At 73.2% G+C, this 56,803-nt stretch carries 53 protein-coding genes and 1 riboswitch (2 of these 54 cut by a window edge); of the genes, 7 read left to right on the forward strand and 46 right to left on the reverse strand.

The window, feature by feature from the left end:
* The 6 genes from AB0J21_RS23235 to AB0J21_RS23260 form a co-directional block, all read right to left on the reverse strand.
* A protein-coding gene (locus AB0J21_RS23235) for a bifunctional 3,4-dihydroxy-2-butanone-4-phosphate synthase/GTP cyclohydrolase II (protein WP_363148000.1) crosses the window boundary here: on the reverse strand, positions 1-892 show its 5' portion. The gene continues 410 nt to the left of window position 1, outside the view; 892 of the gene's 1,302 nt are visible here — the first part of the coding sequence; its start codon is at positions 890-892; its stop codon lies beyond the left edge, outside the window.
* A complete protein-coding gene (locus AB0J21_RS23240) occupies positions 889-1,542 on the reverse strand; it encodes a nicotinamide mononucleotide transporter family protein (RefSeq protein WP_363148001.1) in 654 nt (217 codons plus the stop codon). The genes AB0J21_RS23235 and AB0J21_RS23240 overlap by 4 nt, the downstream gene beginning before the upstream one ends.
* Positions 1,539-2,165, reverse strand: a complete 627-nt coding sequence (locus AB0J21_RS23245) for a riboflavin synthase (protein WP_363148002.1) — start codon at positions 2,163-2,165, stop codon at positions 1,539-1,541. Before AB0J21_RS23245 ends, AB0J21_RS23240 begins: the two co-directional genes overlap by 4 nt.
* A complete protein-coding gene (gene ribD / locus AB0J21_RS23250) occupies positions 2,166-3,260 on the reverse strand; it encodes a bifunctional diaminohydroxyphosphoribosylaminopyrimidine deaminase/5-amino-6-(5-phosphoribosylamino)uracil reductase RibD (RefSeq protein WP_363148003.1) in 1,095 nt (364 codons plus the stop codon). It lies immediately after the preceding gene.
* 143 nt (positions 3,261-3,403) lie between these two features.
* Positions 3,404-3,534, reverse strand: a riboswitch (FMN riboswitch).
* Between the two features lie 83 nt (positions 3,535-3,617).
* The gene (locus AB0J21_RS23255; RefSeq protein WP_363148004.1) at positions 3,618-4,949 is read right to left on the reverse strand and encodes a GAF domain-containing SpoIIE family protein phosphatase; all 1,332 of its coding nucleotides are present in this window, start codon (positions 4,947-4,949) and stop codon (positions 3,618-3,620) included.
* Positions 4,950-5,040: 91 nt separating this feature from the next.
* A complete protein-coding gene (locus tag AB0J21_RS23260) occupies positions 5,041-6,222 on the reverse strand; it encodes an ROK family transcriptional regulator (RefSeq protein WP_363148005.1) in 1,182 nt (393 codons plus the stop codon).
* Positions 6,223-6,336: 114 nt separating this feature from the next.
* Between AB0J21_RS23260 and AB0J21_RS23265 the strand changes: the two genes are divergently transcribed.
* The gene (locus AB0J21_RS23265) at positions 6,337-7,560 is read left to right on the forward strand and encodes an MFS transporter (protein WP_363148006.1); all 1,224 of its coding nucleotides are present in this window, start codon (positions 6,337-6,339) and stop codon (positions 7,558-7,560) included.
* Between the two features lie 51 nt (positions 7,561-7,611).
* On the opposite strand, the gene AB0J21_RS23270 is transcribed toward AB0J21_RS23265, so the two are convergent.
* Entirely contained in the window at positions 7,612-8,019 is a 408-nt protein-coding gene (locus AB0J21_RS23270) for a MerR family transcriptional regulator (RefSeq protein WP_363148007.1), read from the reverse strand.
* Between the two features lie 164 nt (positions 8,020-8,183).
* Between AB0J21_RS23270 and AB0J21_RS23275 the strand changes: the two genes are divergently transcribed.
* Entirely contained in the window at positions 8,184-9,122 is a 939-nt protein-coding gene (locus AB0J21_RS23275) for a chlorophyllase (RefSeq protein ID WP_363148008.1), read from the forward strand.
* A 55-nt stretch (positions 9,123-9,177) separates the two neighbouring features.
* Here the strand turns inward: AB0J21_RS23275 and AB0J21_RS23280 are convergent, their stop codons facing one another.
* Entirely contained in the window at positions 9,178-9,666 is a 489-nt protein-coding gene (locus AB0J21_RS23280) for a hotdog domain-containing protein (RefSeq protein WP_363148009.1), read from the reverse strand.
* 319 nt (positions 9,667-9,985) lie between these two features.
* Here AB0J21_RS23280 and AB0J21_RS23285 point away from each other — a divergent pair, with 319 nt between their 5' ends.
* Both AB0J21_RS23285 and AB0J21_RS23290 read left to right on the forward strand, forming a co-directional pair.
* A complete protein-coding gene (locus tag AB0J21_RS23285; RefSeq protein WP_363148010.1) occupies positions 9,986-11,386 on the forward strand; it encodes a solute carrier family 23 protein in 1,401 nt (466 codons plus the stop codon).
* A 113-nt stretch (positions 11,387-11,499) separates the two neighbouring features.
* Positions 11,500-12,288 carry a DUF5995 family protein gene (locus AB0J21_RS23290; protein WP_363148011.1) on the forward strand — a complete coding sequence of 263 codons (789 nt, stop codon included), beginning with the start codon at positions 11,500-11,502 and terminating at the stop codon, positions 12,286-12,288.
* Here the strand turns inward: AB0J21_RS23290 and AB0J21_RS23295 are convergent.
* The 5 genes from AB0J21_RS23295 to AB0J21_RS23315 all read right to left on the reverse strand — a co-directional run bounded on the left by AB0J21_RS23295 (position 12,249) and on the right by AB0J21_RS23315 (position 17,802).
* On the reverse strand, positions 12,249-13,940 hold the full coding sequence (locus AB0J21_RS23295; protein ID WP_363148012.1) for an NAD(P)/FAD-dependent oxidoreductase: 1,692 nt from the start codon (positions 13,938-13,940) through the stop codon (positions 12,249-12,251). The two genes, AB0J21_RS23290 and AB0J21_RS23295, sit on opposite strands and share 40 nt — an antisense overlap.
* A 50-nt stretch (positions 13,941-13,990) precedes the next feature.
* Positions 13,991-14,797: a carbon-nitrogen hydrolase family protein gene (locus AB0J21_RS23300; protein WP_363148013.1), complete on the reverse strand. Its 807-nt coding sequence runs from the start codon at positions 14,795-14,797 to the stop codon at positions 13,991-13,993.
* Positions 14,798-14,878: 81 nt separating this feature from the next.
* A complete protein-coding gene (locus AB0J21_RS23305; protein ID WP_363148014.1) occupies positions 14,879-15,823 on the reverse strand; it encodes a peptidoglycan recognition protein in 945 nt (314 codons plus the stop codon).
* Between the two features lie 87 nt (positions 15,824-15,910).
* The gene (locus tag AB0J21_RS23310; protein ID WP_363148183.1) at positions 15,911-16,351 is read right to left on the reverse strand and encodes an Lrp/AsnC family transcriptional regulator; all 441 of its coding nucleotides are present in this window, start codon (positions 16,349-16,351) and stop codon (positions 15,911-15,913) included.
* An 11-nt stretch (positions 16,352-16,362) separates the two neighbouring features.
* The gene (locus tag AB0J21_RS23315; protein WP_363148015.1) at positions 16,363-17,802 is read right to left on the reverse strand and encodes an amino acid permease; all 1,440 of its coding nucleotides are present in this window, start codon (positions 17,800-17,802) and stop codon (positions 16,363-16,365) included.
* 595 nt (positions 17,803-18,397) lie between these two features.
* On the opposite strand from AB0J21_RS23315, the gene AB0J21_RS23320 reads away from it, so the two are divergent.
* Positions 18,398-18,805, forward strand: a complete 408-nt coding sequence (locus AB0J21_RS23320) for an ATP-binding protein (RefSeq protein WP_363148016.1) — start codon at positions 18,398-18,400, stop codon at positions 18,803-18,805.
* Between the two features lie 46 nt (positions 18,806-18,851).
* Here AB0J21_RS23320 and AB0J21_RS23325 read toward each other — a convergent pair whose 3' ends face one another.
* The 6 genes from AB0J21_RS23325 to fmt all read right to left on the reverse strand — a co-directional run bounded on the left by AB0J21_RS23325 (position 18,852) and on the right by fmt (position 25,573).
* The gene (locus AB0J21_RS23325) at positions 18,852-20,294 is read right to left on the reverse strand and encodes a GuaB1 family IMP dehydrogenase-related protein (RefSeq protein WP_363148017.1); all 1,443 of its coding nucleotides are present in this window, start codon (positions 20,292-20,294) and stop codon (positions 18,852-18,854) included.
* 173 nt (positions 20,295-20,467) lie between these two features.
* Positions 20,468-20,836 carry a barstar family protein gene (locus tag AB0J21_RS23330; protein ID WP_363148018.1) on the reverse strand — a complete coding sequence of 123 codons (369 nt, stop codon included), beginning with the start codon at positions 20,834-20,836 and terminating at the stop codon, positions 20,468-20,470.
* Between the two features lie 103 nt (positions 20,837-20,939).
* Positions 20,940-21,983 (reverse strand): sugar-binding domain-containing protein, encoded by a 1,044-nt coding sequence (locus AB0J21_RS23335; protein WP_363148019.1) that lies wholly within the window; start codon positions 21,981-21,983, stop codon positions 20,940-20,942.
* Positions 21,984-22,164: 181 nt separating this feature from the next.
* On the reverse strand, positions 22,165-22,860 hold the full coding sequence (gene rpe, locus AB0J21_RS23340; protein WP_363148020.1) for a ribulose-phosphate 3-epimerase: 696 nt from the start codon (positions 22,858-22,860) through the stop codon (positions 22,165-22,167).
* A 148-nt stretch (positions 22,861-23,008) separates the two neighbouring features.
* On the reverse strand, positions 23,009-24,487 hold the full coding sequence (locus AB0J21_RS23345) for a transcription antitermination factor NusB (protein WP_363148021.1): 1,479 nt from the start codon (positions 24,485-24,487) through the stop codon (positions 23,009-23,011).
* 156 nt (positions 24,488-24,643) lie between these two features.
* Positions 24,644-25,573, reverse strand: coding sequence for a methionyl-tRNA formyltransferase (fmt, locus tag AB0J21_RS23350; RefSeq protein WP_363148022.1), 930 nt, complete (start codon positions 25,571-25,573; stop codon positions 24,644-24,646).
* Positions 25,574-26,176: 603 nt separating this feature from the next.
* Between fmt and AB0J21_RS23355 the strand changes: the two genes are divergently transcribed.
* Complete coding sequence (locus AB0J21_RS23355) at positions 26,177-26,740, forward strand: hypothetical protein (RefSeq protein WP_363148023.1); 564 nt, start codon at positions 26,177-26,179, stop codon at positions 26,738-26,740.
* Between the two features lie 152 nt (positions 26,741-26,892).
* On the opposite strand, the gene AB0J21_RS23360 is transcribed toward AB0J21_RS23355, so the two are convergent.
* From AB0J21_RS23360 to pyrR, 15 genes are all read right to left on the reverse strand, one after another.
* Positions 26,893-29,073, reverse strand: a complete 2,181-nt coding sequence (locus tag AB0J21_RS23360) for a primosomal protein N' (protein ID WP_363148024.1) — start codon at positions 29,071-29,073, stop codon at positions 26,893-26,895.
* Positions 29,074-29,129: 56 nt separating this feature from the next.
* Positions 29,130-29,513, reverse strand: coding sequence for a VOC family protein (locus tag AB0J21_RS23365; protein WP_363148025.1), 384 nt, complete (start codon positions 29,511-29,513; stop codon positions 29,130-29,132).
* A gap of 131 nt (positions 29,514-29,644) precedes the next feature.
* Positions 29,645-30,868, reverse strand: a complete 1,224-nt coding sequence (gene metK / locus AB0J21_RS23370; protein ID WP_363148026.1) for a methionine adenosyltransferase — start codon at positions 30,866-30,868, stop codon at positions 29,645-29,647.
* 276 nt (positions 30,869-31,144) lie between these two features.
* The gene (gene coaBC, locus AB0J21_RS23375) at positions 31,145-32,356 is read right to left on the reverse strand and encodes a bifunctional phosphopantothenoylcysteine decarboxylase/phosphopantothenate--cysteine ligase CoaBC (protein ID WP_363148027.1); all 1,212 of its coding nucleotides are present in this window, start codon (positions 32,354-32,356) and stop codon (positions 31,145-31,147) included.
* A gap of 175 nt (positions 32,357-32,531) precedes the next feature.
* Positions 32,532-32,804: a DNA-directed RNA polymerase subunit omega gene (gene rpoZ, locus AB0J21_RS23380; protein WP_030610454.1), complete on the reverse strand. Its 273-nt coding sequence runs from the start codon at positions 32,802-32,804 to the stop codon at positions 32,532-32,534.
* A 29-nt stretch (positions 32,805-32,833) separates the two neighbouring features.
* The gene (gmk, locus tag AB0J21_RS23385; protein ID WP_363148028.1) at positions 32,834-33,427 is read right to left on the reverse strand and encodes a guanylate kinase; all 594 of its coding nucleotides are present in this window, start codon (positions 33,425-33,427) and stop codon (positions 32,834-32,836) included.
* Between the two features lie 61 nt (positions 33,428-33,488).
* Positions 33,489-33,812, reverse strand: a complete 324-nt coding sequence (locus AB0J21_RS23390; RefSeq protein ID WP_119288626.1) for an integration host factor — start codon at positions 33,810-33,812, stop codon at positions 33,489-33,491.
* A gap of 346 nt (positions 33,813-34,158) precedes the next feature.
* Positions 34,159-35,025, reverse strand: a complete 867-nt coding sequence (pyrF, locus tag AB0J21_RS23395) for an orotidine-5'-phosphate decarboxylase (protein WP_363148029.1) — start codon at positions 35,023-35,025, stop codon at positions 34,159-34,161.
* Positions 35,022-36,131: a quinone-dependent dihydroorotate dehydrogenase gene (locus AB0J21_RS23400; protein WP_363148030.1), complete on the reverse strand. Its 1,110-nt coding sequence runs from the start codon at positions 36,129-36,131 to the stop codon at positions 35,022-35,024. The genes pyrF and AB0J21_RS23400 overlap by 4 nt, the downstream gene beginning before the upstream one ends.
* A 129-nt stretch (positions 36,132-36,260) precedes the next feature.
* Positions 36,261-39,575, reverse strand: coding sequence for a carbamoyl-phosphate synthase large subunit (carB, locus tag AB0J21_RS23405; RefSeq protein WP_363148031.1), 3,315 nt, complete (start codon positions 39,573-39,575; stop codon positions 36,261-36,263).
* Positions 39,568-40,713 carry a glutamine-hydrolyzing carbamoyl-phosphate synthase small subunit gene (gene carA / locus AB0J21_RS23410; RefSeq protein ID WP_363148032.1) on the reverse strand — a complete coding sequence of 382 codons (1,146 nt, stop codon included), beginning with the start codon at positions 40,711-40,713 and terminating at the stop codon, positions 39,568-39,570. The genes carB and carA overlap by 8 nt, the downstream gene beginning before the upstream one ends.
* Positions 40,710-41,297 carry a hypothetical protein gene (locus AB0J21_RS23415; RefSeq protein WP_363148033.1) on the reverse strand — a complete coding sequence of 196 codons (588 nt, stop codon included), beginning with the start codon at positions 41,295-41,297 and terminating at the stop codon, positions 40,710-40,712. The genes carA and AB0J21_RS23415 overlap by 4 nt, the downstream gene beginning before the upstream one ends.
* Positions 41,294-42,580: a dihydroorotase gene (locus AB0J21_RS23420; RefSeq protein WP_363148034.1), complete on the reverse strand. Its 1,287-nt coding sequence runs from the start codon at positions 42,578-42,580 to the stop codon at positions 41,294-41,296. The genes AB0J21_RS23415 and AB0J21_RS23420 overlap by 4 nt, the downstream gene beginning before the upstream one ends.
* Positions 42,581-42,585: 5 nt before the next feature.
* Positions 42,586-43,596, reverse strand: a complete 1,011-nt coding sequence (locus AB0J21_RS23425) for an aspartate carbamoyltransferase catalytic subunit (protein WP_363148035.1) — start codon at positions 43,594-43,596, stop codon at positions 42,586-42,588.
* A 112-nt stretch (positions 43,597-43,708) separates the two neighbouring features.
* Positions 43,709-44,323, reverse strand: coding sequence for a bifunctional pyr operon transcriptional regulator/uracil phosphoribosyltransferase PyrR (gene pyrR, locus AB0J21_RS23430; RefSeq protein WP_363148036.1), 615 nt, complete (start codon positions 44,321-44,323; stop codon positions 43,709-43,711).
* A gap of 222 nt (positions 44,324-44,545) precedes the next feature.
* On the opposite strand from pyrR, the gene bldD reads away from it, so the two are divergent.
* Positions 44,546-45,046: a transcriptional regulator BldD gene (gene bldD, locus AB0J21_RS23435; protein ID WP_181657181.1), complete on the forward strand. Its 501-nt coding sequence runs from the start codon at positions 44,546-44,548 to the stop codon at positions 45,044-45,046.
* Positions 45,047-45,193: 147 nt separating this feature from the next.
* Here bldD and AB0J21_RS23440 read toward each other — a convergent pair whose 3' ends face one another.
* The 12 genes from AB0J21_RS23440 to alaS all read right to left on the reverse strand — a co-directional run.
* Positions 45,194-46,699, reverse strand: a complete 1,506-nt coding sequence (locus AB0J21_RS23440; RefSeq protein WP_363148038.1) for an aminotransferase class V-fold PLP-dependent enzyme — start codon at positions 46,697-46,699, stop codon at positions 45,194-45,196.
* Between the two features lie 140 nt (positions 46,700-46,839).
* Entirely contained in the window at positions 46,840-47,274 is a 435-nt protein-coding gene (nusB, locus tag AB0J21_RS23445) for a transcription antitermination factor NusB (protein WP_363148039.1), read from the reverse strand.
* A gap of 2 nt (positions 47,275-47,276) precedes the next feature.
* Positions 47,277-47,843: an elongation factor P gene (efp, locus tag AB0J21_RS23450; RefSeq protein WP_363148040.1), complete on the reverse strand. Its 567-nt coding sequence runs from the start codon at positions 47,841-47,843 to the stop codon at positions 47,277-47,279.
* 89 nt (positions 47,844-47,932) lie between these two features.
* Positions 47,933-49,048 (reverse strand): aminopeptidase P family protein, encoded by a 1,116-nt coding sequence (locus AB0J21_RS23455; protein WP_363148041.1) that lies wholly within the window; start codon positions 49,046-49,048, stop codon positions 47,933-47,935.
* Between the two features lie 101 nt (positions 49,049-49,149).
* Positions 49,150-50,025, reverse strand: a complete 876-nt coding sequence (locus tag AB0J21_RS23460) for an AAA family ATPase (protein WP_363148042.1) — start codon at positions 50,023-50,025, stop codon at positions 49,150-49,152.
* A 165-nt stretch (positions 50,026-50,190) separates the two neighbouring features.
* Positions 50,191-51,318, reverse strand: coding sequence for a 3-dehydroquinate synthase (gene aroB, locus AB0J21_RS23465; protein WP_363148043.1), 1,128 nt, complete (start codon positions 51,316-51,318; stop codon positions 50,191-50,193).
* Entirely contained in the window at positions 51,315-51,797 is a 483-nt protein-coding gene (locus tag AB0J21_RS23470) for a shikimate kinase (RefSeq protein ID WP_363148184.1), read from the reverse strand. Before AB0J21_RS23470 ends, aroB begins: the two co-directional genes overlap by 4 nt.
* Before the next feature lie 29 nt (positions 51,798-51,826).
* The gene (gene aroC / locus AB0J21_RS23475; RefSeq protein ID WP_363148044.1) at positions 51,827-53,011 is read right to left on the reverse strand and encodes a chorismate synthase; all 1,185 of its coding nucleotides are present in this window, start codon (positions 53,009-53,011) and stop codon (positions 51,827-51,829) included.
* 184 nt (positions 53,012-53,195) lie between these two features.
* A complete protein-coding gene (locus tag AB0J21_RS23480) occupies positions 53,196-54,029 on the reverse strand; it encodes a shikimate dehydrogenase (RefSeq protein ID WP_363148045.1) in 834 nt (277 codons plus the stop codon).
* A 37-nt stretch (positions 54,030-54,066) separates the two neighbouring features.
* Entirely contained in the window at positions 54,067-55,944 is a 1,878-nt protein-coding gene (gene mltG / locus AB0J21_RS23485; RefSeq protein WP_363148046.1) for an endolytic transglycosylase MltG, read from the reverse strand.
* 127 nt (positions 55,945-56,071) lie between these two features.
* On the reverse strand, positions 56,072-56,536 hold the full coding sequence (gene ruvX / locus AB0J21_RS23490; protein WP_363148047.1) for a Holliday junction resolvase RuvX: 465 nt from the start codon (positions 56,534-56,536) through the stop codon (positions 56,072-56,074).
* 5 nt (positions 56,537-56,541) lie between these two features.
* A protein-coding gene (gene alaS, locus AB0J21_RS23495) for an alanine--tRNA ligase (RefSeq protein ID WP_363148048.1) crosses the window boundary here: on the reverse strand, positions 56,542-56,803 show its end. Its footprint extends 2,408 nt past the window's final position; only the last 262 of its 2,670 coding nucleotides appear in the window; its start codon lies beyond the right edge, outside the window — the gene reads right to left on this strand; its stop codon occupies positions 56,542-56,544.

The following is a 56,803-nucleotide window of genomic DNA, read 5'->3' on the forward strand; positions in this document are numbered from 1 at the left end:
CGGCCAGTTGGGGCCCGCAGTCGCAGCGCAGCGAGCCGAAGGCGTCCCCGGTCAGGCATTCGGAGTGGACCCGGACCAGGACGTTCTCCCCGTCGCCGAGGTCCCCGTGGACGAGGGCGACGTGCTCGACGCCGTCGGCGGTGGAGCGGTAGCCGTAGGCGGTGAACTCGCCGTGCTCGGTGGGCAGCCGCACCCGCGCCTCGCGCCGGACGGCGGGTTCGGCGGCGGATCCGGCCGGCTCGGCGCTGCGCCGGTAGGCGATGAGGTCCTCGATCGAGATGATCGTCAGTCCGTGCTTGCGGGCGAAGGGCACGAGTTCGGGCAGCCGCAGCATGACGCCGTCCTCGCCGGCGATCTCCACGATCGCCCCTGCCGGGCGCAGTCCGGCCAGCCGGGCGAGGTCGACGGCCGCCTCGGTGTGGCCGGGGCGGACGAGCACCCCGCCGGGGCGGGCGCGCAGCGGGAAGACGTGGCCGGGCCGCACGAAGTCGCCCGCCGCGCTGCCCGGTTCGGCGAGGAGCCGGAGGGTGGTGGCGCGGTCGGCGGCGGAGATGCCGGTGGTCACGCCGTGGGCGCCGGTCGCGTCGACGGAGACGGTGAAGGCGGTGCCCATCGACTCGGTGTTGCGGCTGACCATCTGCGGCAGTTCGAGCCGGTCCAGGACCGGTCCCTCCATGGGCGCGCAGATCAGCCCGCGGCACTCGCTCATCATGAAGGCGACGATCTCGGGGGTGGCCTTCTCGGCGGCGATGACGAGGTCGCCCTCGTTCTCGCGGTCCTCGTCGTCCACGACGACGACGGGCCGGCCGGCGGCGATGTCGGCGACGGCCTGCGCGACGGGGTCCAGGGCGAGCGACTCGTCCGGTGCGGTCCAGGGAGACGGTGCGGTCATGCCGGGGCTCCTTCCAGGGCGACGGTCGCGCGGGAGCGCAGCCACCAGTCGCGCAGGCCCCACAGGACGAGCGCGAGATAGATCACGTAGACGAGGCCGGAGAAGGCCAGGCCGCTGTGGAAGGCGAGCGGGACGCCGACGATGTCGACGAGCAGCCACGCGAACCAGAACTCCACGAGGCCGCGTGCCTGGGCGACCATCGCGGCGAGGGTGCCGACGAAGATGTACGCGTCCGGCCAGGGGTTCCACGACAGGCTCGGCACGGCGGCGAACAGGCCGCCGAGGGCGAGGGTGCCGACCGCGGTGCCGGCGGCGAGCACCCCGCGCTCCGTCCAGCTCGCGAAGCGCACGGCGACCGAGCCGTCCTGGGCCTGCCGCCGCCCCCCGCCGGTCCACTGCCGCCAGCCCCACAGGGCGACGACGATGACGAGGAGCTGTTTGCCGACCCCGCCGCTGAGGTGCGCGGAGAGGTAGGCGGCGACGAGGACGAGCCCGGACAGGAACTGGGCGGGCCAGGTCCACACCGAGCGCCGCCAGCCGAGGGCCAGGGCGATCAGGCCGATCGTGTTCCCCGCCATGTCGGACCAGATGACGTGCTGCCCGAAGACGGTGAAGGCCTCCGAGTTGAGCCAGTCGACGGTGCCGTTCATCGCGCGCCCCCGCTGTCCCCGGACGTCGGCACGACCCCGGCCGTCAGCATCCGCTCGACGTACTTGGCGATCACGTCGACCTCCAGGTTGACGGGGTCGCCCGGCTGCTTGTGGCCGAGGGTGGTGAGGCCGAGCGTCGTCGGGATGAGGCTGATGGTGAAGTGGTCCGCGGCCGCGTCGACCACGGTCAGGCTCACCCCGTCGACGGTGACGGAGCCCTTCTCGACGACGTAGCGGGACAGTTCCCCGGGCAGGGAAACGGTGACGATCTCCCAGTGCTCGGAGGGTTCGCGGCGCAGGACGGTGCCGGTGCCGTCGACGTGCCCCTGGACGATGTGACCGCCCAGGCGCCCGCCGACCGCCGTGGGGCGTTCGAGGTTGACGCGGGAGCCGGGGGCGAGCGCGCCGAGGCTGGAGCGCTTCAGGGTCTCGGCCATGACGTCGGCGGTGAACTCCTCGCCCTCCTGCTCGACGACGGTCAGACACACCCCGTTGACGGCGATGGAGTCCCCGTGCCGTGCCCCCTCGGTGACGACGGGTCCGCGCAGCCGGAAGCGGGAGGCGTCGCCGAGGTTCTCGACGGCGGTGACCTCACCCAGTTCTTCGACGATTCCGGTGAACACTCAGTGCTCCTTCTGGGCAGTGGTGGGGACGGCGGTGACGCGCAGATCGGGTCCGATGCGCACGGCCTCGGTCATGTCGAGCCGCAACGCCTCGGTGACGGTGGAGATTCCGGCGCCCTCCAGGGCGGCGGGCCCGGCGCCGAGCAGGGCGGGGGCGAGATAGCCGACGACACGGTCGAGGAGTCCGGCTGCGACGAGCGCCCCGGCGAGCCCCGCCCCGCCCTCGACCAGCACGCCGCGCACCTCGCGGGCGTGCAGGGCGGCGAGCAGGGCGCTCAGGTCGAGCCCGCCGTGTCCGGCGCGCGGCAGTCGCAGGAGTTCGGCGCCGGTGCCGGGGTCGGGGGCGTCCTCGGCGACGGCGATCAGGGTGGGCGCCGCCCCGTCGAGGACCCGGGCGCCGGGGCGTACGGCGGTGCCCTCGGTGTCGAGGACGACGCGCAGCGGCTGGCGGGCGCCCTCGACACCGCGTACGGCGAGGTGCGGGTCGTCGGCGCGGGCGGTGCCGGAGCCGACGAGGACGGCGTCGGCCTCGGCGCGCAGCCGGTGCACGTCGGCGCGGGCCTCGGCGGAGGAGATCCAGCGGCTGCTTCCGTCGGCCGCGGCGGTACGGCCGTCGAGGGTCGCGGCGTACTTCCAGGTCAGGTGCGGGCGGCGCAGCCGTACCGAGGTGAGCCAGGGCGCGTTGACCTCGGCGGCCTCGGCTTCGAGGAGGCCCGCCTCGGTCTCGACGCCGGCCGCGCGCAGGGTCTGGGCCCCGCCGGTGGCCTGCGGGTTCGGGTCGGCGACGGCGTACACGACGCGGCGCACCCCGGCCTCGACGAGCGCCTGCGCGCAGGGGCCGGTGCGGCCGGTGTGATTGCAGGGTTCGAGGGTGACGAGAGCGGTGGCGCCCCGGGCCCGATCGCCCGCGGCGCGCAGGGCGTGGATCTCGGCGTGCGGTCCGCCGGCGCGCTGGTGGTGGCCGGTTCCCACGATCCGCCCGGAGGCGTCGAGCAGGACGCAGCCGACGACGGGGTTGGGACTGGTGAAGCCGAGCCCGCGCGCGGCGAGGGCGATCGCCTGCCGCATGGCGGCTGTTTCGGCTGCGGTTGCCACCGGTGTCTCCTGCCTCTTCGGGCACGGACTCCGGGGCCTGTCGATGACGACAGTGAAAACGGGCTTGAGCACACGCACAACGGCCGGACGCGGTCGGTCCCTGGGCAGGAAACGACCTCGGCGGCACGTACATGTACGGCCCGCCGCGCACTGCCTCCCATCCGGACTTTCACCGTCGGTCCAGGAATTCCACCTGGTCAACCGCCCACTGGTGGTGGACGGGTCGCGGACTGTTACCGCCGGTTCGGAATTACACCGACCCCGGAGTGCGCTGCTGTTTTTACGCGTCCAGTGTGCCACGCCACACGCGTTCGTACAGAGGCCGCGTTCGTGGGATGACTCACAGGCAGGAGGGGATTACTTCTCCGGAGGCACGCGCAGGGCGAGGAGGGCGATGTCGTCGCTGGACCAGCCGCCGTGGCGGGCGGCCAGCGCGCGGGCGAGTTCCCCGACGGTGGCGGCGGCGTCCAGTCCGGCGGTGGCAAAGAGCGAGGCAGCGAGTCCGGCCTCGCTGGAGACGGGTTCGGCGGCGCCGGAGGCCCCGGGCCGGGGACGGCCCTCGAAGGCCCCGTCCGTGTAGAGCAGGAGAAGGTCCCCGGGCGCCAGGCGGTAGCGCACGTCGGTGAGCCGGACCGTGCCGAGCACGCCCAGCAGGCTGCCGTTGCGGCCGAGTTGCTGAACCCGTCCGTCGGCGCGGCGCACCAGGGCCGGCGGGTGTCCGCCCAGCGCGATGCGCCCGGACAGGCCGGTCCGGGTGAGGCGGAAGGTGGTGTACGCGGCGGTGAGGAAGCGGGACGCCCGCTGGTCGAGCATCGCGGTGTTGAGGCGGTCCAGGACGGCGGCGGGGGACAGTGTCTGGCCCGCGTCGGCCCGCACGGTGTAGCGGGCCATCGAGGTCACCTGCGCCGCCGGCACGCCCTTGCCGCACACGTCTCCCATCACGGCCCCGTAGTAGGGGCCGCGGAGCTGGAAGAGGTCGTAGAAGTCGCCGCCGACCTCGACGTCCGTCCTGCCGCTGACGGAGGCCGGAAGGTAGGAGGCGGCGGTCTCCAGGCCGGGTACCGGACGCAGCGCGGGAGGCAGCAGGCCCTGCTGGAGGCTGTGGGCGAGGTCGGCGGAGACCTTGTGGGCCCTGCGGGAGGCGTCCAGGGTCTGGCGCAGGTGTATCTCGGCGGACACCGAGCGGGTGAGGGTGGCCAGCGTCGTCAGATCCGCCTCCGACCAGGTGCGGGGGGACTCGTCGATGACGCAGAAACTACCGAGCACCTGGCCGTCGGGGGACAGCAACGGATAGCCGGCCCAGGCGCCGATCTTCATCGGCCCCACCGAGGGGTGGGTGCGGGTCCGTGGATCGGTGGCCGCGTCCTCGACGACGAACCGCTCTCCGCCCAGGCCGACCAGGAAGTAGCAGAAGCTCTCCCGTACCGGGTTCTGCCGGTCGTCGAGGGCGACGACGTCCACGCCGACGCAGGACTTCCAGAAGGAGCGGTCGGCGTCGACCAGGGTGACGAACGCCCGGCCCGATCCCGTCACCCGGGCCGCCAGCGAGGCCAGGTCGTCGAAGACCTCCTCGGGCCCGGTGTCCAGCAGGCCGGTCGCGGCGACGGCGCTCAGGCGCGCGGCGTCCGACAGCGCCGCCGGAAGTCCGTCCTGCCGCACCCCCGCGGGGAAATCGGTCTCACCCGCCACCGCCCTGACACCTCCTCGCAGCTTTGTCCGAAACCCGGCAAACCACGGAGCCTACTCCGGTGCAGGCCCGAGCCGGGAGTCGCGCTACGGATCACGCTCCGCCGAAGACCGCCTCCTGCGCGGCGTCGAGGGCCAGCAGGAGGGCGCCGCGCAGGACCGCCGTACCGCCGAGGGCGGCGGCCCGCACCTCGGTCGGCAGCGGGGTCATCCTGGTGAGGCGCTCCTCGACCCGGGCGGCGAGCGCGGGGCCTCCGGCCCGGCCGATCTCCCCGCCGAGCACGACGCAGCCCGGGTCGAGTACGGCGACGGCGGAGGCCGCGCCGAGCACGACCCGGTCGGCGAGAGCGTCGAGGAAGACCCCCGCGCCCGTCCGCACGGCGGCTCCGACCGCCGCGGCCGCCGCGGGTTCGTGCGGTCCGGGCCGGGCCCGGATCCCGTGCGCGGCGGCCAGGGCGGCGACGGCCTCGGCGGCGGCGAGCGAGTGGAAGCCACCCTCGCAGTTGTCTGCGGCGGGCAGCGCCCCGGTCCCCGGTACGGGCAGGAAACCGATCTCGCCGGTGCCGCCGGAGGCTCCCCTGCGCAGCGCCCCGTCGAGGACGACGGCGGCGCCGGCCCCGGCGCCCAGCCACAGCAGGACGAAGGTGTCCCGGTCGCGTGCCGCGCCCGCACGCTGTTCCGCGACGGCGGCCAGGTTGGTCTCGTTCTCCACCAGGACGCGGGCCGGCAGCCGCTCCCGCAGGGTGGCGACCAGGGCGCGGTGCCACGCGGGCAGGCCGGTGTGCCCCCGCAGCTCGCCGCTGACCGGGTCGACCAGCCCGGGCGCGCCGATGCCGATGCTGTGCAGTTCCTTGGCCCCGGCTCTGCGGGCGGTGTCCTCCAGGAGGGCGACGGCCCTCTCGACGGTGGCACCGGTGCCGGGGCTGTCCGGGGCGCGGGGGTCGACGGGCGCGGACGCCTCGGCGAGCGTCGTCCCGAGCAGATCGCTCAGGACGACGGAGACGCTGTGGGTGCGGACGTCGAGTCCGGCGAGGTGGGCCCGGTCGGCGACGATGCCGTAGACCCGCGCGTTGGGTCCGCGCCTGCTGGCCCCGGACTCCCCCACGACGGCGATCAGGCCGGCGGCCTGGAGGCGTTCCACGAGGTCGGCGACGCTGGGCCGGGACAGCCCGGTGAGCTGCTTGAGCCGGCTCGCGGTGAGGGGCCCCTGTTCTTGGAGCAGTCGCAGTGCGAGGCGGTCGTTGATGGCGCGGGCGGTACTCGGTGATGCGGGCAACGCGGCCCCTTCCCGTGGCGTCCTGGGCCCGCAGGATAAGCCCGAGCTATCAGGCAGGCTTCCTGATAGTTTACGGCGGCGCGCATCGGGCGCGCTCAGGGGCGGGAGCGGGGAATGGAAGAGTCGAGCAGGCCGAGCACGGCGGAGACGGTCACCCCGGCGACGGGACCGACCGCGGCTGGGCCGCCGTCGGCACGGGTACGCAAGGGCCGGTACGCGATAGCGGCGGTCTTCTGCGTACACGGCAGCGTGACGGGTTCCTTCGCGACGCGCGTGCCGTGGATCCAGGACCACGCGCACGTCGGCGCGGGTCAGCTGGGGCTCGCGCTGGCCTTCCCGGCGCTGGGGGCGGCGCTCGCGATGCCGCTCGCGGGCCGGATCAGTCACCGCCTGGGCTCGCGCACGGCGCTGCGACTGCTGCTCGCGCTGTGGACGGCGGCGCTCGTCCTCCCCTCCCTCGCCCCGAACCTGCTGGTGCTGTGCGCCGCGCTGTTCGTGTACGGGGCCTCGTCGGGGATGTCCGACGTGGCGATGAACGCGCTGGGCGTGGAGACGGAGAGCCGGCTCGGGCGGTCGATCATGTCCGGGCTGCACGGGATGTGGAGCACGGGAGCCCTCATCGGCTCGGCGGCGGGCACCCTGGCCGCGCATCTGGGCTCCGACGCGCGCCTGCACCATGTCCTGACGGCGGTGGCCCTCACCGCGATCGGCCTGGTCGCGTGCCACTGGGTCCTGGACCTGCGCAGCACGGAGGACGAGGAGGCCCCGCCCCGGTTCGCGCTGCCGCCACGCTCGGCGCTGCTGATCGGCCTGGTCGGTTTCTGCGCGGTGTTCGCCGAGGGGGCGAGTCTGGACTGGTCGGCCGTGTACCTGCACGGGGACCTGGGCACCTCGGCGGGTGTCGCGGCCGCCTCGACGACGGCGTTCACGGCGACGATGGCGATCGCCCGGTTCGCCGGGGACGGGCTGGTCAACCGGTTCGGGGCCCTGCGCACCGTCCGGGTCGGCGGTCTGATGGCGACGGCCGGCGGTCTGCTGGTGGTGTTCGCCCCGCATCCGGTGGTGGCGATGGCGGGATTCGGGCTCCTGGGCCTGGGGATCGCCGTGGTGGTCCCGTTGTCCTTCGCCGCGGCCGGCCGCAGTGGCCCGAACCCGAGCCAGGCCATCGCGGGCGTCGCGACCATCACCTACACCTCGGGGCTCGTGGCCCCCTCCGCGATCGGCACGCTCGCCGACGCGACCAGCCTGGTGGTGTCCTTCGGCCTGGTCACGGTGCTGACCTTCGGCCTGACGGTGGGCGCCGGTGTGCTGCGGTCTGCGGGGGGCCCGAAGAACTGAGCCTGTCTTCAAACTGCCGCCTGCCGCGCGGCGCCAGTTTGAAGACAGGCCCTAGCGAGCGTCCGGTGGCGCCGCGTCCTTCGCGGCGGTCCCCTCGCCGCAGGACCGGCCCGTGCGCAGGTTGGTGGTGGCGCCGTTGATGACGGAGTCGAGCCGGTCGCGTGCGCCGGTCAGTTCGGCGACCCGGCCGTCGATGCGGTCCCGTTCCACCGCCAGCCGGGCCAGCAGCTCCGGGGTGGCCCTGCCCTCGACGACGCACGGCAGCAGCTCGACGATCGCCCTGCTCGACAGCCCGGCGGCGTACAGCTGCTGGATCAGCCGGACGCGGTCGACCGCGCCGAGCGGGTAGTGCCGCTGGCCGCTGGGGCTGCGTTCCGAGGTGAGCAGCCCCTGCTCCTCGTAGTACCGCAGCGCCCGCACGCTGACCTGCGCCCTGGTGGCGAGTTCGCCGATCCGCATCCTGCCGTCTCCTCCGTGAGCCGGGCCACAGCGCTTGCCTCTGACGTCAGCGTCAGGTTTTAGCGTAACTCGTGCGGCCCCGCGACGGATCCCGTCCCGGTCCCGGCCGCCAGAAGAGACGTTCAGCCGGCAGCGGCGTTCGGCAAGCAGAAGGAAGTGCCCGCATGACCATCACCGACCCCGCGTCGACCGGCGTCCCCGCCCCCGTGCCCGTCGTCTCGGTGAAGCCTCTCTCGCTGCCCGCGCCGGGACGGGGGCAGGACCTGCGGTTGCGCGTGTCCGCTCCGGTGACCGGAGGCGATCTGCCGATCGTCCTTCTCGCCCACGGCTTCGGCTCGTCACTGGAGGGCTACGGTCCCCTGGCCGACTACTGGGCCGCCCACGGCTTCGTGGTGGTCCAGCCCACGCACCTGGACTCCAGGACGGTGGGGCTCCCGCAGGACGACCCGCGCACCCCGGGGGTCTGGCGCTCGCGCGTCGAGGACATGAAGCGGGTCCTCGACCGCCTCGACGTACTGGAGGCCGCGGTGCCCGGCCTCGGCGGCCGTCTGGACCGGAGCCGAGTGGCGGCGGCCGGACACTCCTTCGGCGGGCAGACGGCCGGCAATCTCCTGGGGCTGCGTGTGGTGGACCCGGTGACCGGAAAGCGGGAGGACCTGTCCGACCCGCGGGTCCGGGCAGGCGTCCTGCTCGCCACGGCGGGACGCGGCGGGGACGACCTGACCCCGTTCGCCGCCGAGCACTTCCCCTTCATGAACCCGGACTTCACGCACCTGACCACGCCGGCGCTCGTCGTCGTCGGGGACCGGGACGACTCTCCGCTGAGCGTTCGGGGACCGGAGTGGATGGCCGACCCGTACCACCTGAGCCCCGGCGCGGAAAGCCTGCTGACCCTCTTCGGAGCGGAGCACTCCCTCGGCGGCATCGCCGGCTACGAGGCCCGGGAGACCACCGACGAGCACCCCGGCCGGGTCGCCCTCGTCCAGCAGGTCACCCTGGCCTACCTCCGCCACGCGCTCGGCATCGACGGTTCCGGCTGGACGGCGGCGCGCAGGGCCCTCGGCGAGCGGGCCCACCCGCTCGGCCGGCTCGAATGCAGGTGACGGCTTCAGGTGACGGCCCCCGGCCGACGGAGCCCGCCCGCCGGGAGGACACGCGTCACGCGGCTGAGCCCGGTCCCGTCTCCCCCTCAACGGGCAACAGCTGCCCGGCCTCCTTGCGGAACCGCTCGCTCCAGGGGGTGGGCCGCAGCGTGTCGGGGTCGAGCCGGACCAGGACCCGGCGGCCCCGCGCGTGGGTGACCGCGCCGTCGGCGGAGCAGTACCGGAAGCCGTAGGTGAGGCCGGTGGTACCGAGCCTTTCCAGCCACAGGTGGACGGCGTAGTCGCCACTGAGCGTCACGGGCCGCTCGTAGCCGATGGTGAACTCGCGCACCGCGTTGCACGCGTCCTCAGCCTCGGCCCAGTTCCCCCGGTAGCTCCAGCCCAGCGCCTGCCAGTAGGCCGACCAGGCCCGTTCGACGAGCACCGGGTAACGGCCGTTGTGCAGCAGCCCGAGCGCGTCGAGGTCGTCGAAGTGCACGTGGGAGGGGACGAGCACGCCGTACGTCGGCGCGGCGGTGTCGGGGGCGGGGGCTTGCGCGGTCATGGTCTCGGGGCTCCTGGGCTGCAAGGATCGAACACTTCATCGTAGGCGCGAGAACGGGGCACCTGACCAGCGGGTTCGGCGCACGGGACAGGGACGGTCGACTTCGCGGTGCCCCCGCGGTCCTGGCCGGGCCGGGCCCGCCCGGGCCGGCCGGCGCACCCGGCCCGGGCGGACCCGCATGACCCCGCGTGACCGGTGCGTCCGCGGCTCCTGGCGAGGACCAGCCCTTACACACCACTAACATGTGCCGGAATCCATCAACGGGGAACATCCGTGCGGGCACCGTCGAGCGGGCCCCCGGAGAACGGGAGCGGAGCTCATGGACCTCGGCGTGCGCTGGAAACTGCACGGCGACGGACGCACACCGGCCCCCGGCGCCGTGGTGCGCCCGGACGAGCGGCTGAGCTGGCCGCGCACCGTGGGCCTGGGCGCGCAGCACGTCGTGGCGATGTTCGGGGCCTCCTTCGTGGCCCCGGTGCTCATGGGCCTCGACCCGAACCTCGCGATCATGATGTCGGGTGTCTCCACCGCGATCTTCCTGCTCGCGACGCGCGGCCGGGTGCCCAGCTACCTGGGCTGCTCCCTGTCGTTCGTGGGGGTCGCGGCCGTGATCCGCGCCCAGGGCGGCTCCAGCGCGACGGTGACCGGCGCGGTGCTCGTGGTGGGCGCCGTGCTGTTCGCGATCGGCCTCGCGGTGCAGAAGTTCGGGGCGCGGATCATCCACGCCGCGATGCCGCCCGTGGTGACGGGCGCGGTCGTCATGCTGATCGGCTTCAACCTGGCCCCGGTCACCGCGTCCACGTACTGGCCGCAGGACCAGTGGGTGGCGCTGCTGACGATGCTGTTCACCGGGCTCGCGGTGGTGTGTCTGCGCGGTTTCTGGTCGCGTATCGCGATCTTCCTGGGCCTGGTCTTCGGCTACGCCGTCTCCTGGCTCTTCGACCGGGTCTTCGGGCGCATCCACTCGGTCAACGGCGGGGCCGAGGCCGTCGACCACTGGCGTCTGGACCTGTCCGGGGTGGGCAGGGCCGAGTGGGTCGGGCTGCCCTCCTTCCACGGGCCCGCCTTCCACTGGTCGGCGATCCTGGTCGCGCTGCCCGTCGTGATCGCGCTCGTCGCGGAGAACGCCGGGCACGTCAAGGCGGTCGGCGAGATGACCGGCGAGAACCTCGACGGGAAGCTGGGCACCGCGATCTCGGCGGACGGCGTCGGCTCGATGCTGTCCACGGCGGTCGGCGGTCCCCCCAACACGACCTACTCCGAGAACATCGGGGTCATGGCGGCGACCCGGGTCTACTCGACGGCCGCCTACTGGGCCGCCGCCGGTTTCGCCCTGCTGTTCGGGCTGTGCCCGAAGTTCGGCGCCGTCGTGGCGGCCGTCCCTGGCGGGGTGCTCGGCGGCATCACGGTCATCCTCTACGGCATGATCGGCCTGCTCGGCGCGCAGATCTGGCTCGGGGCCAAGGTCGATCTGCGCAATCCCCTCAACCTCGTGCCGACCGCCGCCGGCATCATCATCGGGGTCGGCGGCGTCTCCCTGAAGTTCTCCGACAACTTCGAGCTGAGCGGGATCGCGCTGGGCACGCTCGTCGTGATCACCGGCTACCACGCGCTGCGCGCGATGGCCCCGGCGCACCTCAAGACGCAGGAGCCGCTGCTCGACGCCGGCACCTCCACGTACGACTCGGCCTCCACCGGCCAGGAGGACAAGGGGCGGTAGCGGCCGGTCGGCCCGTTCACTCGCTCGCTCGCCGTGGAGCCGGTGTCCCTCGTTGTGGGGAAGTCTCCGGCACGGCGGCCCGCGGACCCGGCCGGGGCTGGAACGCTGCTGTCATGGAGCGATCCGAGCAGTTCCCGCGCGTCCCGGACGGGATCGAGGGCGTCCTGGCGCGGATGCGCGCGCTCGGTGCGCACTGGCCGCCCGCCGACGGGGTGGCCGTCTTCCACCGGGTCTACCTGACGGTGACCGAGGAGGTGGGGCGCCTGGTGGAGCGGGGAGCGTTCCCCGACGCGCGCGCCGCGACGGTGCTCGACGTGTGCTTCGCCGAGCGCTATGTCACGGCGGTCGAGGCATACGAGTCGGGGCGCCGGCCCCCGGCCTGCTGGCGGCCGCTGTTCCACTCCAGGAACCATCCCGGGGTACGGCCGCTCCAGTTCGCGCTGTGCGGCGTCAACGCGCACATCGGTCACGATCTGGCCCTGGCCGTCGTGGACGCCTGTCATGCGCTGGGCTGCGAACCACCGGAGCTGCGGGACGAGTTCGACCGGGTCGGCGATCTGCTGACGGCCCTGGAGGAGCGCGTCAGGGACGAGCTCATGCCGGGCCCCGACCTGCTGGAGCTGGCCGATCCACTGACCCACCTGGCCGGTTCCTGGAGTCTGGAGCGGGCCCGGGACGCGGCCTGGGCGACGGCGAGGGCCCTGTGGGCGCTGCGCGGGCTGCCGCTGATCGCCGAGGAGGTGCGGGAGCGGCTCGACGCCGGGGTCGGCCTGGTCGGGCGGATGCTGCTCACCCCGTTCTCCCCCGGAGCGGCGCGCCTCACCGGGGCTGCCGCCGCCGCTGCCGCTCCCGTCCCCGGTGCTCAGTCCTCGGGCAGCGCGACGGGGGCGATCTCCTCGTAGCGGTCGCCCGGTCCCGGGTTGGCGGGGTCGCAGGCCCCGCCGAGGTGGTGCATGACGCCCCATACGGCGTTCAGCGCGGTCTGGACCGCGCCCTCGGCCCAGCCGGCCGTCCACGAGATGTCGTCCCCGGCGAGGAAGAGCCCGCGCCGGTCCTCGGGCAGGGTGTCCTGCACGAAGTGGGTGAACAGCCGCCGCTGGTACCGGTAGTGGCCCGGCAGGTTGGCCTTGAAGGCCCCCATGAAGTACGGCTCGTCCTCCCAGGACACCGTCACCGGACTGCCGATGAGGTGGCGCCGGATGTCGACCTTCGGATAGATCTCGCGCAGCGAGTTGAGCATGACCTCCATGCGCTCCTCGGCGGACAGCGGGAGCCACTTGAGGCTGTCGTCGCACCACGTGTAGGAGAGGCAGATGACGGCGGGCCGGCCGGGGCCGTTGTCCAGCAGATAGGTGCCGCGCGTCATCCGGTCGGTGAGCGTCATCGACATGACGTCGCGGCCGGTCTCCTCGTCCGTGTCGAGCCAGAACGGCCGGTCCACGGGCACGAACAGCTTGCTGGACTCCATGTAGTGGGTGCGCTCGATGGCCGTCCAGTGGTCGATCGGGAAGAGCGCGTCGTCGCAGGCGATCTTGGACAGCAGCATCCAGGACTGGGCGGTGAACACGGCGGCCCTGTAGGTGCGCAGCTTTCCGTCGGCGTCGGTCACGGTGACGCGGTTGCCGGCGGTGCGGTGCAGCCGGGTCACGGCGGGGCGGGGCTCCCCTTGGTGGAGGGAGGACAGCGAGGTGCCGCGCGGCCAGTGCAGGAGCTTGTCGGGGGCGTGTTCCCACAGCCGCAGCGGGAGTTGCTGGCTGCCGCCGACGATGCCGCGGTGGTGGTCGTCCGCCTCCGTGTAGACGACGCGCAGGATCTCCAGGATCGAGTTGGGGAAGTCCGTGTCCCAGCCGCCCGTGCCGAACCCGACCTGCCCGAAGATCTCCCGGTGCCGGAAGGAGGAGAATGCCTCGGACTGGCACAGGAACCCGTAGAAGGTCTGGTCGTCCAGTCGCTCCACCAGCCGGGACCAGATCTCCCGGATCGCGGGGACGTCGCGGGTGCGCAGCGCCGTGTTCATGGCGGAGAACTCGGCGCCCTCCTCAAGGCAGCGCCGCCAGGCCTCGGCGACGTCGCGGTAGACCTGAGGCAGGTCGTCGATGGTCCGGGCGTAGTGCGGCACGCCCTTGAGGTCCACGACCGTCGAAGGGGTCGCCGGGGACAGCGGGTTGGGGAAGGGGGCGGTGTCGAGGCCGACGAGGTCGATGTAGTGCTGGAGCGCCGTCGAGGAGGGCGGGAAGCGCATCGCGCCGAGTTCGGCGGTCAGCCCCGGCTCGCAGCCCTCGAAGCCGACGGTGCGCAGCCGCCCGCCGAGCTGGTCGGCCTCGTACACGACCGGCTTGAGGCCCATCTTCATGAGTTCGTACGCGGTCACCAGGCCGGAGAGCCCGCCGCCGATGACGGCGACCTCGGTGCCGTGCTCGGTGGCGGGCACCTGGCCGAGCCCCGCCGGGTGGGCGAGGAAGTCGTCGTAGGCGTACGGGAAGTCGGGCCCGAACATCGTGATGGGCGGCTGCGCCTCGGCGTGCGGGACGGCGGTGGGCACCGTGGACGTCATGTGCGGGTACTCCTGGGACTGCGGGGCTGGGGCGCGGGTTTCGGTGTGCTTCAGGCGCGGCCGGGGGCGCCGTAGAGGTCGGCCCGGCGGTCGGCGAGGTAGGGGTTGCGGGCGCGGGAGTCCGCGAGGGCGGCCGGGTCGGCCTCGCCGAACAGCAGCGCCTGCTCCGCGGTGCCCCGGACGAGGTCGCCGCCCTCGGGCCCGGCCAGGCAGCTCAGTCCGACGAAGTCGAACTCCCCTTCCTGGCCGGTGCGGTTGACGTACGCGATGTACAGCTGGCTCTCGAAGGCGCGGACCGGGACCACCGAGCGGGCCACGAACGCGTAGGGGTGCATCTGTGCGGTGGGCACCAGGAGCAGGTCGGTCCCGGCGAGGGCGTGGGCGCGGACGTTCTCGGGGAACTCGACGTCGTAGCAGATCAGGAGGCCCACCCGCAGTCCGTCGATCGTGGCCTGGACGACCGTCTCCGCTCCCGGGGTGAACACGGCGCGTTCGAAGTCGCCGTACAGGTGGGTCTTGCGGTAGCCGGCCAGTTCGGCACCGTCGGCGCCGACCAGCAGCGCGGAGTTGTGCACCCGCTCCCCCGCGCGTTCGGGGTATCCGCAGACGAGAGCGATGGAGTGGCGCCGGGCGAGCGCGCCGAGGCGCTCTGCGGCCTCCCGCCCGGTCACCGCGTACGCGGCGGTGCGCTCGCCGAGGGCGTAGCCGGTCAGGAACATCTCGGGGGTGACCAGGACGCGGGCCCCCGCCCCGGCGGCGCGGGCTGCGGCCTCGTTCAGCTCGGCGAGGTTCTTCTCCGGTTCGCCCGGGTGACCGGAGCTCTGGAGCAGGGCGAGGCGGAACGGGGGTGCGGACATGGCTGACCTCGGACGAAGCGGACGGGAACACCCAGACCGTACGGCCGCGGCCTGGAGCGCGACAAGACGCGAACGTGCGCCTCAGACCGGCGAATCGTTGCGGGTACCGGGGCCGATGCGGTGATCTGTTGCGTCCTCGCTGGTCTCGGGCCGCGCGGGGGCGGTCGGTGGGCTCTGCTGTCCTGGCCCCTTGCGGTGACCGGGCCGCGCGCCGTCCCCCTGGGCGAGCACCTTCGCCTCGCTCTGCAGGTGGGCGGCGTCCTTGCGGAAGGTGGGCAGCAGCCGCATGAGCGCCTCGCCGGGGCAGTCGGTCTCGTACGCCTCGATGTGGCCGAGGACGGTCGGCACGTTGACGGCGGTGTCCTTCGGGAACCGGCTGTTGCTGTTCGTGGAGACGAGCTGGGTGCGGGTGGCGGGATCGATCGCGGTGAGCCCGAGTTTCCAGGCGATGAGCTTCTCCACGGACTCGCGCAGCGGCTTCGGCACGGGCACCCCCGCCGTGTACGTGCCGATCGCGGCGATCCCGGTCGTTCCCGTGTTGAGGCCGACGGTGTGCGCCCCGATCACCGCGCGGTCCACGCCGCCCAGCCGCCCCTCGAAGATCGTGCCGCACTTGTCGACGAGGAAGTTGTAGCCGATGTCGCCCCAGCCCTTGGCGACTGCGTGGGCCTGGTAGATCTCGCGCACGAGATGGGGGCTGTCCGCGCAGTCGTAGCCGTTGGGGTTGTCGGTGTGGTGGATGACCACGGCGTGCACGGAGTCCGCGTAGTGCGGCTTCTGGTCGAGCAGGTGCGGGTCGGCGCCCCACTGCTCACGGGTCACGATGGGCGGTTTGAGCGCGTCGGCCGGGGAGGGCGGGCTGGCCGGGGCGCTCGGCGGCCGGGAGCGCGCCCCCGGGTCGGCGCCGAAGGGCGGGGCGCCCGCGAGGGCCAGCGCCAGCAGGGTGGCCGCGGCCGCGCCTCCGGCGCCGGTGGCCGCCCAGGCAAGGGGGCGCCGGCGTCCGTCGGAACCTCGCGCGACTCTCATCTTTGTCCAGCGTGAGGGCTCTCGTGCCGCCCCGCCGGTTGGATTGCTCCGGACGGAGGTCCGGGACCGCGGGCTACGGGCTACGGGCTACGGGTCGAAGCGCCGCAGCAGCGGGGAGAGCACCAGCACGGACTTGGTCCGCTCCACGAACGGCTCCCCGGCGATCCGCTCCAGGACCTGTTCGAAGTGGCGCATGTCGGCGGTGAACACCTGGACCACGGCGTCCGCCTCGCCGGTGACGGTCGACGCGGAGACGACCTCCGGGTACCGCTCCAGTCCGCGCCGGATGGCCTCCGGGGAGGTCTGGCGGCGGCAGTACAGCTCGATGAGCCCTTCGGTGCGCCAGCCGAGGACGGCGGGGTCCACCCGCACGGTGAAGCCCCTGATCGCCCCGCTCGCGCGCAGCCGGTCCACGCGCCGCTTCACGGCGGGCGCGGACAGGCCCACGCGCTGGCCGATGTCGGCGTAGGAGCGGCGGGCGTCCTGGGCGAGGACGCGGACGATGCGTTCGTCGAGTTCGTCGAGCACGGCGGAAGGGTTCACTTCTCCGAGGGACGTGGGTCGGCGGCCAGGCGGGAGTGCCGCACGCCGTATCCGAAGTAGACCACGAGGCCCAGCAGCATCCAGCAGGCGAAGACCACCCAGGTCACGGTGGAGAGACTGAACATGAGCCACACGCAGAAACCGAAACCGAGCACGGGCAGCACCGGGAAGAGCGGGACCCGGAAGCTGCGGTGCATTCCGGGCCTGATGCGGCGCAGGACGATGACGGCCACGTTGACGAGGGCGAAGGCGAACAGCGTCCCGATGCTCGTCGCGTCGGCGAGGTTGCCGAGCGGGACGACCGCGGCGAGCACCCCGCAGAACAGCACGACCAGGAGGGTGTTGGCGCGCGGGGTGCCGCTGGCCGCGTGGACGCGGGAGAACACCGGCGGGACCAGCCCGTCGCGGGACATCGCGAAGATCACCCGGGTCTGTCCGTACAGGACGGTCAGGACCACGCTCGCGATGGCGACGACGGCGCCGAGCGAGAGCAGCACCGGCCACACGTTCTGTCCGGTGACCTCCCGCGTGATCCCGGCGAGCGCCGCCTCGGAGCCCTCGAACTCGCGCCACGGTCTGGCGCCGACGGCGACGACCGCGACCAGGACGTACAGCGCGGTGACGATCCCGAGCGAGAGCATGATGGCGCGCGGCAGGTCGCGCTGCGCGTCGGTCGCCTCCTCCCCGGCCGTCGAGGCCGCGTCGAAGCCGATGTACGAGAAGAACAGGGTGGCCCCGGCCGCGCTGATCCCGCTCACGCCGTACGGGGCGAAGTCGGCGTAGTTCGCGGCGCGCAGCCCCAGGAAGCCGATCACGCAGAACAGCAGCAGCGCGGCGATCTTGACGCACACCATGATGGTGTTGGCGCGGGCCGACTCCTTGGCGCCGCCGAGCAGGAAGACCAGGGCGAGCAGGACGACGGCGAGGGCGGGCACGTTCACCACGCCGCCCTGCCCCGGCGGGGCCGAGATCACCTCGGGGAGCGTCACCCCGATCGTGCCGTCCAGGAACTCGTTGACGTACTGCCCCCAGCCCACGGCCACGGCGGCGACCGAGACCCCGTACTCCAGCACGAGGCACCAGCCGCACACCCAGGCGACGAACTCGCCGAGGGTCGCGTAGGCGTAGGAGTACGAGGAGCCGGCGACGGGGATCGCGCCGGCCAGTTCCGCGTAGGACAGCGCGGAGAACAGGGCGGTGACCCCGGCCAGCAGGAAGGACACGATGACGGCGGGGCCGGCCTTCGGCACGGCCTCGCCGAGGACGACGAAGATGCCGGTGCCTAGGGTCGCGCCGATGCTGATCATGGTGAGCTGCCACAGCCCCAGGGAGCGCCGCAGGCTCCCGCCCTCGCCCTCACCGCCCTCGGCGACCAGCCGGTCGACCGGTTTGCGTCGGGTCAGCGCGGACCGTTGCGGCAGTCCTGTTCTCGGCACTCTGGGCTCCTGTGGTGGCGGGGAGGGGACGGCGGCGGGGCGAGGGGTCGGCACGACCGTAAGGCAGCGCGGGACCGCCTTCCGGCAGGCCGACCCGCTCACTCCCCCGGTCGCTGCGCCCCGGCGCCCCGGTCCGCCCCGGGGGTCCGAGGCGGCGACCGCCTCTGCGGGACGCACCCGCCGCGCCGCCTCGGCTACCCCCACCTGCGGAAACCAACCATTTCCCGGTCCGGGGCCCCGGCCGGCTCAGCCGGCGGTGATGCGCAGGACGCCGGTGACGGTGCCCTGGTACCAGACGCCGCCGGGAGCGGCGGGGCCCGCCATCGGCGTCGGCCGTCCGGCTTCCGCCCCGGGCCGTCCCCCGGACGGGCGGAACGGTCCGGGGCCCAGGCGTAAACGGGCCTCTCCTGGGTACCCGCCCAGGTGGACTTGCCCGCGCCCGGGCGCGTGGACCGGCCGGCCGCCGTAGGAAACCGCGGCGCGTCCGGCCGCGGTCGGGTACCGGGTGGCCGCACAGGGGGCCGGGAGGGCGACGGGATCCGGGAACGACGAAGGGCAGTACGGGTATGACGGTCGGCTGCGGAGCACGAGGCTGATGCCGCGCATCCCGCAGAGTCTCGTCCTGGAGGGACCGGCGGCCACGAGCGCGGCGGCCAGGGACGCGGCCTCCCGTTTCGTCGCACACGTGTGCCCGTGGGCGGACGCCGAGGCCGTCGTCCTGGTCGTCGCCGAGCTCGTGGCGAACGCGGCGCGGCACACGCGCGGCCCCTGGCGGCTGTCCCTGTGGGCGCATCTGGGCGAACTGCGAGTCGGGGTGGAGGACTCCAGCAGCGATCCGCCGGTCGGCCGCGCTCCCGACCTGGCGGGCGGCGGCGGATTCGGCTGGCACCTCGTGCACCGACTCGCCCACCACGTCCTCGTCGTCGCGCTGCCGCAGGGCAAACGGGTCGAGGCGCGGTGGACGGCACCGCACCGGGGCGGGGAGCCGGCCCGGCGGCCGTGACCGCCGGGCCGACTCCCGCACACCCGCGACCCGGCTCAGGGCCGGTTCAGCTCCAGCTGACGTGCAGCGGCTTGCCCTCGGCGTACCCGGCGGCGCTCTGCACGCCGACGACGGCGCGCTCGGCGAACTCCTCCAGGCTGTGCGCTCCCGCGTAGGTGCAGGAGGAGCGGACCCCGGCGACGATCGAGTCGATGAGGTCCTCGACTCCGGGACGGGCGGGGTCGAGGAACATGCGGGAGGTGGAGATGCCCTCCTCGAACAGCGCCTTGCGGGCCCGGTCGTAGGCGGACTCCTCGGCCGTGCGGTTGCGCACGGCGCGCGCCGAGGCCATGCCGAAGGACTCCTTGTAGAGGCGGCCGTCGGCGGCCTGCCGCAGGTCCCCGGGGGACTCGTGGGTCCCGGCGAACCACGAGCCGATCATGACGTTGGAGGCTCCCGCCGCGAGCGCCATGGCCACGTCACGGGGGTGGCGCACCCCGCCGTCGGCCCACACGTGCTTGCCGAACTTGCGTGCCTCCGCGGCGCATTCGAGGACGGCGGAGAACTGGGGGCGGCCCACGCCGGTCGCCATCCGGGTCGTGCACATGGCGCCGGGGCCGACGCCGACCTTGATGATGTCGGCGCCCGCCGCGATCAGGTCGCGCACCCCCTCGGCCGCCACGATGTTGCCCGCGACGACGGGGACCTGGGGGTCGAGGGCGCGGACGGCCTTGAGCGCGGAGATCATCGACTCCTGGTGGCCGTGCGCGGTGTCGACGACGAGGGTGTCCACTCCGGCGTCGAGGAGCTGCTCGGCCTTCCCGGCGACGTCCCCGTTGATGCCGACGGCGGCGGCGACCCGCAGCCTGCCCGCCTCGTCGGTGGCGGGCTGGTAGAGCGTGGCGCGCAGGGCACCGGTGCGGGTCAGGATGCCGGCGAGGCGGCCCTCGCGGTCGACGGCCGGGGCGTAGCGCCGGTTCGCGCCGTCGAGACGGTTGAAGGCGTCGCGCGGGGCGATCTCCGCGTCGAGCAGCACGAGGTCGCGGGACATGACCTCGGAGAGCTGGGTGAAGCGGTCCACGTCCGAGAGGTCCCGGTCGGTGACGACGCCGATCGGGCGCATCGCCTCGTCGACGACGACCCCGGCGTTGTGGGCCCGCTTGGGCAGCAGGGACAGCGCGTCACCGACGGTCTGGTGCGGGCTGAGCACGATCGGGGTGTCGAGCACGAGGTGGCGCTGCTTGACCCAGGACGTGACCTCGGCGACGACCTCGATCGGGATGTCCTGCGGGAGGACGGTGATCCCGCCGCGCCGGGCCACGGTCTCGGCCATGCGGCGACCGGCGATGGCGGTCATGTTGGCCACCACGAGGGGAATGGTGGTCCCTGTCCCGTCCGGGGAGCTGAGGTCCACCGCCTGTCGTGAACCGACGGACGAGTGGCGCGGGACCATGAAGACGTCGTCGTACGTCAGGTCGTAAGGCGGCTGGAGGTCATTGAGGAAACGCACGTGCGCACATCCCAGGGTGTTCGAGGTGATCCCTGGCCGGTGGACCGAGGGAAAAAGGCACGTACTTCATCTTCCCATCCCCCTCCCCTCGCAGGCCACGGGATGATCGTCCAGAGCCCGGGTCCGCCGGATCGGCGGATCGTCCAAGCGCGGTCGGGGACGCCCGGACCTGGTCAGTCCCCGAGGGACAGCAGGACGGACAGGGGGGTGTCGCCGCCCCGCCAGTGGGCCACCGCCTCGCCCAGGATCTCCTGGGCCGTCGCCCACTGCCCCGGCGCGGCGTGCGCGTACGGCTGCCAGTGGGTGAGGACGAGGACACGCCCGCGTGCGGGAGGGGACCACGAGAGGTCGCGCAGGCAGTCGGCGAGCGCGTCCCAGTTGTGGCCGAACCAGTCGGGCAGGCGCAGGGCCCCGGCGCAGGCCGTGAGGAAGCCCGGCTTGTCGCGCACCCCCGACAGGTCGATCTCCACGGTGTCCCAGCCGTCCGCCCGCGCCGCCGCCAGCGCACCGGCCCACCCGCTCGGCTGCGTCATCTCTGTCATCGGGACTCCTCGGCGAACACCGGCACGGGCGTACGGATACGGGGAACGGCAGACGCGGTACGGCGGGTCCGAGGTGCGGGCACGGCGGCCCGCACCGGCCCCGTCAGTGGTCGTCCGGGTCCGCGCGCTCCAGCGCCGGATGCGGGAGGCCGCCCGCCGTGAGCAGGTAGTCGGCGGCGGCGGTGTCCGTCACCAGGCTCGTGACCAGGCCCGAGCGCAGCACGGCGTCGATCGCGGCGGCCTTGCGGTGCCCGCCGGCGATGGCGACGACCTCCGGGATGCGGCGCAGCCGGTCGGGTTCGACGGTGATGCACCGCTCCCCCAGGTCCCGGCCGACCCGGCGGCCCTGCGCGTCGAAGAGGTGCGCGGACATCTCCGCGGCCACGCCCAGCGAGGCGTAGTGGTGGCGCTCCTCCGCGCTCAGCATGTCGTGCACGGTGGAGATCCCGGGCTCCCAGGAGCCGATGGACACGGCGGCCACGGTGACCTTGTCGAAGTAATCGAAGGCCCGGGCGATCCCGGTCTGGCCGCGCAGCGCGGCGGCGGTCGCCGGGTCGGGCAGCAGCATCGGCGCGTAGATGGGATGCGCCTCGCCGCCCGAGACCTGCGCGGCCCGCCGGACCGCCTCGACCGAGCCGCGCTCGGCCGTCCCCGCGTCGTACACACCGGTGAGCTGCACGACCGTGCACGGCGGCAGGGTGTGCAGGGCGGTGGCCATGTGGATCGTGGACCGGCCCCAGGCCAGGCCCAGGACGTCGCCCTCGTTGACCAGCTCGCCGAGCAGGTCGGCCGCCACCTCGCCCAGGTTCTCGGGGTCCGGGGAGTCGTCGGCCTCGGCCGGCGACTCGACGACCACGGCGTGCCGCAGGCCGTAGCGGGCGCGCAGCGCGTCGGAGCGCTCCGCGTCCAGCTCGGCCGGTACGCGGATCTCGATCCGTACGAGATCCCTTTCGAGGGCGGTCTCCAGGACCCGGGCCACCTTGAAGCGGCTCACGCCGAACTCCTCGGCGATCTGGATCTTGGATTTGCCCTCCAGGTAGAAGCGGCGGGCCATGGCCGCCGCCTGGACCAGCTCAGCGGGTCCCATCCGCATGGCTGCCCGACCCGCCGACATCGCGGACACGGCGATCTCCTCACTGCTGTTCACACTCTGGATACGCCGTTCATCCTCGCAGATGCGGCGTGGCCTGATCAGTCCTCGCGGGGCTGCTTCACGTTCCCGTGGCCCAGTCGTGTCCCGCTGTTCCGGCGGACCGCCCGTCTTCGGCGCTTTCCTGCCGCTTCCCCGCGTTCGACGGCGCCACTCCGCGCTTCCCCCGCCGCTTTTCTCAGTGCTTGCCGGCCGGGTCGGCCCAGGCAGCGGCGGCGGTGGCCTCCTGCGCCTGGTGCCGCAGCATCCGCACGGCGGCCTCGGGGTCGTCGGTGGCGTAGACGGCGGAGCCGGCCACGAAGACGTCGGCGCCCGCGTCGGCACAGCGCTCGATGGTCTCGGCGGAGACCCCGCCGTCGACCTGCACCCACAGGTCGAGACCGTGCTTGGCGATCAGCCGGCGGGTGCGGCGGATCTTGGGCAGCATGAGGTCGAGGAAGGCCTGACCGCCGAATCCGGGCTCGACGGTCATGATCAGCAGCATGTCGAGTTCGGGCAGCAGGTCCTCGTACTGCTCGACCGGGGTCGCGGGCTTGAGCGCCATCGAGGCGCGCGCCCCCTTGGCCCGGATCTCGCGGGCCAGCCGCACGGGGGCGGCCGCGGCCTCGGCGTGGAAGGTCACCGAACCGGCGCCCGCCTCGACGTACTGGGGGGCCCAGCGGTCGGGCTCCTCGATCATCAGATGGCAGTCCAGCGGGGTGTCCGTCGCCCTGCTGAGCGCCTCCACGACGGGGGCGCCCAGGGTCAGGTTGGGCACGAAGTGGTTGTCCATGACGTCGACGTGGAGCCAGTCGGCGCCCTCGACGGCCCTCGCCTCCTCGGCGAGACGCGCGAAGTCCGCGGACAGGATGCTGGGATTGATCTGCACGGCCATGGGCCCAAGCCTGCCATGGAGCGGGGGCGCGGCGACGCGCGGGCCACGGTGCGGTGCGGGCCGCCGGCTGGCCGGGGACGGGCAGAGGCGACGGCCACCCGGCCGGCCGGTACCGCCGTGCCCCGGAGGTGCACGGCGGTACCGGAGGTCACGCCGTGCGGCGGATCAGCGCGAGGTACATCGCGTCCGTGCCGTGGACGTGCGGCCACAGCTGCACGTCCGGGCCCTCGCCCACCATGGGCACGTCGCTCATCAGGCCCGTGGCGTCGATGAGTTCGGCGCCTCCCGAGGCGCGCAGGACGTCGTCCACCACGGCCCGGGTCTCGGCGGGGTGCGGGGAGCAGGTCGCGTAGCCCACGACGCCGCCGACCCGGACCGAGCGCAGCGCCTCCCGCAGCAGTCCGCGCTGGAGCGGGGCGAATCCCTCCAGGTCCTCGGGGCGCCTGCGCCACCGCGCCTCGGGCCTGCGGCGCAGCGCCCCGAGCCCGGTGCACGGCACGTCGACCAGGACGCGGTCGAAGCTGCCCGGCCGCCACGGCGGCCTGGTGCCGTCTGCGGCGATCACCTGGTAGGGGCCCGGGGTGCCGTCGAGCGCCTTGGCGACGAGTCCGGCCCGGTGCGGCTGTTTCTCGGCGGCGAGCAGCCGGGCGCCCCGGCCAGCGGCGATCCCGGCGAGCAGCGCGGCCTTCCCGCCGGGCCCCGCGCAGCCGTCGAGCCACCACTCGTCGCGGCCCTCCAGCGGGGCGTCCGCGAGGGCGAGGGCGACGAGCTGGCTGCCCTCGTCCTGGACCCCCGCCCGGCCCTCCTTGACCGCCTCGATGGCCCCGGGCTCGCCGCCCTCGGTGAGCCGGACGGCGTACGGCGACCAGCGGCCGGGCAGCGCCCGGTCGGGACCGAGGGAGTCGAACAGGTGGTCGGCGTCGGTGCGTCCCGGCCGGGCCACGAGGGTGACCTCGGGGCGTTCGTTGTCGGCGGCGAGGAGGTCCTCGATGCCCGCGCGTCCGCCGCCGAGCGCGTCCCACAGCGCGGAGACGATCCAGCGGGGGTGGGAGTGGACAACTGAGAGGTGTTCCTCGGGATCCTCGTCGTAGGGCGGGGCGACGGTCTCCAGCCAGCCGTCGAGATCGTCCCGGGCGATCTTGCGCAGGACGGCGTTGACGAACTTGGAGCGCCCGTCGCCGAGCACGACCCGCGCCAGTTCGACGGTCGCGGAGACGGCGGCGTGCGAGGGGATGCGCGTCCCGAGCAGCTGGTGCGCGCCGAGGCTGAGCACGTCGAGGACGGGCGGGTCCACCTCGCGCAGCGGGCGGTCCACGCAGGCCGCGATGATCGCGTCGTACGTCCCCTGGCCGCGCAGCGTCCCGTAGACGAGTTCGGTGGCGAGGGCCGCGTCGCGGGTGTCGAAGCCGCCCTTCTCGCGGGCGGCGCGCAGCAGCGGCGGCAGGACGAGGTTCGCGTAGGCGTCGCGTTCGTCCACGGCGCGCAGCGCGTCGAAGGCGAGGACGCGGACGGGGTCCTTCTGCGGCCTGCGGTAGGGGCGGCCCTTGCCGTTCCCCCCGCGTCCGGAACTGCGGTTGCCGGACTGGGGGCCGCCGTGCTGCTGGGGCCGGTGAGGCTGGTCGTTCAAAGGTGCTCCGCTGCTGGGACGAACCGGGCCCGGGGCCCGCCGTACGGGATCGCCGTCCTGGATCACGGACGGCTCCCGCCAGCGTACGTCGCCGGGGCGGGCGCCCCGGGCCCGGCACCGCTCGGGGCGCCGGGCCGGGACCGGCTCGCGCGGAGCTCAGCCCAGCTTCTCGCCCGCCGCGATCCGTACTCCCCGCGCCCAGTCGGCGGCCGCCATCGGCTTCTTGCCCTGAGGCTGGACCCACAGCAGTTCCACGGCGTACGAGCCCGTGCCGACGTACACGTTCTTCTTCGCGGCGTGCACGTCCGCGGGCGCGAGGTCGGTGCGCTCGGGCACGGGGGTGACGGCGACCAGCTTGAGGCGTTCGCCGCGGAACAGCGTCCAGGCGCCGGGGGCGGGCGTGCAGCCGCGCACCACACGGTCGACGCGCAGCGCGGGCGCCGACCAGTCGACCTGGGCGTCCTCGACGCTGATCTTCGGGGCGAGCGAGACGCCCTCGGCGGGCTGCGGCACGGCCTTGAGGCTGCCGTCCTCGATCCCGTCCATCGTCGCCGCGAGCAGCCCGGAGCCGGCGAGGGCGAGCCGGGTGAGCAGGTCACCGCTGGTGTCGGTGGGCCGGATCGCCTCGGTCACGGTGCCGTAGACGGGCCCGGAGTCGAGCCCTTCCTCGATCAGGAAGGTGGAGGCCCCGGTGAGGGAGTCGCCCGCCATGACGGCGTGCTGCACGGGGGCCGCGCCGCGCCACGCGGGCAGCAGCGAGAAGTGCAGGTTGACCCAGCCGTGCGCCGGAATGTCGAGGGCGACGCGTGGGAGCAGCGCCCCGTAGGCGACGACCGGGCAGCAGTCGGGCGCGATCTCGCGCAGCCGGGCCAGGAAGCCCTCCTCGCGGGGTTTCGCGGGCTTGAGCACCTCGATCCCCGCCTCCTCGGCCCGCTCGGCCACGGGGCTCGCGACGAGCCTGCGCCCCCGGCCGGCCGGGGCGTCGGGGCGCGTGACGACGGCGGCCACCTCGTGCCGTCCGGAGGCGAGCAGGGCGTCCAGTGCGGGAACCGCTACCTCGGGGGTACCGGCGAAGACGAGCTTCATAAGGGGCGTTCGGCCTCTCGGGCGGGGGAAGGCGGGCCGTTCATTCTAGGGCCTGTCTTCAAACTGCCGCCTGCCGCGCGGCGCCATGCACGCACTCTCGCCGCACCGGCCCCAGACCCCGGTACGTCCAGTACAGGAGTCTGGGGCCGGTGCGGTGAGCTGGGTGGTGTCCCCCTGCTCGAAGGGCTTGGTGAAGCGCCGGGCGCCGCGTGTGCTGTGCCGGACTTCGCGGACCGCCCCCTGGGCGCCGCCGAGCCTTCGGCGGAGGCCGGCCGCCCGCTGCGGCCACCCGGGCGCGGGCTCCACCACAGGGGGGCGTACGCGCCCTTGTGCGCCCTGCGCGTGGGCGCTCACGCCCCTCCCCCGTGACTACTCAAGGGGCAGCGCGTTGTCAAAGCAGCGTTGACCGAGGGCGGGCAGCACCACTCCCCCGCCACGGCGGCGTTCCGTTCCACCGCCCCGTCCCTTCAGCCGTCCCCCCGCCTCCTCACCCCGGGGCATCACACACCCGGGCCACGCTGTCACTCTTCATCTCATCCTTCGTCCCGTCCTTCATCTCGTCACCCACCCATCCTCATCTTCGCCGGTTCGAGAGGCTTGTTCATGGCCGACCACGCAACTCACGACGCCCAGGCTCGGGCCAGCCTGCATCTGCTGGTGCGGGACATCGAGCGGGTGCGTCGGCAGGTGGACGCACTGCGTACCCTGACCGCCCAGCTGGGCAACGTCTACCGCCCCCGCCGTTCCGGACCCTCCACCGGATTCGTGGTGTACGGGCGTGCCCCCGCACCCACCGTCCGGCTCGCCCAGGAACTGCGGGAGAGCGTGGAGACGCTCGTCACCGCCGCCGTGGACTTCGACCGCTCCCTCGGTTTCTCGTGGGACGCGGTGGGCTCCGCCCTCGGTGTCACCAAGCAGGCGGTGCACCGCCGTTACGGGGCCCGCCGGGCCACCGCGCAGGCGGCGGCCGAGGCCGAGCGCTCGGGCGATCCGAAGGCCGGCAGGGTCCTGCCGTCCCCGGCTCCGCTCTCCTCGCTCCCGCCGGGGGCCGGGGCGCTGCCCACGGTGCCCGCCGCCCGGGCCATGCCGACGCAGCCGAAAGCCACGGGCACCGCCCTGCGCGAGGACTCCCGGCAGGGCGCCCTGCCAGGGCCCCGCCAGGGCTGACAGGCCCGCTGCGCGGCACGCCTTCCGCACGCAGACAGCGCGTCTGAGCTTCCGCTGTCGAGCAGCGCGCACGAGCGCCTCCCTCCCGGTACGCGATAGTTCCGGGCGGGAGGCGCTCGTGCGTGCCGGGCGGCCCCGCCGGGGTGTACGCCTCAGCCGATGTCCGGCGGATCGACGCGCACGACGACCGGCTCGGCCGCCTTGCTCCGGGCCATCCGGGCGGCCTGAGCCGTCTTCAGCACCCGGGCCAGCTCGGCGCCCCCACCGCGCTCGACCCGGACCAGGGCCCGCTGCCACTGCTCCCCGGGCGGCGGCCCCCCGGGGCGGCGAGGGCGGCCGGGCTCGGTCACGGGCAGTGGTACCGGTCCCAGCACCTCGGCGCCCGCCGGGAGTTCGGCCCCGTCGAGGAAGTCGGCGACGGCGGCGGCGGGTCCGGAGACGGCCGCCATCCGGGAGACCGGGGGAAAGCCGAGATCGGCCCGCTCCCCCAGTTCGCGTACGGCGTGGCCCACCGGGTCCCAGCGCACCAGCGCCTGCACGGGGCGCAGGGTCGGCTCCGCGACGACCACGACGGTGCCGCCCGCGCCCTGCCCGCGCACCAGTGAGGCGGCGTCCAGCCAGCGGCGCAGGGCCTCCTCCTCGGCCCGCAGGTCGGGGCGGCCGAGCATCGCCCAGCCGTCGAGCAGGACAGCCGCCGCGTACCCGCCCTCGGCGACGGGTTCGGCGCCGGGCGTGGAGACGACGAGCGCGGGACCGTCCGGGACCGTGTCGAGGATCTGCTCGCGGCCCGAGGTGCGGACCGGGACGGCGGGGAAGGCCCGGCCCAGTTCCTCGGCGGTGCGCCGGGCGCCGACGATCTGGGCGCGCAGCCGGGTGCCGCCGCAGGTCACGCACGCCCACTCCGCCTCGGTGCGCCCGCACCAGCCGCAGCGCAGCCGCTGCGCGTCGGGCGCCTCCAGCGGCCCGGCGCAGTGCCGGCAGCGGGCCGGGGCGCGGCACTGGGCGCACGCGAGCCGGGGCGCGTATCCCCGGCGCGGGACCTGGACGAGGACGGGGCCGTGCTTGAGTCCCTCCCGGACGGTCTGCCAGGCGAGGCTGGGCAGCCGGGCGGCGCGGGCCGCCTCGTCCCTGGCCAGGTCGTGGTCGCCGACGGTGCGTACGAGGGGGGCGGCGGCCCTCGTCGTGTCGCGGCCGGCGGCGACGGGGTGCGCCCAGCCGCTCTGCACGAGCTGGGCGGCCTCCACGGTGCAGCCGACCGCGCCCAGCAGGAACGCGCAGCGGCGCGGCGCTCCCTGTGGTGCGGACCGGCTCTCCAGGGTGGCGCGCAGCATCAGCACCTCGCGCGCGTGCGGCTGCGGGGCGTGGTCCTCGCTGTGACTGCTGTCCCCGTCCTCCCAGATCACGACGAGGCCGAGGTCGCGGACCGGGGCGAACATCGCGGCCCGGGTGCCGACGACGGCGCGCACCGAGCCCCGGTGCACGGCGAGCCATTCGCGGTACCGCTTCTCGGGACCGGCGTCGGCGGTGAGCACCGCGTGCCGTCCGGGGCCGAGCATCTCGGTGAGCGCGGCGTCGACGCGCCCGGTGGTCCGCCCGTCGGGAACGACGACGAGGGCGCCGCGCCCGGAGGCGAGGGTCGCGGCCACGGCCCGGGCGATCTCCTCGGCCCACCGCGGGCCGGGCAGGGCGGTCCACACGGCGCGCGGTGACTGGCCGCGGGCGAGAGCGTCGAGGAATCCGGGGCCCTGCGGGTAGCGCTCCCAGCTCCCGGGCGCGGGTGCGGGCGGCGGCGGCAGCGGCTCGGGCGAGGGCCGGGACTCCGCGCGCGCGTTGCGGGGCGGCACGGCCAGTTGCAGGACGTCGGCGAGGCTCCCGGCGTACCGGTCGGCGACGGCCCGGGCGAGGGCGAGCAGGTCCGGGGAGAGCACCGCTTCGGTGGACACCACCTGGGCGAGCGCGGCGAGCGGGCCCGCGTACTCGGAGGCGGCGACCCGCTCCACGAGGAAACCGTCGATGAGGCCGCCGCCCTCGCGGCGCCCGTCGCGCACCTGGTGTTTACCGGCTCCGAACCGCACCCGCACCCGCACTCCGGGCTGCGCCCGGGCGTCGAGTTCCTTCGGCACGGCGTAGTCGAAGTACCGGTCGAGGTGCAGCACCCCCTTGTTCACGAGGACGCGCGCCACGGGCAGCGACTCGGCGAGCGGCGCCCCGCGCCAGGTGCGCGGTTTCGCCTTCGGTGCCCCGGCCTTGCGCACGCTCTCCCGGATGAGGGCCAGCTGCTCCGGCCCACCACCCCGCTCGCCCGGCTCCCCGCCGTTGTCCTCGCTGCTCACACCCCACATCTACCAGACGGCTCGGACAGCGCGCCGGGCCCGTGGGCCGCCCCGGATCAGGAGGAAGAGGCGGCGTGGTCGTCCTCACCGCGCAGGACGCAGAACTCGTTGCCCTCCGGGTCCGCGAGCACGGCCCACCCGGTGCCGTCGCTCTCCCGCCGGTCGGCCACGAGGGCGGCGCCCAGGCCGAGCAGCCGCCGGACCTCCTCCTCGCGCGAGGTCCCCGGGCGCAGGCACAGGTGGACCCGGTTCTTGACGACCTTCGCCTCGGGTACCTGGTTGAAGTGCAGGACCGGCCCCTCGGGCAGCATCACCTGGGTCTCCCGGTCCCCCGGCACGCTCTGCGGATGCAGGGGCGCCCCGGTCGCCGCACTCCAGAACCGGGCCAGCCCGTAGGCGTCCGCACAGTCGACCGCGATGTTCTGCACCACCGAAACCATGCGCCCCAGCCTGCCGCAGCACCCTGCGGACCGCCAGCCCTTTGCCGATGGCCGCACCGCAGAAGCAACGCCCCGGGCCCGCCCCTCCCGAAGGAGGGGCGGGCCCGGGGAACTGGCCGTGCGGGCGGGGTCTACAGGCCGGCGGCCTTGCGCAGGGCGTCGACGCGGTCGGTCTTCTCCCAGGTGAAGTCCGGCAGGGCGCGGCCGAAGTGGCCGTACGCGGCGGTCTGGGCGTAGATCGGGCGCAGCAGGTCGAGGTCGCGGATGATCGCGGCCGGGCGGAGGTCGAAGACCTCGGAGATGGCCTGCTCGATCTTCTCGACATCGGTCTTGGCGGTACCGAAGGTCTCGACGAAGAGGCCCACCGGCTCGGCCTTGCCGATCGCGTAGGCGACCTGGACCTCGCAGCGCGAGGCGAGACCGGCGGCCACCACGTTCTTCGCGACCCAGCGCATCGCGTACGCGGCGGAGCGGTCGACCTTGGACGGGTCCTTGCCGGAGAAGGCGCCGCCACCGTGGCGGGCCATGCCGCCGTAGGTGTCGATGATGATCTTGCGGCCGGTCAGGCCGGCGTCGCCCATGGGGCCGCCGATCTCGAAGCGGCCGGTCGGGTTGACCAGGAGGCGGTAGCCCTCGGTCTCCAGCTTGATGCCGTCGTCGAGCAGGGCCTTGAGCTCCGGCTCCACGACGAACTCGCGGATGTCGGGGGCCAGCAGCGAGTCGAGGTCGATGTCGCTCGCGTGCTGCGAGGAGACGACGACGGTGTCGAGACGGACGGCCTTGTCGCCGTCGTACTCGATGGTGACCTGCGTCTTGCCGTCGGGGCGCAGGTAGGGGATGGTGCCGTTCTTGCGGACCTCGGACAGCCGCCGGGACAGCCGGTGCGCGAGGTGGATGGGGAGCGGCATCAGCTCGGGCGTCTCGTCGCAGGCGTAGCCGAACATCAGGCCCTGGTCGCCGGCGCCCTGCTTGTCGAGCTCGTCCCCGTCGTCTCCGCGGGAGGCACCCTCGACGCGCTTCTCGTAGGCGGAGTCGACGCCCTGCGCGATGTCGGGGGACTGCGCGCCGATCGAGACGGAGACGCCGCAGGACGCGCCGTCGAAGCCCTTCTTCGAGGAGTCGTAGCCGATGTCGAGGATCTTCTCGCGCACGAGCTGTGCGATCGGCGCGTACGCCTTGGTGGTCACCTCGCCGGCCACGTGCACGAGGCCGGTGGTGATCAGAGTCTCGACGGCGACGCGCGAGGCGGGGTCCTCGCGCAGGAGCGCGTCGAGAATGGTGTCGCTGATCTGGTCAGCGATCTTGTCGGGGTGACCCTCGGTCACAGACTCCGAAGTGAACAGACGGCGGGACACATCGCTCCCTGGGGTTGCAGCGGCTGCTGGCTGATCATGGGCGAACCTTGCCGGGAGCTGCACCCGGCACGGGTTCCCCGCCAGTTTATCGGTCACTCTTTGCCGTCGACCCAGGTGTCTCGCCCCTTGGGAGTCCTGTGATCTGCGGCACTGCATTCTCGGACAGGGTCCGGGACGGCGCCAGAGGCCGCGCCGGATATCCGAACGGTTTTGCGTGACCGCAATACGGCGCGGCTCACGGGCCGTTCAGAACCCCTCCGGTACGACGGCGCCGGGTTACGGCAGACGGGCGAGAACCAGGTCCCAGACCGTGTCGGCGAGCGTCTCCTTGGGCCCGTAGGGCACCGGGGTCTCGCTGCCGTCGGCGCCCAGGACGACGGCCTCGCTCTCCTCGGCGCCGAAGGTCTTGGTCTCCCCGACCTCGTTGACGACGAGCAGGTCGCAGCCCTTGCGCCGGAGCTTGTCGCGGCCGTGGGCGAGGACCTCGTCGGTCTCGGCGGCGAATCCCACGATCAGCTGACCGGGGCGCGGCCGGGTGGCGGAGATCTCGGCGAGGATGTCGGGGTTGCGGACCAGGGCGAGCGGCTGCGGCTCCTGGTCCTCCTTCTTCTTGATCTTCCCGGTCGCGTACTGGGCGGGCCGGAAGTCGGCGACCGCGGCGGCCATCACCACGGCGTCCGCGTCCTCGGCCGCGCGCAGGACGGCCGCGCGCAGTTCGGCGGTCGTACCGACGGACACGAGGTCGACGCCGGCCGGGCTCGGCAGCGTCGTGTTCGCGGCGATCAGGGTGACCTCGGCGCCCCGGGCGGCCGCCGTACGGGCGAGGGCGTAGCCCTGCTTCCCGGAGGAGCGGTTGCCGAGGAAGCGCACCGGGTCGAGCGGTTCCCGCGTGCCCCCCGCGCTGATCACGAGGCGTCGGCCCGCGAGGTCGGCCGCCTTCTCGCCCCGGGCGCCGCGCGCGAGCACCTGGCGGCAGTACGCGAAGATCTCGTCCGGGTCGGGGAAGCGGCCCTTGCCGGTGTCGGCGCCGGTGAGGCGGCCCACGCTCGGCTCGATGACCAGGGCGCCGCGTCGGCGCAGGGTCGCCACGTTCTCCTGGGTGGCCGGGTGCTCCCACATCTCGGTGTGCATGGCGGGGGCGAACACGACCGGGCAGCGCGCGGTCAGCAGGGTGTTGGTGAGCAGGTCGTCGGCGAGCCCGTGTGCCGCCTTGGCCAGCAGGTCGGTCGTCGCCGGGGCGACGACGACGAGGTCGGCGCGCTGTCCGAGGCGGACGTGCGGCACCTCGTGGACGTCCTCCCAGACCTCGGTGGAGACCGGGTTGCCGGAGAGGGCCGACCAGGTGGCGGCGCCCACGAAGTGCAGGGCGGCCTCGGTGGGCACGACCCGGACCTCGTGGCCGGACTCGGTCAGCCGGCGCAGCAGTTCGCACGCCTTGTAGGCGGCGATGCCGCCGCTGACCCCCAGCACTACCTTCGGCTTGTCCACCACTGGCTCCCGGCTCGGGCCGCGGGCGGCGGGCCCGCTCGCGGCGATCTCTGGCGTCCATCACACACCACGGACCCGGCAGCGGTGCTGCCGGGTCCGTGGGGAAAAACGATGACGCCGTACCGAGGGCTGTAGTGCCGTCGGCGACTGACCGCGCGGTTGCCCGCGCGGAGCCCTACTGCGCGGGGCCCTCGACGGCCTCGGAGGTCAGCAGACCCGCGTTGATCTCGCGCAGCGCGATCGAGAGCGGCTTCTCGTGGACGTGGGTGTCCACGAGCGGCCCGACGTACTCGAGGAGGCCCTCGCCGAGCTGCGAGTAGTACGCGTTGATCTGGCGCGCACGCTTGGCCGCGTAGATGACAAGGCTGTACTTCGAGTCGGTGGCTTCGAGCAGCTCGTCGATCGGCGGGTTGATGATGCCCTCGGGCGTGGTGATGGAAGAGGACACGCTCTACCTTCCGAAAGGGGGAAAAGAAATCATGAGACTGATGTCAAGGCTAGCAGCTCGCGGGCCACGTCCTCGACGGCGGTGTTGACCAGGGTCACGTCGAACTCCGATTCGGCGGCGAGTTCGGTCTTCGCCGCCTCCAGCCGCCGCTCGATGACCTCGGGCGGTTCGGTGCCCCGGCCGGTGAGCCGGCGCACCAGTTCCTCCCAGCTCGGCGGGGCGAGGAAGACCAGCCGGGCCTCGGGCATGGACTCGCGCACCAGCCGGGCCCCCTGGAGATCGATCTCCAGCAGGACGGGTTCGCCGTTCTCCAGCCGTTCGGCGACGGCGTGGCGGGGGGTGCCGTAGCGGTTGCCCGCGAACTCGGCCCACTCCAGCAGCTCGCCGTTGGCGATCAGCTTGTCGAACTCCTCGTCGGAGACGAAGAAGTACTGCACTCCGTGCTGCTCACCGGGGCGGGGCCTGCGCGTCGTCGCCGACACGGAGAGCCAGACCTCGGGGTGTTCCTTGCGCATATGAGCGACGACCGTGCTCTTGCCGACCCCGGAGGGGCCGGAGAGCACGGTCAGCCGCGGACGTACGACCGGGGGTACGGGGGACGTCCCCCGGGATGAAGCAGCCATGTGGAGATTATCCAGCCTTCGCGGGGTGCCGGGGAACCTGGTCCCCCGGCACCGCGCGATGTCAGGCCGCGGTGCTGCCGAACTCGCGCTCCAGCGACGCGATCTGGTTGGAGCCGAGCCCGCGCACACGGCGGCTCTCGGAGATGCCGAGGCGCTCCATGATCTGCTTGGCGCGGACCTTGCCGACGCCGGGCAGCGACTCCAGCAGGGCGGAGACCTTCATCTTGCCGATGACGTCGTTCTCCTGACCCTGCTTGATGACCTCGTGGAGGGAGGCACCTGAGTGCTTGAGTCGATTCTTGACCTCGGCCCGCTCCCGGCGAGCCGCGGCGGCCTTTTCGAGCGCGGCTGCGCGCTGTTCAGGGGTAAGGGGCGGAAGAGCCACGCCTACGTCACCTCGGATGTCGAACTTGTCGGATACGGACCGGTGAGGAAGCTGGGTGCCCCACCACCAGGCGAGCGGCGAACCAGGAACCGCGCTCGTCCGCTCTCGTCGGAGACTAGCGGCCCGGAGGGCTTCAGTCAGCGAGAACAGCGGAAAAGTCCTGGTCAGCAGTTGTTGACAGGGGCATTTAGGACAAAACAGTCGGGTTTTCGCTCAGAACTGCTGTGCGAAGGTGCGTACGACACCCGGTGTCCCCCTCCTGCCCGTGCCCGCCTCGGCGTCCCCCGGGTGCCCGGCGCCACGATCCGTACACCCTCCGTGCCCGACAGGCCCGGAAAGTCCGTCGTTACCGGGGGGCCCGGTCGAGAACGGTCCGGATCTCGTCGGTCAGCGCCGCGGCGGCAGCGCGCAGACCGTTGACGGAGGGGCCGTGCCGCAGGACGCCCCGGCTGACGCTCGGCACGACCTCGTGCACCGAGGCGCCGAAGACGCCGGGCAGGTCCGCGGGGGTCGCGCCCTGGGCGCCGATGCCGGGGGCGAGCAGGGGACCGTTGATCGCGAGGTCGGCGCGCGCCTGCCCGAGGGTCGCGCCGACGACGGCACCGACCGAGCCGAGCGGCCGGGCGCCCGCGTTCTCGGCGGCCATGTGGTCGAGCATGACCTGGGCGAGACTGCGCCCGTCCGCCGCGGTGGCGCGCTGGACCTCGGCGCCCTCCGGGTTGGAGGTGAGGGCGAGGACGAAGACGCCCGCCCCGGAGACGGCCGCCGCGTCCAGGGCGGGGCGCAGCGAGCCGAAGCCGAGGTACGGGGAGACGGTCACCGCGTCACTGAACAACGGGGAGTCCTTGTCCAGGTAGGTCGCGGCGTACGCGGCCATGGTCGAGCCGATGTCGCCGCGCTTGGCGTCCATCAGGACGAGGGCGCCGGCCGCGCGGGCCTCCTCGACGGCCTTCTCCAGGATCGCGATACCGCGCGAGCCGAAGCGTTCGAAGAACGCGGACTGCGGCTTGAGGACGGCGACGCGGTCGGCGAGCGCCTCGACGCAGGTGCGCGTGAAGGTCTCCAGGCCCCTGAGATCGTCGCTCAGGCCCCAGGAGTGCAGGAGGGCGGCGTGCGGGTCGATCCCGGCGCACAGGGGCCCCCGGGTGTCCATGGCACGGCGCAGGCGGGCACCGAAGGGTTCGGGGCCGCCCGCGTTCGTCGGCTCGCTCATGTGTGGGCCTTCCTGGTGTCGGCGCCGACGGCTTCGGCGAGGGTCGTGTGGGGGCTGGTGGCCAGACGGGCGGCGAGGCCCTTGTGGAGGCCGCGGGCCCAGAAGGGGCCCTGGTAGATGAAGGCGCTGTAGCCCTGGACGAGGGTGGCCCCGGCCAGGATGCGCTGCCACGCGTCCTCGGCGTCCTCGATCCCGCCGACGCCGACGAGGGTGATGCGGTCGCCGACGCGTGCGTACAGGCGGCGCAGCACTTCGAGGGAGCGTTCCTTGAGGGGGGCGCCGGACAGTCCGCCGGTCTCCTGCACGAGGGCCGGGTCGGAGCGCAGACCGAGGCCCTGGCGGGCGACGGTCGTGTTGGTCGCGATGATCCCGTCGAGGCCGAGGTCCACGGCGAGGTCGGCGACGGCGTCCACGTCCTCGTCGAGAAGGTCGGGGGCGATCTTGACGAGGAGCGGCACGTGGCGGCCGGGCACCGTGCGGTCGGCGGCCTCGCGGACGGCGGTCAGCAGGGGGCGCAGCGCCTCGGTGGCCTGGAGGGCGCGCAGGCCGGGCGTGTTGGGCGAGGAGACGTTGACGACGAGGTAGTCGGCGTGGGTGGCCAGTCGCTCGGTGGAGGTCACGTAGTCGGCGACGGCCCCGGACTCGGGGACCACCTTGGTCTTGCCGATGTTGACGCCGACCGTGGTGCGGAAGACCGGCCTGCGGGCGGCGAGCCGGGCGGCGACGGCCGCCGAGCCCTCGTTGTTGAAGCCCATGCGGTTGATCAGGGCGCGGTCCTCGACGAGGCGGAACAGCCGCTTCTTCGGGTTGCCCGGCTGCGGCTGCGCCGTGACCGTGCCGATCTCCACGTGGTCGAAGCCGAGCATGGCCATGCCGTCGATCCCGACGGCGTTCTTGTCGAAGCCCGCGGCGAGGCCGAAGGGGCTGTGCATCCGCAGCCCGAGGGCCTCCGTGCGCAGCGTCTTGTCGCGCGGGGCGAGCACGGCGGCGACGAAGGTCCGCAGGACGGGGACGCGGGCGGCGAGGCGGATCCAGCGGAAGGCGAGGTGGTGGGCCTGCTCGGGGTCCAGGCGCCGGAAGAGGAGGCGGAACAGGAGTGCGTACACGGGAGTCGTCCGTACGGTCCGTGGGCCGGCGGGGGCCCGGGGCGAGGGCCCGGGGCGGGTGGGTCGCGCCCCGGGTGGAGGTGGGCTCATGGAGAGGGGGACACCGTTTCCGGTGTCCCCCTCGTCGGATCAGGCGTCCTGTCGGGCCGCTGTCAGCCGCTGCGCGTGTTCTTGCAGCGAACAGACCCCGGTCTCGCCCCGGTTGAGGGCGTCGATGCCCTGGACGGCGGCGGCGAGCGCCTGGACCGTGGTCAGGCAGGGCACGGCGCGGGCGACGGCCGCGGTGCGGATCTCGTAGCCGTCGAGCCGGCCGCCGGTGCCGTACGGGGTGTTGACGATGAGGTCGACCTCGCCGTCGTGGATGAGCTGGACGATGGTCTTCTCCCCGTTCGGCCCCTCCCCCTCGTACAGCTTGCGGACGAGGGTGGCGTTGATGCCGTTGCGCTTGAGGACCTCGGCGGTCCCGGAGGTCGCGAGCAGTTCGAAGCCGTGGGCGACGAGTTCGCGGGCCGGGAAGATCATCGAGCGCTTGTCGCGGTTGGCGACGGAGATGAACGCGCGGCCCTTGGTGGGCAGCGGCCCGTAGGCCCCGGCCTGCGACTTGGCGTAGGCGGTGCCGAACTGCGCGTCGATGCCCATGACCTCACCGGTCGAACGCATCTCCGGGCCGAGCACCGTGTCCACGCCGCGCCCCGAGGTGTCCCGGAACCGGGACCAGGGCATGACGGCCTCCTTGACGGAGATCGGCGCGTCCATCGGGAGGGTGCCGCCGTCACCGGTGCGCGGCAGCAGGCCCTCGGCGCGCAGTTCGGCGACGGTCGCGCCGAGCGAGATGCGGGCGGCGGCCTTCGCGAGCGGCACGGCGGTGGCCTTCGAGGTGAAGGGCACGGTGCGCGAGGCGCGGGGGTTGGCCTCCAGGACGTAGAGGATGTCGCCGGACAGCGCGAACTGGATGTTGATGAGCCCGCGTACGCCGACCCCCTTGGCGATGGCCTCGGTGGAGGCGCGCAGCCGCTTGATGTCGTGGCCGCCGAGGGTGATGGGCGGCAGGGCGCAGGCCGAGTCGCCCGAGTGGATCCCGGCCTCCTCGATGTGCTCCATGACGCCGCCGAGGTACAGCTCCTCACCGTCGTAGAGGGCGTCCACGTCGATCTCGATGGTGTCGTCGAGGAAGCGGTCGACCAGGACGGGCCTGCTCGGGCTGATCTCGGTGGACTCCTCGATGTACGAGGACAGGCGGGTCTCGTCGTAGACGATCTCCATGCCGCGCCCGCCCAGGACGTACGAGGGGCGTACGAGGACGGGGTAGCCGATCTCGTCGGCGATGGCCTTGGCCTCCGTGAAGGTGGTGGCGGTGCCGTGCTTGGGCGCGGGCAGTCCGGCCTCGGCGAGGACGCGGCCGAAGGCGCCGCGGTCCTCTGCGGCGTCGATGGCCTCCGGCGGGGTGCCGACGATCGGCACGCCGTTGTCCTTGAGCGCCTGGGCCAGGCCCAGCGGGGTCTGGCCGCCGAGCTGGACGATGACGCCCGCGACCGGTCCGGCCTGCCGCTCGGCGTGCACGATCTCCAGGACGTCCTCCAGGGTGAGCGGCTCGAAGTAGAGCCGGTCGGAGGTGTCGTAGTCGGTGGAGACGGTCTCGGGGTTGCAGTTGACCATGACGGTCTCGTAGCCCGCCTCGCTGAGCGCGAAGGAGGCGTGGACGCACGAGTAGTCGAACTCGATGCCCTGGCCGATGCGGTTGGGCCCGGAGCCGAGGATGATCACGGCGGGCTTCTCGCGCGGGGCGACCTCGTTCTCCTCGTCGTAGGAGGAGTAGAAGTACGGGGTCTTCGCGGCGAACTCGGCGGCGCAGGTGTCGACCGTCTTGTAGACCGGGCGCACCCCGAGGGCGTGCCGCACCTCGCGCACGACGTCCTCGCGCAGTCCGCGGATGCCGCCGATCTGCTGGTCCGAGAAGCCGTGCCGCTTGGCCTCGGCGAGCAGCGCGGGGGTCAGTTCGGGGGCGGCGGCGAGTTCGTCGGCGATCTCCTTGAGGAGGAAGAGCTGGTCGACGAACCAGGGGTCGATCTTGGTGGACTCGAAGACCTCGTCAGGGGTGGCGCCCGCGCGGATCGCCGCCATGACGGTGTTGATGCGGCCGTCCGTGGGGCGCGCCGAGAGCCGCAGCAGCTCGGCCTTGTCGCCGGTGGGCCCGGCGAACTCGAACTGGCTGCCCTTCTTCTCCAGGGAGCGCAGCGCCTTCTGGAAGGCCTCGGTGAAGTTGCGGCCGATCGCCATGGCCTCGCCGACCGACTTCATGGTGGTGGTGAGGGTGGAGTCGGCGGAGGGGAACTTCTCGAAGGCGAAGCGCGGGGCCTTGACGACGACGTAGTCGAGGGTCGGCTCGAAGGAGGCCGGGGTCTTCTCGGTGATGTCGTTGGGGATCTCGTCCAGCGTGTAGCCCACGGCGAGCTTCGCGGCGATCTTCGCGATCGGGAAGCCGGTGGCCTTGGAGGCGAGCGCGGAGGACCGGGAGACGCGCGGGTTCATCTCGATGACGATGATCCGGCCGTCCTCGGGGTTCACCGCGAACTGGATGTTGCAGCCGCCGGTGTCGACGCCCACCTCGCGGATCACGGCGATGCCGATGTCACGCAGCCGCTGGTACTCGCGGTCGGTGAGGGTCATCGCGGGGGCGACGGTGATGGAGTCGCCGGTGTGCACGCCCATCGGGTCGAAGTTCTCGATGGAGCACACGACCACGACGTTGTCGTTGCGGTCGCGCATCAGCTCCAGCTCGTACTCCTTCCAGCCGAGGATGGACTCCTCCAGGAGCACCTCGGTGGTCGGGGAGAGCGTGAGGCCCTGTCCGGCGATGCGGCGCAGCTCCTCCTCGTCGTGGGCGAAGCCGGAGCCGGCGCCGCCCATGGTGAAGGAGGGGCGTACGACGACGGGGTAGCCGCCGAGCGTGTCGACGCCCGCGACGACCTCGTCCATCGTGTGGCAGATGACGGAGCGGGCGGACTCGCCGTGGCCGATCTTCTGCCGGACGGCCTCCACGACGTGCTTGAACAGGTCGCGGTCCTCGCCCTTGTTGATCGCCTCGACGTTGGCGCCGATCAGCTCGACGCCGTACTTGTCGAGGGTGCCCGCGTCGTGCAGGGAGATCGCGGTGTTGAGCGCGGTCTGGCCGCCGAGGGTGGGCAGCAGGGCGTCGGGGCGCTCCTTGGCGATGATCTTCTCGACGAACTCGGGGGTGATCGGCTCGACGTAGGTGGCGTCGGCGATCTCCGGGTCGGTCATGATCGTCGCGGGGTTGGAGTTCACGAGGATCACCCGCAGGCCCTCGGCCCGCAGGACGCGGCACGCCTGGGTGCCGGAGTAGTCGAACTCCGCGGCCTGGCCGATGACGATCGGGCCGGAGCCGATGACCAGGACGGACTGGATATCGGTGCGCTTAGGCACGCTGGCCCTCCATCAAAGACGTGAAGCGGTCGAACAGGTACGCGGCGTCGTGCGGGCCCGCGGCCGCCTCGGGGTGGTACTGGACGCTGAAGGCCGGCCGGTCGAGGAGCCGCAGCCCCTCCACCACCTGGTCGTTGAGGCACACGTGGGAGACCTCGGCGCGGCCGTAGGGGGTGTCGGAGACGGCGTCGAGGGGCGCGTCGACGGCGAAGCCGTGGTTGTGCGCGGTGACCTCGACCTTGCCGGTGGAGCGGTCCTGGACGGGCTGGTTGATGCCCCGGTGGCCGTACTTGAGCTTGTACGTGCCGAAACCGAGGGCGCGGCCCAGGATCTGGTTGCCGAAGCAGATGCCGAACAGCGGCGTGGAGCGCTCCAGGACGGCGCGCATCAGCGCGACCGGGTGTTCGGCGGTGGCGGGGTCGCCGGGGCCGTTGGAGAAGAACACGCCGTCGGGCTGGACGGCGTAGACGTCCTCGACGCTCGCGGTGGCGGGCAGGACGTGCACCTCGATGCCGCGTTCGGCCATGCGGTGCGGGGTCATGCCCTTGATGCCGAGGTCCACGGCGGCCACGGTGAAACGCTTCTGTCCGAGGGCGGGGACGACGTACGCCTGCTCGGTGGCGACCTCGGCGGAGAGGTCGGCGCCCTTCATCTGGGGGGCTTCGCGGACCTTGGCGAGCAGGGTCGTCTCGTCGGCGACGGACGCGCCGGAGAAGATCCCGACCCGCATCGCCCCGCGCTCGCGCAGGTGGCGGGTGAGGGCGCGGGTGTCGACCCCGGAGATACCGACGACGCCCTGCGCCTCCAGCTCCTCGTCCAGGGAGCGCCGCGCGCGCCAGTTGGAGACGCGGCGGGCGGGGTCGCGCACGACGTATCCGGAGACCCAGATCCGCCGGGACTCGGCGTCCTCGTCGTTGACTCCGGTGTTGCCGATGTGCGGGGCCGTCATGACGACGACCTGCTGGTGGTAGGAGGGGTCGGTCAGGGTCTCCTGGTAGCCGGTCATCCCGGTGGAGAAGACGGCCTCGCCGAAGGTCTCCCCCACGGCTCCGTAGGCGCGACCCCGGAAGATCCTGCCGTCCTCCAGGACGAGTACGGCATCGGGCGTCTGCTGGCGCCCCTGAGTGGAGGTCGTCATCGTGCGGCGCCTTCCGTCGTGGTGGTCGGGTGGTTCTGGTGGTTCGGGCCGCTCACGGCGTTGAGCGCGGCGACCCACTCGGGGTGCTCGGCGCTGCGGTCGGAGCGGAACCCGGAGTCGATGAGCTTGTCGCCGAGGGCCCAGGTGACGACGAGCAGTCCGCCCTCGGTGAGGACCTTGCCCGCGATGCCCTTGTCGAGGCGGGCCTCGCGCAGTGCGGCGGTGGGGACGAAGAAGTCCTGGGCCCCCGGACGCTCGACGAGGAGTCCGGCGGGGGTCAGGCTCAGCTCGGCGCGGCTGCGGGTGCCCAGACCGTGCGCGACGATCCGGTCGAGCCACTGCCCGGCGGTCGTGGAGCCGTGGTAGCGGCCGCTCAGCGTGCGGCTCGGCTCACCGGGCTCGGCCGGGGGCTCGGGCAGGGCGGGCAGGTCGGACTGGAGGGTGCCGCGCCACTTCCAGCCCTGGCGCATGAGCCAGTACACCAGGGTGATCACGAGCAGCAGGCCGACGACCCAGCCGATCCGTCCCGACCAGTCCGTCACGTCCGCGGACTTCTGCTCCGCGGCCAGTTCGAAGAGTGTCACGCCAGTTTCCCGTCCACGACCGTCGCCCGGCCCCGCAGGAAGGTGTGGGTGACGCGTCCCGGCAGCTCACGGCCCCGGTAGGGGCTGTTGCGGCTGCGGGAGGCGAACCCTGCGGGGTCCACGCTTCCACGGTAGTCGGGATCGACCAGAGTCAGGTTCGCGGGCTCACCGGCGGCGACCGGCCGGCCGTGTCCTTCCAGGCGGCCGATGTGCGCCGGGCGCGCGGACATCCGGTCGGCGACCTGGGCCCAGTCCAGCAGCCCGGTGTCCACCATCGTGTGCTGGACGACGGACAGCGCGGTCTCCAGGCCCACCATGCCCATGGCGGCGGCGGCCCACTCGCAGTCCTTGTCCTCGTGCGGGTGCGGGGCGTGGTCGGTGGCGACGCAGTCGATCGTGCCGTCGGCGAGCGCCTCGCGCAGGGCCAGGACGTCGGCCTCGGTGCGCAGCGGGGGGTTGACCTTGTAGACCGGGTCCCAGGTGCGCACGAGCTCGTCGGTGAGCAGGAGGTGGTGGGGGGTGACCTCGGCGGTGACGTCCCAGCCCTTGGACTTGGCCCAGCGCACGATCTCGACCGAGCCGGCCGTGGAGAGGTGGCAGATGTGCACGCGGGAGCCGACGTGCGCGGCGAGCAGCACGTCGCGGGCGATGACCGACTCCTCGGCGACCGCGGGCCAGCCGCCGAGCCCGAGGTCGGCGGAGACGGTGCCCTCGTTCATCTGGGCGCCCGCGGTGAGCCGGGGCTCCTGCGCGTGCTGGGCGACGACCCCGCCGAAGGCCTTCACGTACTCCAGGGCGCGGCGCATGATCACCGCGTCGTCCACGCACTTGCCGTCGTCCGAGAAGACCTTCACGGAGGCGGCCGAGTCGTGCATCGCGCCGAGCTCGGCGAGCTGCTTGCCCTCCAGGCCGACGGTGACGGCGCCGACCGGCTGCACGTCGCAGTAGCCGGACTCGCGGCCCAGGCGCCACACCTGCTCGACCACACCGGCGGTGTCGGCGACCGGGAAGGTGTTGGCCATGGCGTGCACGGCGGTGTAGCCGCCGGCCGCGGCGGCGCGGGTCCCGGTGAGGACGGTCTCGGAGTCCTCCCGGCCCGGCTCGCGCAGATGGGTGTGGAGGTCCACGAGCCCGGGCAGCAGGATCTGGCCCGCGGCCTCGACGACGGTGGCGCCCTCGGCGCTCAGGCCGGTGCCGACGGCCTCGATGGCCGCGCCGTCGATCAGGACGTCCTGCGGCTCGCCGCCCAGGACCCGGGCACCTCGGATCAGGGTCTTGCTCATGTCGTTCACTTCTCCTCGGCGGGGGCGGCGGGTACGGGGCTGGTGGGCGCGGGGCGCTCGTGGGTGGGGGCCGGTTCCTGGCCGCCGAGCAGCAGGTACAGCACGGCCATCCGGACGGACACGCCGTTGGCGACCTGCTCGACCACGGTGCAGCGCGGGGAGTCGGCGACCTCCGCGGTGATCTCCATGCCGCGGACCATCGGCCCGGGGTGCATCACGATGGCCTCGCCCGGCATCCGCGCCATGCGGGCCGCGTCCAGCCCGTAGCGGCGGGAGTACTCGCGCTCGGTCGGGAAGAAGGCGGCGTTCATCCGCTCGCGCTGGACGCGCAGCATCATCACCGCGTCGGACTCGGGCAGCACCGTGTCGAGGTCGTAGGAGACCTCGCAGGGCCAGTTCCCGGCGCCGACCGGTAGCAGGGTGGGCGGGGCGACGAGGGTGACGTGCGCGCCGAGGGTGTGCAGCAGGTCGACGTTGGAGCGGGCCACCCGGCTGTGCAGGATGTCGCCGACGATCGTGATCCGCTTCCCGGCCAGGTCCTGGCCGAGACCGGCGTCCCTGCCCACGAGGCGGCGGCGCATCGTGAAGGCGTCCAGGAGCGCCTGGGTGGGGTGCTGGTGGGTGCCGTCGCCCGCGTTGATCACGGCGGCGTCGATCCAGTCGGAGGTGGCGAGCCGGTAGGGGGCGCCGGAGGCCCCGTGCCGGATGACGACGGCGTCGACGCCCATCGCCTCCAGGGTCTGCGCGGTGTCCTTGAGGGACTCTCCCTTGGAGACGCTGGAGCCCTTGGCGCTGAAGTTGATGACGTCGGCGGAGAGGCGCTTCTCGGCGGCCTCGAAGGAGATCCGGGTCCGGGTCGAGTCCTCGAAGAAGAGGTTGACCACGGTGCGGCCCCGCAGGGTCGGGAGTTTCTTGATGGGCCGGTCGGCCACCCGCGCCATTTCCTCGGCGGTGTCGAGGATCAGTACGGCGTCTTCGCGGGAGAGGTCGGCGGCCGAGATGAGGTGTCGCATCATCTGGGGCTCCAGGGGGTACGGCTCGGGGCGGCGGGGCGCGTCGCGGCGCGGGCGGGGGCGTGCGGGCGCACGGGCTCACCCGTACGGACCAGAGGGGTCGTACGGGTGTGCGTCAGAGGGCGCCGGGGACCTGTCCGGTCTCGGGACGGGCGGGGACGCCCAGCAGCACGGCGTCCCTGCCGTCCTCCTCGGCGAGCTGGACGCGGACCGTCTCGCGCAGCGAGGTGGGCAGGTTCTTGCCCACGTAGTCGGCGCGGATCGGCAGCTCGCGGTGGCCCCGGTCGACGAGGACGGCGAGCTGGACGGCGCGCGGGCGGCCGATGTCGCCGAGGGCGTCGAGGGCGGCGCGGATGGTGCGCCCGGAGAACAGGACGTCGTCCACGAGGACGACGAGGCGGCCGTCGATCCCGTCGGCGGGGATCTCGGTGCGGCCGAGGGCGCGGGCGGGCTTCATCCGCAGGTCGTCGCGGTACATCGTGATGTCCAGCGAACCGGTGGGGATGGCGCGGCCGGTGATGTCCTCGAGCTTCGCGGCGAGGCGCCGGGCGAGGTGGACACCGCGGGTCGGGATGCCGAGCAGCACCACGTCGTCGGCGCCCTTGGCGCGTTCGACGATCTCGTGGGCGATGCGGGTGAGGACCCGGGCGATGTCGGGGCCTTCGAGCACGGGGCGGGCCTCGGCCGGACCGGTGCTCGGGGAGTCGGGGGTGGGTGAAGAGCTGTCCATCGGAAACGGACCTCCTTCTCCGCCTCACGGGACGGTTCTTAAAGGACGTCGGAATTGCGCCACCCACGCTACCAGGAGGAAGAATGAACCCGGACCACCCCCTCGTTCGGGAGGCCGGTCCACCTGTTCCGCTTGACGCAGCCAAGTCACGCTGCGTAACCTCACAGTGAGTGACCAGCCTCGCGGCTGGGCCGCACCATGTCACCGTGTCCGGGGAGCTATATGTCCAGCGAATACGCCAAACAGCTCGGGGCCAAGCTCCGGGCCATCCGCACCCAGCAGGGCCTCTCCCTCCATGGAGTCGAGGAGAAGTCGCAGGGCAGGTGGAAGGCGGTCGTGGTCGGTTCGTACGAGCGCGGGGACCGTGCCGTCACCGTGCAGCGCCTTGCCGAGCTGGCCGATTTCTACGGGGTTCCGGTCCAGGAGCTGCTGCCCGGCACGACGCCCGGGGGCGCCGCCGAGCCGCCGCCGAAGCTCGTTCTCGACCTGGAGCGCCTCGCGCACGTCCCGGCCGAGAAGGCGGGCCCGCTCCAGCGGTACGCGGCCACCATCCAGTCCCAGCGCGGCGACTACAACGGCAAGGTGCTGTCGATCCGCCAGGACGACCTGCGCACCCTCGCCGTGATCTACGACCAGTCGCCCTCGGTCCTGACCGAGCAGCTCATCAGCTGGGGCGTCCTGGACGCGGACGCGCGCCGCGCGGTGGCCCACGAGGACAGCTGAGCGAACCCCCCAGGGGCCCCGCGGCCCGTAGGGAGACGTCCCGCCCGGTGGGGCGGACGGCCGGTTTCGGCCGTCCGCCCCACCGGGCGGTGCCGTGTCCGGGCCTCTCCGCCTGTTCCAGGGCCCTTCAGCAGGCTCCGGCGCTGCTCACCCGGCCCGGTACTGCCGTCCGATCACCTCGGGCAGCAGCCGCTCCGCGAGCCGGGGCGGAAGGGCCTGGAGCACCGCGAGCACGGGCGCCATGCGCTCGGGCAGCGCCCCGTCCGGGCCCACCCCGGCCAGCCCGAGAGCCAGCTCCACCTCCTCGGGGCCGAGCCGTTCCGGGTCGAGGGCCCCGGCGGCCGCCACCAGCCCCGGGTCGACCCGCACCGGCCCGTGGGCGCGGGCCCGGTCCACGGCGCCCGCGAGGTCGTCCAGCAGCCCGCGTACGGTGTCGGCTCCCGCCGCGGCCGCGGTGACCGTGAGATGGAGGTTGGCGGGGGACCCCGCGGCCGCCGGCTGCGGCTGGAGGTACCAGCCGGCGGCGCGCATCTCGTCGGCCACCACGAAGGGGTCCACGCCCTCGTCCTCGGCCGCCACGGCGATCAGCGAGGCGGCGGGCCCGCCCAGGACGCGCAGCCCCTCGATCTCCTCGATGCCCGCGCACAGGGCGCGGTGTGCCCGGTGCACCCGCAGGGCGAGTTCCGTGTATCCCTCGGTGCCGACGCGTTCGAGCACCGCCCAGGCCGCCGCGAGCGGGCCCGCCGACTTGGTGCCCTGGAGGGTCGCGTTGACCACCGGGTAGCCCGGCCAGGAGGCGTGCGCGAACCAGCCGTGGCGGCGCAGCCCGGCGTCCCGGAACAGCAGCACCGAGGCGCCCTTCGGGGTGTAGCCGTACTTGTGGAGGTCGACGGACAGGGAGGTGACCCCGGGCACCGACAGGTCGAAGGCGGGCAGCCCGGCCCCCTCCGCGGTACGCCGCAGGTGCCCGAGGTACCAGCCGCCGATGCACGCGTCGACGTGGCACAGCACGCCCGCTTCCGCCGCCGCCCCGGCGATCTGCGCGACCGGGTCGAGCACCCCGTGGGCGTACGAGGGCGCTGAGGCCACCACGAGGGCCGTGCGCGGGCCGAGCGCGGCGCGGACGGCCGCCGGGTCCGGGGTGAAGCTCACGGGGTCCACGGGGACGCTCACGACGTCGAGGCCGAAGAGGTGCGCGGCCTTGTGGAAGGCCGCGTGGGCGGTGACCGGCAGGACGAGCTGGGGACGCGTCACCCCCCGGGTCGCGCGGGCGTGTTCGCGGGCGGTGAGGACGGCGAGGAGGCAGGACTCGGTGCCGCCGCTCGTGAAGGTGCCGGCCGTCGTGGGGCCCCCGCCCAGCAGCCGGGCGGCGCGGCCCACGACGTCGTTCTCCAGGGTCACGACGCTCGGGAACACCGTCATGTCCAGGCCGTTGACCCCGGCGTAGGCGGCGTGCGCGGCGGCGGCGAGCGCGTCGAGTCCTTCGATCCCCGGGTCGTAGACGTAGGCCATGGTCCGGCCGCCCTTGACGGGCAGGTCGCCGGCGCGCAGCGCACTCAGCCGGGCGAGTATCCGGTCCCCTTCGGCGGCCGCGTCCCCGGCCCCCGGCTCCTGCGGCCCGGTGGCTGGGACCGGCTGCGTGCTGCGGCTCATTCGGCTCGCTCCTTCGCTCTCGTCGCTCGGCTTCACATGGTGGACCGGACGGGCGGCGACGGGAACGGGCCGGGGAAAACGGAACGGGCCCGCCGCACCCCTGGGGGGTGGGCGGGCCCGTTCGGCGGCCGGTGCGCGGGTCAGGCGTCCTCGCGGCGCAGCCCCGGCTTGAGGTCCTTGAAACGGCCCAGCAGGCCGTTGACGAAGGCCGGGGACTCGTCGGTGGAGAACTCCTTGGCGAGCTCCACCGCCTCGTCCAGGACGACGGCGTCGGGGGTGCCGTCCACCCAGACCAGTTCGTGGGCCCCGAGCCGCAGGATGTTGCGGTCGACGACCGGCATGCGGTCCAGCGTCCAGTCGACGGCGTACTGCGAGATCAGCTCGTCGATGCGGCGCGCGTGCTGCGCGTACCCCTCGACCAGCTCCATCGTGTACTCGCTGACCGGAGGCTGTCGGGTGTCGGAGCGGGAGTGCCGGACCCAGTCGGCGAGGACCGTGAGCACGTCGGCTCCGCGCTGGTCGGCCTCGAAGAGGATCTGGAAAGCTCGTTTCCGGGCCGTGTTGCGGGCAGCCACGGTTAGCTGTTCACCCGGCCGAGGTAGTCGCCGGTGCGGGTGTCGACCTTGATCTTCTCGCCGGTCGTGATGAACAGCGGGACGGCGATCGAGTAACCGGTCTCCAGCTCGGCGGGCTTGGTGCCACCGGTGGAGCGGTCGCCCTGGACACCCGGCTCGGTGTTGGCGATGACCAGCTCGACGGCGGCCGGCAGCTCGACGTAGAGGGGGTTGCCCTCGTACATCGCGACGACGGCCTCGAAGCCCTCCAGCAGGTAGTTGGCGGCGTCGCCGACGACCTTCGGGTCGATGTGCACCTGGTCGTAGGTGTCCATGTCCATGAAGACGAAGTACTCGCCGTCCTTGTACGAGTACTGCATCCCGCGCTTGTCGACGTTGGCCGTCTCGACCTTGACGCCGGCGTTGAAGGTCTTGTCGACGACCTTGCCGGAGAGCACGTTCTTGAGCTTGGTGCGCACGAAGGCGGGGCCCTTGCCGGGCTTGACGTGCTGGAACTCGACGACGGACCAGAGCTGGCCGTTGTCGAGCTTCAGCACCAGGCCGTTCTTGAGGTCGTTCGTGGAAGCCACGGTTGCGGAATCTCCTGGACGATGGGGCCTCTCCCCCCGGCCGAGGCCCGGGGAAGAGCTGGTGGACGACCGAGGAGAAGGCAGGCGCGCTAGAGCGCGAGCAGTTCCTTGGTCGTGATGGTGAGTAGCTCGGGCCCGCCGTCCGCCTCGGGGCGGACAACGAGTGTGTCATCGATCCGGACCCCGCCCCGGCCCGGGAGGTGGACCCCCGGTTCGACGGTGACCGGCACACAAGCGTCCAGTTTACCCATGGCCGCCGGGGCGATCTGCGGGTCCTCGTCGTTTTCGAGCCCCACCCCGTGCCCGGTGGACGCGGGAAGGCCCTCCGCGTACCCGGCGGACTCCAGCACCTGGCGCACCGCGCGGTCCACGTCGCGGCAGGCCCTGCCCGGGGTCAGCGCCTCACGGCCGGCCCGCTGAGCGGCGAACACGAGGTCGTACAGCTCGATCTGCCACTCCTCCGGGGCGGTGCCGATGACGAACGTCCGGCCGATTTCACTGCGGTATCCCCGGTAGCCGGCGCCCAGGCACACGGAGAGGAAGTCGCCCTCCTCGACGCGGCGGTCGGTGGGCCGGTGCCGCCCCAGACCGGCGTTGGGGCCGGTGGCGACGGACGTGGTGAAGGCGGGCCCGTCGGCGCCGTGGTCGATGAGGCGGCGCTCCAGTTCCAGCGCGAGATGCCGTTCGGTGCGGCCCACCAGGATCGATTCGAGCAGTTCGCCCAGGGCCTGGTCGGCGATCTCGGCGGCGATCCGCAGGGCGCCGATCTCCTCCTCGTCCTTGACCAGCCGCAGTTGCTCCACGGCCCGGCCCAGATCGGTCAGCCGCAGCCGGGGCGCCGTCTCGGCGAGCGCGCGGTGGCGGGCCACGGTCAGGTCGTGTTCCTCGACGGCGAGGGCCTCGGTCCCGCTCGCCGCGGCCATCTCGGCGGCCGCCACGGCCGGGTCGGCGGTGGGACAAGCCATGACGTGCACCCGCAGGGCCTCGTCGGGCCGGCCCTCCGAGGCGAGACCGCTGGGCAGCCGGGGGCTGAGCAGGACGTCCTCGGCGCCGCGTTCGGCGGCCAGCAGCAGGACGGCGCCCTGCGGGGCCGCCCCGCCCAGATACCGGACGTTGGCCGGGCGGGAGACGACGGCGGCAGCCTGGCCGCCGCCCGTGTAGCGCTCCCTGAGCCGGTCCCTGCGTGCCGCGTACGCCTCTGCCATGGGGCGAGCCTAAGTTCGGCTCGCGGTCGCGGCCGGTTCTGCGCGTCCGACCGGGTGCGGGGGCCGGGGACGGGGTGCGCGGGCCCGCTCGCGCGCAACGCTCACCACGGGGGCGGGCTGGCTATCGCGCGCGCCAGCACCTCGTCGAGGCACCGCGCGGTGGCGGCGACGTCGAGCTGGGAGTTGTCGATGATGGGCAGCCCCGATCCGTACCATCCGGCCATCCGGCCATGGATGCTGGCGACCTCCTCGTCGCCGAGGCGCCGGTTGCCGCTGCGGGCGGCGTTGCGCTCCAGCACGATCTCCAGTCCGGGAAGCAGGACGACCGGCAGCAGCCCCGGCCCCACGTGCCGTTTCCAGCCGCCGAGGCCGACCACCGGGCGGTCCGGGAAGACGGCGTCGTCGAGGATGCAGGAGATGCCGTTGGCCAGGAAGTTGCGCGCGGCGAAGCCGCAGGTGCGGCGAGCCAGCCGGTACTGCGCCTCGGAGTGGTCGTTCCAGCCGCTCTGCGGGTCGGCGAAACCGGAGTGCACCCACTCGCGGACGTCGTCGAGGCTGATGTGCGCGGTGGGCACGGGGCGGCGCGCGGCCCAGTACTTGGCGACGGTCGTCTTCCCCGCCCCGGCGGGGCCGATGAGCAGGACCGCGAGGGTCGTGCTCCCGGTACCGGCGAGCGGCCCGTGCGGCGGGGGCGGCACGGCGACGGGCGCCCCGGCCGGGAGCGGCACGTGTCCGGTGGCGTCGGACGGGAAGGCGGCGGCCTGCGGCTGGGCCGGGGCCGGCGGGGCGGCCGGTGGTGGCGGTCCCTGCGGAGGGGGCGGCGGCTGCGGTACGGGGCCGGGCGGCGGGCCCTGGGTGGCGCGCAGCGGCAGGGTCGGAGGACCAGAGCCCGCGGGGGTCGGCGAGCCCGGCGCGAAGGGGTGGGGGGGCGGCGGCCAGGGCCCCGGTGCCGACGCCGATCGCGCTGACTGCTGCATCCCGTGCCACTCCGTCTCGTACCGGCTCGTACAGGCGTTGGACGCGAGGGGGTGAAGGAGCGGTTCCCCCGGCGTCCAGCGAACGGTACCGTCCCCGGCCGTCGTTGTGTGAACGGCCGGGGAACCGGTGACGTGCCCGCCCGTCGGGCGGCGGGCACCGTGGCGTCAGGCGCGGTCGCCGTGTCCGGGGCCGTCCGAGACCTCTCCGTACGCGGCGAGCAGGACGGCCGGGTCGGGGCCCTCCAGCACGGAGGGCTTGGCGAGCCCGTCGAGGACGATGAAGCGCAGCAGGTTGCCCCGGGACTTCTTGTCGAGCTTCATGTTCTCCAGGAGCCTCGGCCACTGGTCGCCCCGGTAGGTGAGCGGCAGTCCGACCGACTCCAGAACGGCGCGGTGCCGGTCGGCGGTCGCGTCGTCGAGGCGGCCGGCGAGCCGGCCGAGTTCGGCGGCGAAGACCATGCCGACGGAGACGGCGGCGCCGTGCCGCCACGTGTAGCGCTCGTTCTTCTCGATCGCGTGGGCCAGGGTGTGCCCGTAGTTGAGGATCTCGCGCCGGCCCGCTTCCTTGAGGTCGCCGGAGACGACCTCGGCCTTGACGCGGACGGAGCGCTCGATCAGTTCCGCGGTGTGCGGCCCGGCCGGGGTGCGGGCGGCGACCGGGTCCTGCTCGATCAGGTCGAGGATCGCCGGGTCGGCGATGAAACCGGCCTTGATGATCTCGGCGAGCCCGCTGATGAAGTCGTTGACGGGCAGCGAGTCCAGGGCGGCGAGGTCGCACAGCACCCCGGCGGGCGGGTGGAAGGCGCCGACGAGGTTCTTGCCCTCGGCGGTGTTGATCCCGGTCTTGCCGCCGACGGCCGCGTCCACCATGCCGAGCACGGTCGTGGGCACCGCGACCCACCGCACCCCGCGCAGCCAGCTCGCCGCGACGAAGCCCGCCAGGTCGGTGGTGGCCCCGCCGCCGACGCCGACGACGACATCGGTGCGGGTGAAGCCGGACTGGCCGAGCGCGGTCCAGCAGTAGGCGGCGACCTCGGCCGTCTTGGCCTCCTCCGCGTTGGGCACCTGGATGGCGATGGCCTCGTAGCCCTGTTCGGCCAGATCGGCACGGAGGGCCTCACCGGTCTCGGCGAGCGCCTCGGGATGGATGACGGCGACCCGCTGGGCCTTCTCGCCGATCAGGCCGGGCAGTTCGCCCAGGAGCTGCCGGCCGACCAGCACCTCGTAGGGCTCGGTGCCGGGGGTGGCGCCCACCTGGATTCGGGTGGGGGCCTCGACGGTGTTCTCGCTCACGCTTCCTTCAGCTCCAGTGCGTCGAGGACCGCCTCGGCGACCTCTTCGGGGGTGCGGCCGTCGGTGGCGACGACCACCCGGGCGACCTCGGTGTACAGGTGACGGCGGGCGTCCATCAGCTCACGCCACTGGCGGCGGGGGTTGACCGCGAGCAGGGGGCGGGCGGTGGCGAGCCCGGTGCGCCGGACGGCCTCCTCGATGTCCATCGAGAGGTAGACGACGGGCAGTTCCCGCAGCAGGGCGCGGGTCTCGGCGTCCAGGACGGCTCCGCCGCCCAGCGCGAGGACCCCGTCGTGCCCGGTGACGGCGGCGCGGACGGCCTCCCGCTCCAGGGCGCGGAAGTGCTCCTCCCCGTCGTCCACGAAGATGTCGGAGATCTCGCGGCCCTCGGCGGCGACGATGTCGGCGTCGGTGTCGCGGTAGGTGGTGCGCAGCCGGTCGGCGAGCAGTCCGCCCACCGTGGACTTGCCGACGCCCATCGGGCCGACCAGGACGAGCAGGGGCCCGGTCACCGGATCTGGAGGTGGTCGAGGTACGAGCGGACGTTGCGCCGAGTCTCGGGCACGGAGTCGCCGCCGAACTTCTCGGCGACGGCGTCGGCCAGGACGAGGGCGACCATGGCCTCGGCGACGATGCCGGCGGCCGGTACGGCGCACACGTCGGAGCGCTGGTGGTGGGCCTTGGTGGCCTCGCCGGTGGCCACGTCGATCGTGGCGAGGGCGCGCGGGACGGTCGCGATCGGCTTCATCGCGGCGCGCACCCGCAGCAGTTCGCCGGTGGACAGACCGCCCTCGGTACCGCCCGCGCGGCCGGTGGAGCGCCGGATGCCGTCCTCGGTGCCGACGATCTCGTCGTGCGCCTGGGAGCCGGGGACACGGGCGAGGCCGAAGCCGTCGCCGACCTCGACGCCCTTGATGGCCTGGATGCCCATGAGGGCGGCGGCGAGGCGGGCGTCGAGCCTGCGGTCCCAGTGGACGTGCGAGCCGAGCCCGACGGGCACGTCGTAGGCCAGGACCTCGACGACGCCGCCGAGGGTGTCGCCGTCCTTGTGGGCCTGGTCGATCTCGGCGACCATCGCCTCGCTCGCGTCGGGGTCGAGGCAGCGCACCGGGTCGGCGTCGAGCCGCTCGACGTCGGAGGGGGTCGGCAGCACCCCGTACGGCGCCTTCGCGGCGGCCAGCTCGACGACGTGGCTGACGACCTCGATCCCGGCCGTCTCCTTCAGGTACGAGCGGGCCACGGCGCCGAGTGCGACACGGGCGGCGGTCTCGCGGGCGGAGGCGCGCTCCAGGATCGGGCGGGCCTCGTCGAAGCCGTACTTCTGCATCCCGGCGAGGTCGGCGTGGCCGGGGCGCGGCCGGGTGAGCGGCGCGTTGCGGGCGGACTCGGCCAGGACGGCCGGGTCGACCGGGTCGGCCGCCATGACCTGTTCCCACTTGGGCCACTCGGTGTTGCCGACCATGACGGCGACCGGGGAGCCGAGGGTGAGTCCGTGGCGTACACCACCGAGGAAGGTGACCTCGTCCCGCTCGAACTTCATCCGGGCACCACGTCCGTAGCCGAGGCGGCGCCGGGCGAGGTGGTCGGCCACCATGTCGGTGGTGATGGGCACGCCGGCGGGAAGTCCCTCCAGCGTCGCCACGAGTGCGGGTCCGTGCGACTCCCCCGCGGTCAGCCAACGCAGCCTGCTCAACGGTGCTCCTCCTGCTCGCGCCTGGAACTGCAACGGCGCGGCCGGGTGCGCGGCCCGTGCCCGCCGCCCCCGATCCTCCCATGAGGGGGCCGGGGAATCGGCACGGGTCCATCTGCCGGGACAGGCGCGGGCGGCCGGAAAGCCCCGGCGCGGGCGGGTCCGGCCGCCCGGTGGACCCGCGCGCTCAGCGTCCCGCGAGGGCCTTCTCACCCGCCGCGCGCATCGCCGCGAGCGGGGCGGGGTGGTGTCCGGTCATCTGCTCGACCTGGAGGACCGCCTGGTGGACCAGGAGGTCGAGCCCTCCGACGACGGCTCCCCCGCGCGCGGACCAGCGCGCCGCGAGCGGCGTGGGCCACGGCTCGTAGAGCACGTCGAAGAGGGTCCCCGGCCCGGCCGGGACCTCGGCGGCGAGCGCGTCGGTGCTGCCGGCGGGGGTCGTGGCCACGACGAGCGGCGCACGCAGGGCCTGGGCGGCGTCGTCCCAGGCCTCGGTGCGGACGGGGACGCCGAGGCGCTCGCCCCAGCCGCGCATCTCGGCGGCGCGGGCGGCGCTGCGCACGTACACGACGACCTCTCCCGAGCAGATCCGGGAGAGGGCGGCGAGGGCGGAGGAGGCGGTGGCGCCGGCCCCGAGGATCGCGGCGGACTCCACGCTCGTGATCCCGCGTTCGGCGAGCGCGGCGATCATCCCGGGGATGTCGGTGTTGTCCCCGGTGCGCCGGCCGTCCGGCCCCAGCACGACGGTGTTGACGGCCTCGACGGAGGCGGCGGTGTCGCTGAGGGAGTCGAGCAGGGGCAGCACGGCGCGCTTGAGCGGCATGGTGAGGGAGAGTCCGGCCCACTGCGGTCCGAGCCCGTCGAGGAAGCCGGGCAGGGCCGCCTCGTCCGTCTCGAAGCGCTCGTACGTCCATCCGGTCAGGCCCAGCGCCTCGTAGGCCGCCCGGTGCAGGACCGGGGAGAGCGAGTGCGCGATGGGGGAACCGAGGACGGCGGCCTTGTGTTCGCCGGTCACTCCCACTCCCTGTCTGTTGCGGGGCGCCCGTCAATGCGTCGCATTACTGGTTCTGCAACTTTCCGACCTCGTTGGCGATTTTCTCGTGTTCCTTGTACGTCTTGGTGAATGTCGTCTTGTCGCCGATCGCCGCGAAATAGTACCAACCGTCCTTCGACGGTTTTATGGCACCGGAAAGGGCGTCCGCTCCCGGATTTCCGATGGGGCCGGGCGGAAGTCCTTTGTAGAAGTACGTGTTGTACGGATGATCCGTTTTCCGCAGTTGCGCCTGCGTCATGTCGAGTTTGCTCTGGTTCATCGCGTAGTTGTACGTGGAGTCGAACTCCAGCATCCCGTTGGTCTCGGTGTTCCCGGGTTTCAGGCGGTTGTAGACGACCTCCGCCATCTTCTCGAAGTCGGAGTGGTTCAGCCCCTCCGCGTTCACCAGGCTGGCCACGGTGACGAGCTGGAGCGGGCTCTTCAGGTCGAGTTTCTTCGACTGGCCGACGATGTCGAGCCGCTCGTACTGCTTGTCCGCCTGCGCGACCATGCGCTTGAGCACGTCCTGCGGCTTCTGGCCCTTGGACACCGAGTAGGCCGAGGGGAAGAGGAAGCCCTCCAGGGGGTCCTTGATGTCCTTGTCGGAATTGGCCCACTTCGGCAGGCCGAGGCTCTTCCAGTCGTCCTTGGCGGCCTTGGCCGTCGTGCCCTTCGCGAGGCCGAGCCGGTCGTCGATCTGCGCGTAGACCCAGGAGTTGCGGTACCCCTCGGGCACGATCAGGGTGTTGCGGCTCTTCGGGCTGAGCATCAGGTCGACCGCGCTCTTGGCCGACATGCCCTTGCGCAGGGTGTAGAACCCGGGCTGGGCCGTCTTGCCCTTGGGGACGGTGCCGTACGCCTTGGTGAAGGCGTCGACGCTCTTGACGACGCCCTTCTCCTTGAGGCGGTTGCCCATGACGATGCCGGTCGCGCCGTCCGGGATCTCGACCACGACGGTGCCGCTGCCCTCGCCCGCGTAGTCGGGGGCGGGGCCGAAACGGTCCTGGTAGAGGTGGTAGCCGTAATAGGCGGCGCCGCCGCCCCCGCCGACCAGGACGACCGCGACGACCAGGCAGGCGCAGCCGCTGCGGCGCTTCTTGGGCTTCCCGCCGCCGCGCCGTCCCCGCCGGTCGTCCGCCCCGGCGTCGTCATCGGCGTACTCGTCGTGCTCGTCGGCCTCGTCGCTCGCGCGTCCCCGGCCGCGAGAGCGGCCCGCGTCCCCGTCGCTCGCGAAGAAGGGGTGTTCGGGTTCGTCCGGTTCCGGGTCCCAGTCGCCGCCGGCCGGCTCCTGCTCCGGTGCGGCGGCCGGTTGTGGCTCCTGGTACCCGTGCGAGGGGTCGGCGGCGGGATAGCCCTGGCCACCGCGGCCGTAGGGGTCGCCCTGGCCGTAACCGTCCTGTCCCGCGCCGTACTGCCCGGCCTGCTCGCCCCCGTAGGGCATCTGCTGCTGACCGGTGTCCCAGCCGTTGCCGTTGCCGTACTGCTGGGGATCCTGGGGCTGCCCGCCGTACTGCTGAGGCTGCTGCTGGCCGCCGTACTGCTGAGGGTGCTGCTGGCCGCCGTACTGCTGAGGGTGCTGGGGCTGTTGCGGCTGCTGGTACGGGGGGTACTGCTGCGCCGCCTGCCCCGGGTAGCCCTGCTGGCCCTGGCCGTGCCCGGGGTCGTATCCGCCTCCCTGCTGGGAGGGGTCGGCGCCGTACGCCTGCTGCTGCCCCTGGGGGTAACCCTGCTGGTCGTAGACCACCGGGTTGCCCCAGGCGTCGTACTGCTGCTGGGGGTAGGGCTGCTGCTGGTCCTGCTGTCCGCGGTACGGGTCCTCGCCCTGCACCCATCCCTGGTCCCCGTACAGGGGGTCCTCAGGGTGCCACGGTCCGGGGCCCTGGCCCCGCCCATACTCAGTCATCAGTCCCCTAGTGCCGCGGGACGGAACGCTGTGTCGTGATGGGTTCGCACAGCTCGGGCTCCGTCTCTCTGCTGTGCGGCAGCTGTTCGAATGCCACCGCATCGCGCGGAACGTTACCGTACCGCGATCAGGGGGCCACTTGGACGCCCTCCCCAGGGGCCTGACCGGTCCGCCGCTCGGATTCCAGAGCGGATTGGAGAATGATCACAGCGGCGGCCTGGTCAATGACCGACCTGCCCTTTTTCGATTTCACCCCGGAGGCCCGCAGACCCTGACTCGCCGTCACCGTGGTCATTCGCTCGTCCACCAGCCTCACCGGAACGGGCGCGACCAGCCGGGCCAGTTCCCTGGTGAATGCGCGGACCTTCGCGGCGGCCGGCCCCTCTCCCCCGTTGAGGGAGCGGGGCAGCCCCACCACGATCTCGATCGGCTCGTACTCCTCGGCCAGTGCCCCGAGCCGGCGCTGGGCGGCCGGGACGTCACGTCCCGGCACGGTCTCGACCGGGGTCGCCAGGACCCCGTCGGGGTCGCACGAAGCGACCCCGATCCGGGCGTCCCCGACGTCGATCGCGAGGCGGCGTCCTCTGCGCACGGGCGTCAGGCCGTCTCGGCGACGAGGCGCTCGACGGCGGCGACCGCCTCGGGCACGGCCTGCGGGTTCTGGCCACCGCCCTGGGCGACGTCCGGCTTGCCGCCACCGCCGCCCCCGAGGGTCTTGGCGGCGGCGCGCACCAGATCACCGGCCTTGAACCCGCGCTGCCTGGCGGCCTCGTTGGTGGCGATCACGGTGAGCGGGCGCCCGCCCGCCACGGTGAACAGGGCGACCACGGCGGGCCGGTCGCCGGGGATGCGGCCCCGG

The sequence above is a fragment of the Streptomyces sp. NPDC049954 genome (genome assembly GCF_040656295.1).
GTDB lineage: Bacteria > Actinomycetota > Actinomycetes > Streptomycetales > Streptomycetaceae > Streptomyces.

Bases quoted from the DNA above. Each gene is read 5' to 3' on its own strand.
- AB0J21_RS23240 (WP_363148001.1), bottom strand. From the start codon at position 1,542: ATGAACGGCACCGTCGACTGGCTCAACTCGGAGGCCTTCACCGTCTTC.
- AB0J21_RS23265 (WP_363148006.1), top strand. From the start codon at position 6,337: ATGGAAGAGTCGAGCAGGCCGAGCACGGCGGAGACGGTCACCCCGGCG.
- AB0J21_RS23270 (WP_363148007.1), bottom strand. From the start codon at position 8,019: ATGCGGATCGGCGAACTCGCCACCAGGGCGCAGGTCAGCGTGCGGGCG.
- AB0J21_RS23275 (WP_363148008.1), top strand. From the start codon at position 8,184: ATGACCATCACCGACCCCGCGTCGACCGGCGTCCCCGCCCCCGTGCCC.
- AB0J21_RS23280 (WP_363148009.1), bottom strand. From the start codon at position 9,666: ATGACCGCGCAAGCCCCCGCCCCCGACACCGCCGCGCCGACGTACGGC.
- AB0J21_RS23285 (WP_363148010.1), top strand. From the start codon at position 9,986: ATGGACCTCGGCGTGCGCTGGAAACTGCACGGCGACGGACGCACACCG.
- AB0J21_RS23290 (WP_363148011.1), top strand. From the start codon at position 11,500: ATGGAGCGATCCGAGCAGTTCCCGCGCGTCCCGGACGGGATCGAGGGC.
- AB0J21_RS23295 (WP_363148012.1), bottom strand. From the start codon at position 13,940: ATGACGTCCACGGTGCCCACCGCCGTCCCGCACGCCGAGGCGCAGCCG.
- AB0J21_RS23300 (WP_363148013.1), bottom strand. From the start codon at position 14,797: ATGTCCGCACCCCCGTTCCGCCTCGCCCTGCTCCAGAGCTCCGGTCAC.
- AB0J21_RS23305 (WP_363148014.1), bottom strand. From the start codon at position 15,823: ATGAGAGTCGCGCGAGGTTCCGACGGACGCCGGCGCCCCCTTGCCTGG.
- AB0J21_RS23320 (WP_363148016.1), top strand. From the start codon at position 18,398: ATGCCGCGCATCCCGCAGAGTCTCGTCCTGGAGGGACCGGCGGCCACG.
- AB0J21_RS23330 (WP_363148018.1), bottom strand. From the start codon at position 20,836: ATGACAGAGATGACGCAGCCGAGCGGGTGGGCCGGTGCGCTGGCGGCG.
- rpe (WP_363148020.1), bottom strand. From the start codon at position 22,860: ATGGCCGTGCAGATCAATCCCAGCATCCTGTCCGCGGACTTCGCGCGT.
- fmt (WP_363148022.1), bottom strand. From the start codon at position 25,573: ATGAAGCTCGTCTTCGCCGGTACCCCCGAGGTAGCGGTTCCCGCACTG.
- AB0J21_RS23355 (WP_363148023.1), top strand. From the start codon at position 26,177: ATGGCCGACCACGCAACTCACGACGCCCAGGCTCGGGCCAGCCTGCAT.
- AB0J21_RS23365 (WP_363148025.1), bottom strand. From the start codon at position 29,513: ATGGTTTCGGTGGTGCAGAACATCGCGGTCGACTGTGCGGACGCCTAC.
- gmk (WP_363148028.1), bottom strand. From the start codon at position 33,427: ATGGCTGCTTCATCCCGGGGGACGTCCCCCGTACCCCCGGTCGTACGT.
- pyrF (WP_363148029.1), bottom strand. From the start codon at position 35,025: ATGAGCGAGCCGACGAACGCGGGCGGCCCCGAACCCTTCGGTGCCCGC.
- carA (WP_363148032.1), bottom strand. From the start codon at position 40,713: ATGACGACCTCCACTCAGGGGCGCCAGCAGACGCCCGATGCCGTACTC.
- AB0J21_RS23420 (WP_363148034.1), bottom strand. From the start codon at position 42,580: ATGAGCAAGACCCTGATCCGAGGTGCCCGGGTCCTGGGCGGCGAGCCG.
- AB0J21_RS23425 (WP_363148035.1), bottom strand. From the start codon at position 43,596: ATGATGCGACACCTCATCTCGGCCGCCGACCTCTCCCGCGAAGACGCC.
- pyrR (WP_363148036.1), bottom strand. From the start codon at position 44,323: ATGGACAGCTCTTCACCCACCCCCGACTCCCCGAGCACCGGTCCGGCC.
- bldD (WP_181657181.1), top strand. From the start codon at position 44,546: ATGTCCAGCGAATACGCCAAACAGCTCGGGGCCAAGCTCCGGGCCATC.
- AB0J21_RS23440 (WP_363148038.1), bottom strand. From the start codon at position 46,699: ATGAGCCGCAGCACGCAGCCGGTCCCAGCCACCGGGCCGCAGGAGCCG.
- AB0J21_RS23455 (WP_363148041.1), bottom strand. From the start codon at position 49,048: ATGGCAGAGGCGTACGCGGCACGCAGGGACCGGCTCAGGGAGCGCTAC.
- AB0J21_RS23460 (WP_363148042.1), bottom strand. From the start codon at position 50,025: ATGCAGCAGTCAGCGCGATCGGCGTCGGCACCGGGGCCCTGGCCGCCG.
- AB0J21_RS23470 (WP_363148184.1), bottom strand. From the start codon at position 51,797: ATGGGCGTCGGCAAGTCCACGGTGGGCGGACTGCTCGCCGACCGGCTG.
- mltG (WP_363148046.1), bottom strand. From the start codon at position 55,944: ATGACTGAGTATGGGCGGGGCCAGGGCCCCGGACCGTGGCACCCTGAG.